Raw genomic sequence first — 56,423 nt, forward strand, 5'->3', positions numbered from 1 at the left:
CTGACCAGCGGCTTCCTTGCTGTTCCGGTCGCCGTGCTGGTAGCCGAGGTGGGCATCCATCTCGGCGTTGAGGCCCCGGTTGATCGAGGCCTGGAGCAGGCCCCGGACGAGATCGTTGGCATCCGTGGTGGAGGTGCCGAGCTCGTCGATCAGCTTCGCCATCTCAGGATTGGCGAGGAGCTTTTCCTCGATCGCTTTGATCTTTGCGGAGTCCTCTGGGTTTCGTCGTGCCACGGTAGTCATTCTGGTTCATCTCCTTGGTGTGAGGGGAATCCCTCACACACAAACCATCTGACACCCTCTCAACCTGAGTAAGAAAACAAACATCGCGATCGTCACCGCAATCAGACGCCAAGGCATGACCGTCTCCGAAGCCGCACGCACATTCAAACGCTCCCGACAATGGATCTACACCCTGCTGGCCCGCTACGACGCCGGAGGACTAGACGCACTCACACCCCAACCACGCACACCACGATCACAACCACACACAACCCCAGAATCAACCATCGAACAGATCATCGCCATCCGCCGCGAACTGTCCTCTAAAGGAGCCGACAACGGCCCAGACACCATTTCCTAGAGTGCTCACACAGCGGCCATGCCCTACCAGCCCAACATCATCGAGAACACTACCCCGAGTACAAAGAAGGCCCCACCACCCAAGAACACTGTTCTAGGCCGGTGAGGCCGACTGTCAACCATGTCGCGACGGATACTGTCAAGTATGTCCCGACTAATCACAAAGCGCCCCAGAGAGGAATCGAACCTCCGACACCGGCTTTAGGAGAGCCGTGCTCTATCCACTGAGCTACTGGGGCAGTGATGCCGTCGCCTTGGAACCTGGTGACCGAACTCCGGCGGAGGGCCGAGGACAGGGGCACCCGAGGCAACGAAAACTAAGGCTACCGCACAAAGCGAAAGCAACATAAATTAGGCTGGACGTACTGTTTCTTGCTGAAAAGCAAAACCTAGTTCAAGACCGGAAGGAATCTTCGAGGACTATGCCACAAACCCAACCAAGTTTCACCGATATCCAGCGCCGCAAGATCGACGTTGAGATCGTCAGCAAAGACGGGATCCCCGCCCTATCCGTGGATAAGGAGCTGCTTGGGGGATCGTCGAAACGCGTCCTCCTGCTGAATCCACACGACGCGCGCCGGCTCAAAACCGCGATTGAGAACTACCTCAACGAGGTTTCGGCACGCGAGCTGAGCGGACACACGGCGTCCCTGTCGCCGCAGGACATGCTGGACCTGTTCGGTATTGACGACGAGGACTAGAACAGGGGTTTACTCCTCGCCTGTGAGCTCGCGCAACTTCGCCCGTACGGCGGAAGCACGCGGGTTCGTCATATGTGAATCATCCGAGTAACGGATGGTGGGCACGACCTGGTTGCCGTCGTTGACGGACTCCACCCACTTTGCGGCATCTTCGTTGCCTTCTGCCTCGATATCGATGGTGGCATAAGGGGTTTCGGTGCGGTCCAAGTGCTTTTGCAGCTTCGCGCAGTGTGGGCACCAGGTGGTCATGTACATGGTGACGTGATCAGTCGGGTTAGACATGGTCTTTAGCAACCTTTCTTTCGTAACGGAGGAACCGGTAACGCAACGGTTCAGGAGAATGGTCCGCGGGGGCGCCGGGGATAACCAGGCGACCTTTTTCTGAGGTCATCCACTCAGTATCTAGCATCAGGGCGAACATGTGCTCAGGCACCTGTGGGGCCAGAACGGCGCGCCGGCCGTAGAAGTCTGCGACGTGGGCGTCGATAAGCGTGATCTCAATGACGTCCAGCGAGTCCATATAGGACTCCCACAGCTGCGGACCACCAAGGATCCAAGCCTCGGTGTCTAGCTCGGGGACTTCGGGGACGACGAAAGCGCCATCGGACCACTCGCCGGCCTCGCGCGAGGAAACGACGAAGTTCTCGCGGCCGGGCAGGGGCTTCTTCGGTAGGGACTCCCAGGTGCGGCGTCCCATTACCACGGGGAAGCCCAGCGTGGTTTCTTTGAAATGGCGCAGGTCCTCAGGCAGGTGCCAGGGCATGGTGGCGCCGTCGCCGATGACGCCATCGAGGGACTGGGCCCAGATCGCGCCGATCATACTGACACCGGGGCCGAAATCTTCGGGTGCGGATCATAGCCCTCGACGGAGATGTCGTCGAAGGTGTAATCAAACATGCTGGCAGCCTTGTTCAGCTTCAACTGCGGGTAGGGGCGAGCCTCCCGGCTGAGTTGCTCGCGGACCTGGTCGACGTGGTTGTTGTAGATATGGCAATCGCCACCCGTCCAGATGAACTCGCCGACCTCTAGGCCAGCCTGCTGGGCGAACATGTGGGTCAGCAGGGAATAGGACGCAATATTAAACGGCACGCCAAGGAACATGTCCGCGGAGCGCTGATAGACCTGCATGGATAGCGTCCCGTCCACCACGTACAGCTGGAACAACAAGTGGCAGGGCAGAAGCGCCATCTTGTCTAACTCCGCCACGTTCCAGGCGGAGACAATATTGCGGCGCGAATCCGGGTTATTGCGCAGGGTATCCAGCGCACCTTGAATCTGGTCAATGTGCTGACCGTCTGGGGTGGGCCAGCTGCGCCACTGCACGCCATAGACGGGGCCGAGCTCGCCGTCCTCGCCGGCCCATTCGTCCCAGATCTTGATGTTGTTGTCCTGCAGCCACTTCACATTGGAGTCACCCTGCAAAAACCACAACAGCTCGCCGACAACACCCCTGAAGAACACCTTTTTGGTGGTCAACAGGGGGAAAGAATCAGCGAGGTTATAACGGATCTGGCGACCAAAAACGCTTCGCGTACCGGTTCCGGTGCGGTCGCCTTTGGCCTGGCCATTGTCCAGGATGTCGCGCAGGAGGTCCTCATAGGGAGTAGGCACAGTCATACCGGTCACCTTAGAACAAATCACGCGAACGTGGAAAGCTTAGGCCTCGAAGCTGCCGTGCTCGTCGAGGAAGGAGGTGGTCAGTTCCAGGATCTGATCCGCCAACTCTGGGCGGCAAATTAGCAGATCCGGAATGTAAGTATCCGCATTGTTGTAGCGCAGCGGCTCACCGTTGAGGCGGGAGGCGTGCAGGCCCGCGGCCAGCGCGACACCGACCGGTGCTGCCTGATCCCACTCATACTGGCCACCGGCGTGAACATACGCATCGTGGTCGCCCAGCAACACGTGCATCGCCTTCGCACCGGCAGAGCCCAGCCCGTCGACCTCAAAGCCCAGGCCGTCAGCCACGTGCTGTGCAATCTTCGGCGGGCGGTTGCGCGAAATCGCAATCTTGCCGGCAAACGGGCCGGAGACGTGGCGCACGTCCGAGGACTTGAATACCACGCCCAAGTCCGGCAGACCCACGGCGGCGTGTTCAGGAACACCATTGATGACGAGGGCGATGTGTACGGCCCAGTCCTGGCGTCCCGTCGCGAACTCCTTCGTACCGTCGAGCGGGTCGACGATCCACACGCGGTCCTTGTCCAAGCGGGTCGGGTTATCGGCAGCTTCCTCAGAGAGGAAACCATCATCGGGGCGGTGCTGGCGCAGCACGCGCGCGATCCAGTTCTGCGCTAGATCATCACCCGCCTCGCCGAGCTCACGCCCCCGAAGCGTGCCCACACCGCGGATCCCCTTCAGGATCTCGCCGGTGCCCTGGGCGATAAGGTTTGTCAGCCGAGAATCAGAATACTGAGCGGTCATGCCTCCCAGACTACAGTGCAACGGCGCATCGCGGGAAGTAACAATGCAGAACAATAACGCTAAAGTAGGCCCATGACCGAAAACATCCTGGACCGCTTTCACCCACAGGTGGCCACATGGTTTTCGGAAGTCTTCGCAGCCCCCACACCAGCCCAGGCCCAGGCGTGGGAAGCCATCTCCGCTGGAGAAAACTCGCTGGTAGTAGCCCCCACGGGTTCCGGTAAAACGCTGGCTGCGTTCCTGTGGTCGCTGAACTCACTGGTGGAACGCCACGGCCAACAAGTCCTGCCGGTCGGCCAAGCGACAGGATCTGAGACCCGTGGCGTAAAAGTGCTCTATATCTCTCCACTCAAGGCCCTGGGCGTCGACGTGGAGAATAACCTCCGGGCACCACTCAACGGCATCGCACGAGTGGCACAACGCATGGACCGGCCCATGCCTGACATTTCCGTTGGCGTGCGCAGCGGCGACACCCCACAGTCCGAACGCGCCCGCCAGGTACGAAAACCGCCGGACATCCTGATCACCACGCCGGAGTCCGCCTACCTGATGCTCACCTCCAAGGCCGCCGCGATCTTAAAAGACGTGGACACCGTCATCATCGACGAAATCCACGCCCTCGCCGGGACCAAACGCGGCGTCCACCTCACCCTGACCCTGGAGCGCCTGCGCCGAATTGCCGGCAACTTCCAGCGCATCGGGCTTTCCGCCACCGTCCGTCCCCTCGACGCGGTAGCGAACTTCCTCGGCGAGAACACCACCATCATCGACCCCACCGCCAAGAAGGAGTGGGAACTCAACGTCCGCGTGCCCGTCGACGACATGAGCGACCTGCCCGTGCCCGAAGACGCCTCCACCATTGGCGACGCCATTATCGACGATGACCTAACCCTCGACGACACACCCGCCGCCCCGAAGTCCATCTGGCCACACATCGAGGCACAGCTTTACGACGAGATCATGGCCCATCGCTCCACACTCGTCTTCGTCAACTCCAGGCGCACAGCAGAAAGACTCACCTCCCAACTCAATGAGCGGTGGGCGAAGGAGCACGACCCTTCGTCGTTAAGCGCGCCCGAGCGTCGCACCCCAGCCCAACTGATGAAATACACAGACACCGCAGGGCACGCCGCGCCGGTGATCGCGCGCGCCCACCACGGCAGCGTCAGCAAAGATGAACGCGCCATCACCGAAAGGATGCTGAAAGAAGGCACCCTGAAGGCCGTGGTGGCCACTAGTTCGCTGGAACTGGGCATCGACATGGGAGCGGTGGAGCTGGTGGTGCAGGTGGAATCCCCACCGTCGGTCGCCTCCGGCCTGCAGCGCGTCGGCCGCGCCGGGCACCAAGTCGGTGCCGTCAGCCATGGCTCTTTCTACCCGAAGCACCGGTCTGACCTGGTGCAAACGGCGGTGACTGTGCCGCGGATGCGCGAGGGTTTGATCGAAGAGCTGCACACCCCGCGCAATCCGCTGGACGTGCTCGCGCAGCAGACCGTGGCCGCGGTGGCCGTGGAAGACATCGAGGTGGACGACTGGTACGAGACCGTCCGCCGCGCCTGGCCCTACCGCGACCTGGCCCGCGAGGTCTTCGACTCGGTGATCGACCTGGTCACCGGCGTGTATCCCTCCACCGATTTTTCGGACCTGCGACCGCGCGCCATCCTCGACGGCACGGTGCTGCGCGCCCGCCCCGGCGCTCAACGCGTCGCGGTGACTAATGCCGGCACTATCCCGGACCGCGGCATGTTCGGGGTCTTCCTCGTCGGCTCCGAGGCAGAGGGGAAGGGACCCCGGCGCGTCGGTGAGCTCGATGAGGAGATGGTGTATGAGTCGCGTGTGGGCGACGTGTTCACCCTGGGCGCGTCCAGCTGGCGTATTGAGAACATCACGCGTGATCAGGTGCAGGTGACACCCGCGCCGGGGCACACTGGCCGCCTGCCGTTTTGGACTGGCGATGCGCAGGGCCGGCCTTATGAGTTGGGGAAGGCCTTGGGTGCTTATCGACGAGAGGCCCACTCGGATCTGGGGATCGTCGATAAGAGCCTGGATGAGAAGGCGCGGGCCAACCTGGCGAACTACTTGGCGGAGCAAGCCGAGGCCACTGGCGTGGTCCCGGACGATACGACGCTGGTGCTGGAGCGGTTCACGGATGAGCTGGGGGACTGGCGGGTGGTGTTGCATACGCCTTTTGGCAAGGGGGTGAATGCGGCGTGGGCGCTGGCGACGGGCTGGCGGATTGCGCAGGACACCGGGATGGATGCGCAGGCGGTGGCGGGCGATGACGGGATTGTGCTGCGCTTGCCGCAGATGGATAAGGAACCGGATGGTTCGCTGTTTGTTTTTGATACTGATGAGATCGCGGAGATCGTGACTGATCAGGTGGGGAATTCGGCGCTGTTCGCCTCCCGCTTCCGGGAGTGCGCAGCCCGCGCCCTGTTGTTGCCGCGGCGGAACCCGGGGAAGCGTGCGCCTTTGTGGCAGCAGCGCCAACGCGCGGAGCAGCTGCTGGATGTGGCGCGGAAGTATCCTTCCTTCCCGATCATTTTGGAGACTGTGCGCGAGTGCCTGCAGGATGTGTATGACCTGCCGGCGCTGGAAACGGTGATGGGGGATCTGAATACGCGCCGGGTGCGGATCGCGGAGGTGACCACCGAGCAGCCCAGCCCGTTCGCTTCATCGCTGTTGTTCAATTACACCGGCGCTTTCATGTATGAGGGGGACACCCCGCTGGCGGAGAAGCGGGCATCTGCTCTGGCGCTTGATCCTTCGTTGTTGGCCAAGCTGTTGGGCACGGTGGAGCTGCGCGAACTCTTGGACGCGGAGATTATCGCCGAGGTGGATGCGTCGCTGCGGCGCGTGGGTAAGGCCGCCACTTCGGAGCAGTTTGCTGACACGTTGCGCATGACGGGCCCGGTGCGTATCGACGAGCTGGAGACCTATACCTCTGTGCCTTTGCACGCGCTGGAGCAATCCTTGGCTGGGCGGATCATGCGGGTGCGCATCGGCGGGCATGAGCACGTGGCCCAAGTGTTGGATGCGCCGCTGCTGCGCGATGGTCTGGGGGTGCCTGTCCCGCCTGGGGTGGCGGCGCAGGTCGATACCGTGGAAGACGCATTGCAACAGTTGGTGAGCCGGTGGGTGCGCACCCGTGGGCCTTTTACTTTGCGTGATCTGGCGGGGGCTTTCGGGTTGGCGGTCGGTGCCGCCTACTCCGCGCTGCAGCCACTAGTCGATGCGGACAAGGTGATCGAAGGCCGCTACCGCCAAGGTGTGGAGGAGCAGGAGTATGTGGCCGCCGAGGTGCTGCGGATTATTCGTTCGCGCTCTTTGGCGGCAGCGCGTGCCCAGACTAGGCCCGTGACGCAGTCGGCACTTGCACGTTTTAGCGTGGACTGGGCCAACGTGGCACCCCAGGGAGTGCGCGCCCCGCTGCGGGGTGCCGATGGGGTGTACACCGTAATTGAACAGCTGGCCGGGGTGCGTCTGCCGGCCAGCGCGTGGGAGTCTTTGGTGCTTCCTTCGCGCGTCGGCGATTATTCGCCGCTGATGCTCGATGAGCTGACCCTTTCCGGCGAGGTTCTCATCGTCGGCGCCGGTAAAGCGGGGGCGCGTGACCCGTGGATCATGTTGCTGCCCGCAGATTATGCCGAGCAGCTCATCCCGCAGTCTGAAGCGCCGGTGCTTAGCCTGACCCAGCAGCAGATCATGGACCGCATGCGCGGCGGTGGAGGTTTCCTTTTCTCTGACTTCGTGGAAGGCACCACTACAGAAGAACTTCGCGAGGCGATGTGGGATTTGGTGGAGGCCGGCCAGATCGCGCCCGATTCCTTTGCCCCGATCCGCGCCCGGTTATCCGGGGGAAAGACGGCGCACAAGGTGAAGCGCCGCCCTTCGCGTTCACGGGTGCGCATGGGGCGCAGTACATTCGCCCCGGCCACACCACCAGATATGACGGGGCGCTGGGCGGCCACGCCTGCGCCGGATACCGATGCCACCTCCCGGTCCATGGCGCAGGGCGAAGCGTGGCTGGACCGTTACGGGGTGGTCACTCGCGGATCGGTGGTCTCTGAGGACGTGATCGGCGGCTTTGCGCTGGCCTACAAGGTGCTCAGCGGCTTTGAGGAATCCGGCAAAGCCATGCGCGGATACTTGGTGGAAGGTTTGGGCGCGGCCCAGTTTTCTACCCCGGCGGTGATCGACCGCCTCCGCGGCCACCAGGACACCGACGATGTTGTCGGCTGGCCTTCCGGTACCCGCGAGCCCAAGGTGCACGTGCTTGCGGCCACCGACCCCGCCAACCCTTATGGTGCGGCACTCCCGTGGCCCGTGCAGGGGCCCACCAGAAGTGCCGGGGCGCTTGTTGTGCTCATCGACGGGCTCCTCGCCGCCCACATCACCCGCGGTGGCAAGACAATGACCACCTTCTTCGACAGCTTCCCCGACGGGGTGGGCGACCCCATGGGCATGGTCGTTGGGGCACTGATCGACGAAGTAGGCCACGGCCGCATCCGGCCCTTGAACGTTGAGAAACTCAACGGTGAGAGTGCCTACGTGCTGCGCGAATACGGGGCGGCAGTCACCCCGCGGGGCGCGAAGATTGGTGGGCGCGGGGGATCGTCGACAAGCAAGAAGCGCGGCCGCACCGTTGCCGAAGCGATCGAAGAGCTGAATTTCGACGATTAATCAGCGCAGGCTAGTCTTCAGGGCATGCCTGAGGGTGATTCCGTCTACCAACTAGCCAAGCGCCTGAACTTCATGGAGGGGCGGGAGGTGACGCGCTGCTCGATACGCTGGCCTAGTGCTGCAACCGTCGACTTCACCGGCCTGACCTGCACACGCGTGTGGCCCTACGGAAAGCACCTGTTCATGCAGTTCGGCACCAACATCCTGCACACGCACCTGAAAATGGAGGGCACCTGGGCCATCCATCGCACCGGCACCAGGTGGCGCAAGCCGGGGCATTCTGCGCGCGTTGTGCTTGAGCTTGACGACGATCACCCCCGCAATATCGAGGTGGTCGGGCACTGGCTGGGGCTGGTCGAGGTCTATCCGACGGCAGAGTATTCCCAGCGCACAAGCTATCTTGGTCCCGATATCTTGGACGAGGAATGGGACATTGAAGAAGTGGTGCGCAGGATCGAGGCCCAACCCGCCAGGGAGATTGGCCGCGCCCTGCTGGAGCAGAAGAACGTGGCGGGGATCGGCAACGAATACCGCGCAGAGGTCTGCTTCATCGCTGGCGTCCACCCCGCGGTACCTGTCAGTGAGGTCGACGTGCGAAGCATTCTTGAGATCTCGCGGCGGTTGATGTGGGCCAATAAAGATTCCCCGGTCCGCGTCACCACTGGGGTGAAACGGGCCGGGGAAACAAGCTATGTCTTCGGGCGCAATAACAAGCCTTGCAGGCGGTGCGGGACCCTGATCACCAAAGGTTTTCTTGGCGGGGAGGGGGATCTGGAGCGCGTCATCTGGTGGTGTCCGCGCTGCCAGCCGGAGCCTTAGGAAGAGGACTTTTCAGTCTCTCCAGTCTTTTCGGACTCCCCAGAATTCTTGCGCTTGTTGTTGCGCACGATGAGGTAGATGACCAGGGCAATGATGGCGACCGCGATGATGATGTAAATGACAGTCGAGTACTGGTCAATCACGTCGGCCACCTTGGTGTATTGGTCGCCCAGCACATAGCCCAGGTAGATGAGCAGTGCGTTCCACACACCTGAACCGGCCAGGGTCCACAGCCCGAACTTCAGCAGGTTCATCCGGTCAATACCGGCTGGGATGGAAATCAACGAACGCACACCCGGGATCAGGCGGCCAAAGAACACAGACGGGGCGCCGTACTTCTCAAACCAGTTCAGGGCCTTGTCGACGTCGTTCGCGTCAACTAGCCACATCTTATCGGCGATGCGGCGCAGGCGGTCCGCACCCAGCCACGCGCCCAAGCCGTAGAGCAGGTAGGCGCCGACCACGGAGCCGGCCGTTGCCCAGATGAAGGTGCTCAGCATGTTCAGCGAGCCTTGAGACACCGTGAAGCCGGCGAGGGGGAGGATCACCTCAGACGGAATTGGTGGGAAAATGTTTTCCAGCAAGATACCGATACCAACACCGGGGGCCCCAAGGACCTCCATCAGGTTGACTACCCAATCAATGATTGCCTGCACTACGCCTTCTCTCTACAAAACTCGTCAATAATAAAATGGTTATCCCATTCTGCCTTAGTTGTCCCTCACGACGAAACCAATAGTGCAAGTTCCCAGCGATCGGCACACTTTCACACACCGTACTCCTATAACCTTGGAAGCATGAACCTCATCCTCAATATCATCTGGCTCATCTTCGCAGGTCTACCGCTGGCGATCGGCTACTTCCTCTTCGGAATTATCGCCTGCATTTTTATCATCACTATCCCCGCGGGTATCGCGTCCTTCCGCATGGCAAAGTTCGCGTTGTGGCCTTTCGGCCGTTCCGTCGTCCAACCCGTCCAGGGCACCGGCACCTTCTCGACGATCAGCAACATCATCTGGTTCGTGATCGCCGGCCTCTGGTTGACCATCGGTCACATCACCACAGCGGCAGCGCAGGCCATCACCATCATCGGCATCCCGCTGGCTATCGCCAACCTCCGCATGATCCCCGTAACGTGCTTCCCCTTCGGAAGGCGCATCGTCGACAGCGATCACATCCCCGTCGGCTGGGAACCGATGATCAAGATGTAGGAATCTCCCAGGTGTGCACCGGCCGGCCTGTGGCTTGGTTCTCTAGGTAGAGCTCTAGCATCCGGGCCATTGCTTGACGACGATCCTCCGAATCCGGGGCGGACCCACGGCCAAAAACTTTAGCAACACCGAGTTGCCAGGCGGCACCATTTTGCCTGGTGGTGGAACGGCCCTCGATGATGCCCAGGTACTCGTCGATAAGCTCCCGTTCAACCTCCAGGGCCACCAAACCCTCGCGCGCCTGGGGAAGTAGGTGTTCCGCGACCAGCTCGGCGGCGCTTGTCCGGCCCAGGGTCGGCCAGACCTGGCGCGAATAGAGGCTATTGCGTGCGGCGGAGAAAAAGTTATCGCGAGCATCATCGAAGGTCAACCGTGACCAGACGGGACGATTTTGCTCCGCGAGGAACTTCACCAGGCCATAGTAGAAGGCGGCGTCGGCGACGATGTCAGCCACGGTGGGACCGGCCGGCAGCAGGCGGTTTTCCACGCGGATATGGGAGAGGTCCAGGCTGGAATCATAAATCGGGCGGTTCCAGCGCCACACCGTGCCATTGTGCAGGTTGAGGTAGTGCAGCGACGGCGAATCACCATCCATGATCGGTGTTGAACGGCCCTCCGGGAGGATGGGGGAGAAGTAGCGCACGTTCTCCTCGAACAGATCAAAGACGCTGGTGATCCACCGTTCCCCGAACCACACCCGTGGCCGCACACCCTGCGTCACTAGCTCGGGCGTGCGCGTATCAATCGACTGCTCGAACACCGGAATCCGCGATTCATGCCACAAGCGGTGCCCCATGAACAGCGGCGAATTCGCACTCAGCGCCACTTGGACACCGGCGATCGCCTGGGAAGCGTTCCATACATCGGCGAAACGGTTCGGGGCGACCTGCAAATGCAGCTGCATCGAGGTGCACGTTGATTCTGGTGCAATGTCCTCGAACTCGTGGGCATAATCCTCAGGGCCGGATATATCTAGCCGCATCAGCTCCCCGCGCGAGGTAATGATTGCATTGTTCAGCGCCTGGTAGCGGTTTTCCTTGGTCATCCAGGCAGGATCCTCGAGAAACTCAGTGGTCATCGTCGGCAACGTGCCAATCATCGCTACCTGCGCGCCGGCCTTTGATGCCGCAGAACGAACAGAGGCCAGCCGCTCATCTAGGCCTGCGTGCAAACGACGCAGCCCATCACCCTCCAAAGACAATGGAGGATGGTTGAGCTCCACGTTGTAGGCACCGATCTCGGACTGGTACTCATCGTCAAGCTCCGCCAGAACCTGCTGATTGCGAGTGGTTGGCTGCATGTGCTTATCGACGAGATTTAGCTCTAATTCCAGGCCGATCGTGCCGTGGTCGATGAACTCGGCTTTCTGGAGGTGAGCATCGAAGACCTCGAGGTCGCTCATCAGACGCCTGCGGTAATCGGTGTGCTGGCGGGGGGAGAAAGTGTCAGAAGAAACGGCGTCGCCCATACCCATAAGCTTAGACAGATACGGGTATGGGCGTGAGCTAAATTACACCAAAATTAGGCGTTATTTCTGGTCGCGGTACCAACCGATCAACGCGTCGGTGGAGGAATCGCCGGTGTCAGCCTTCTCTTCGCCGGACACGGCTGCCGCAAGCTGGTTAGCCTGTTGCTTGCCAAGCTCCACGCCCCACTGGTCGAAGGAGTTAATGTCCCAGATAACCCCCTCAGTGAACGTGATGTGCTCGTACAGCGCGATCAGGGAACCCAGCACATACGGGGTGAGCTCCTGTGCCAAGATGGTGGTGGTTGGGCGGTTACCCGGCATCACCTTGTGTGGCGCAACATCGGCTGCCACGCCCTCGTCGAGGATCTCCTGCTCCGTCTTACCGAAGGCGAGGACCTTGGTCTGGGCGAAGAAGTTACCCATCAACAGATCGTGCATGGAGCCTTCTCCGGAGGCTGTAGGCAGGTCCTCCTTCGGGTTTGCAAAACCGATGAAGTCCGCAGGGATCATCGTCGTACCCTGGTGAATCAACTGGTAGAAGGCGTGCTGGCCATTGGTGCCCGGCTCGCCCCAGAACACTTCGCCGGTGTCATAAGTAACCGCGGTGCCGTCGTGGCGGACCGACTTACCGTTGGACTCCATGGTGAGTTGCTGCAGGTAAGCAGGGAAGCGTCCCAGATCCTCCGAGTAGGGCAGCACCGCGTGGGACTGTGCACCGTAGAAGTTGCGGTACCACACGTTGATCAGGCCCATCAGCGCCGGGATATTCTCGCGCACCGGGGCGGTGCGGAAGTGCTCGTCCATCGCGTTGAAGCCCTCGAGGAAACGCATGAAGTCCTGCGGGCCGATTACAGCCATCAGCGACAGACCGATGGCCGAGTCCACCGAGTAGCGGCCGCCCACCCAGTCCCAGAAGGGGAACATGTTGTTGGTATCGATACCAAACTCCGCGACCTTCTCCGCGTTGGTTGATACCGCGACGAAGTGCTTCGCAATCGCCGACTCATCGCCGTCGAACTTCTCCAGCAGCCAGCGCTTCGCGGCATGAGCATTGGACAGAGTCTCTTGGGTGGTGAAGGTCTTGGAGGCGACGATGAACAGAGTCGACTCTGGGTCGACCTCCGAGAGCACGCGGGTCATGTCTGCTGGGTCGACGTTGGACACAAACTCCGCATTGATGCCAGCAGTCGCGTAGGTGCGCAGTGCTTTCGTCGCCATCGCAGGGCCTAAGTCCGAGCCGCCGATGCCGATATTGACCACGGTCTTGATGGTGCGGCCGGTATGGCCCAACCAGTCGCCAGAGCGTAGCGACGAGGCGAAATCGCGCATCCGGCCAAACACCTCGTGCACATCGGCGGCCACATCCTGGCCGTCGACTTCCAGGTCCTTGTCGACGGGAAGACGCAAAGCCGTGTGGAGCACAGCGCGGTCCTCAGTGTTATTGATGTGGGCGCCGGTGAACATTTTTTCCCGGGCGCCGGTGACATCGGCCTCATCGGCGAGGGCAACGAGGGCATCGACGATCTCCTCGTCGATGAGGTTCTTGGACAGATCCACGTGAAGGCCAGCAGCATCGAGGGTGTACTTCGCTGCGCGATCAGATTCTTCGAACAGGTCACGCAGAGTAGTGTTCTTCTTGGACTGGTAAAGCTCCTCGAGCTTCTTCCAGGCAGCAGTGGTTGTGATGTCAGACATAGGTCCTCCTGATTGGTGGTTTCTATAACATCAAATCTAGTCGGAATTGCACCTTCGTGCTGAGGACTGCGAAAAAGGGCATACTGGTGCTCATGAGCATTGTTAAAATTAACGCACTGACCGTCCCCGCTGAATCTGCAGAGACCCTCGAGGAACGTTTTGCAGCACGCAAGCACGCCGTCGATTCCGCCCCAGGGTTCGAAGGTTTCCAGCTCCTGCGCCCAGTCAAGGGCGAGGACCGCTACTTCGTCGTCACGCAGTGGGCGGACGAAGAGTCCTATGCCGCGTGGCGCGATGGCGATGCCCGCACCGCACACGCACAGCCTGCGGACGGCGAGCAGCCACGCAAGCCAGCGGCCACCAAGGCTGAACTTCTTGAGTTCGAAGTGGTCCTGGATTCCACCAAGAATTAACCGAGCTTGCCGCGCCCCAGGCGCAGCAGGACCCCAGCCAGAACAGGGCCTTCTTCGCCCAGCTCCTCGCGGAATTGATTGATGATGGCAACTTCGCGAGTATGCACCAAGCGGGTGCCGCCGGAGCCCATGCGGGTTTTGCCAATCGCCTGGGCTACTTCGGTGCGGCGCTTCACCGCGTCGAGGATGACGCGGTTGAGCCGGTCGATTTCCTTGCGATATTCCTGGATCTCTGCATCGGAGAGTGGGTCGTCAGTACCAGACGGCATGCGGATCTCAAGATTGTTATCACGGGAATCACTCATGAAAGACATTGTGCCACGTGAGGGCCATAAAATCAGCAATGTCCTGACCACCTAGTAGGTTAGAGTCATTATGACTACAGACCTGACTTTAGGACTTAATCCGCAGCAGACCGCCGCCGTAGAGCATTCCGGCAGCCCCCTCTTGATCGTCGCGGGCGCTGGTTCCGGCAAGACGGCCGTGCTTACCCGCCGCATCGCGTATTTACTGACGCAGCGGGGCGTAGCGCCATGGCAGATCCTGGCCATTACCTTTACCAACAAGGCTGCCGCCGAGATGAAGGAGCGCGTGAGCAGCCTGATTGGCCCGCAAGCCGAACGCATGTGGGTGGCTACTTTTCACTCGGTGTGTGTCCGTATATTGCGGCAGCAGGCACAACTGGTGCCGGGATTGAACACCAATTTCACCATTTATGACTCAGACGATTCGCGCCGTTTGCTCACGATGATCGCCAAGGACATGAACCTGGACTTGAAAAAGTTCAGCGCACGCACGCTGGCCAACGCGATCTCGAATCTGAAAAATGAGCTGATTGACCCAGACCAGGCCAGCGCCAGCGCGCAGACCACGAAAAACCCTTTCGAAACCACCGTTGCGGAAGTTTATGTCGAGTACCAAAAGCGACTGCGTGAATCGAACGCACTGGATTTCGATGACCTGATTGGTGAAGTCGTCCGCATTTTCAAGCAGCACCCACAGGTGACGGACTATTACAGGCGCCGGTTTAGGCACGTGCTTGTCGACGAGTATCAGGACACGAACCACGCGCAGTACGAACTCGTGCACACTCTGGTGGGCGAGGGGCCGGACGCACCGGAGCTGGCTGTCGTGGGTGACTCGGACCAGTCGATTTATGCTTTCCGTGGCGCCACAATCCGCAATATTGAAGAATTCGAGCGCGATTATCCTGCGGCGAAGACTATTTTGCTGGAGCAGAATTACCGCTCCACCCAGAATATTTTGGAAGCAGCGAACGCTGTCATCAGCCAGAATGAGGGCCGACGGCCGAAGAACCTGTGGACCGACCACGGCTCTGGCGACAAGATCGTCGGGTATGTCGCCGATAACGAGCACGACGAAGCGCGATTCATCGCCAACGAAGTGGATAGCCTGGCCGACCAGGGCGTGAACTATTCCGATATCGCGGTGATGTACCGCACCAACAATGCCTCACGCGCAGTTGAAGACATCTTCATCCGCTCCGGCATCCCCTACAAAGTCGTCGGCGGAACCCGCTTCTATGAGCGCAAAGAAATCCGCGACATCATCGCCTACCTGCGAGTGATTGACAATCCCGACGACACCGTCAGCCTGCGCCGCATCGTCAACGTGCCGAAGCGCGCTATTGGCGATAAGGCACAGGCAATGGTGGCGCTGCATGCCGACAACAATGACATCAGCTTTGGTAAGGCGCTTATCGACGCCTCCGAGGGCCGCGTGGACATGCTGGCGACGAGGGCGAAAAATGCGATCACGGGCTTCGTCGACATGATGGATACCCTGCGCGCAGAACTGCCGAGCATGACCAACGAGGTCACAGGGATGCCGGATCTTGGGCAGTTGGTCTCCCGCATCCTGGATATCACCGGGTATAAAGCTGAGCTGGAGGCCTCAAACGATCCACAAGACGGCGCACGCTTAGACAACCTGAATGAGTTGGTCTCCGTGGCACGTGAGTTCTCCTCAGAAGCGGCAAACCAGATGGCGTACCAGGTCGAGGCCGACGCCGACCTCACAAGTTCGGTCGGCAGAGCGGAGATCGTCGAGGCCGACGATGGTGAGCCCGAACCTGGCAGTTTGCAAGCCTTCCTCGAACGAGTGTCTCTTGTCGCCGATGCAGACCAGATCCCTGACAATGAACAGGGTGTGGTCACACTCATGACACTGCACACCGCAAAGGGCCTAGAGTTTCCGGTCGTCTTTGTTACTGGGTGGGAGGACGGCCAATTCCCGCACTTGCGCGCTCTGGGGGATCCCGCCGAGCTGGCTGAGGAACGACGCTTGGCCTACGTGGGAATCACGCGTGCCCGCGAGAAGCTCTACCTCTCGCGGGCGATGCTGCGTTCCTCGTGGGGTAACTCAGTGACCAACCCGGCCAGTCGCTTCCTCGCAGAGATCCCGGAGGATCTCATCGACTGGCGCAGGGAAGAGCCCACCTATGGTCACTCCGCAAGTGCCTGGGGCAGTGGTTCGTCGTCACGCCCATCCCAGCCCTCGCGCTTCGGTTCTAGGGCAAGCGGCCGGCCTCAGAAGCCAGCCGTGAAGGTGAATAAGGACCTTGATCTAACGACGGGCGACAAAGTCAACCACGCAAAGTACGGCCTAGGCACAGTGACTGCCGTCGACGGTGTAGGCGCGCGTGAGACGGTGACTATCGATTTTGGCTCCTCCGGTACTGTCCGCCTGATGCTTATCGGCGGGGTACCAATGGAGAAGCTCTAAATTGAGGCGTAGCTACGAAATGTAGATCCCGCGTGCCGCAAACCATGGGACTGGGTCGACTGGCGTTACGCCATTCGGCTTGATCTCGAAGTGCAGGTGCGGGCCGGTGGAGTGGCCTTCCGAGCCGACGGAAGCGATCACCTGGCCAGCGGACACCTCCTGGCCCACCGAGACGTTATAAGACTGCATGTGGCCGTACACGGAGCGCTCGCCATTAGAGTGCTCCAGCACAACCCAGTTTCCGAAGCCTCGTGCCGGGCCAGCGTTCACGACGGTACCGTCCATGACCGCGTGAATCGGAGTGCCATAAGGCGCACCGATATCGATGCCCTGGTGCATCGCACCCCAACGGGGCCCAAAACCGGAGGTAAACGTGCCCTCAGAGGGCAGAACCACGCGGCGGCCCTGGGAGTCAGACCCTTCCTGGTGGGAGAGCGGGTAGCGGCTCGTCGTTGCTTCAGCTTCGGCCTCGTCGTACTCGGGGAGGGTACGAGGGTCGTAGACCACGGAATACCCGCCGGCGGAGACCGTCGCTCCCGCGGTGGTGATGGATTCTGCAACCTTCACCAACGAATCAAGGGCGGCACCATAATCGGTGATTTCAGCGCCGTCGAGGTTCACGGTCAGCGCGTTGGCGTGCGCGGTCGGGGAGAGCGCAACCACACAGGCGGTGGCCACGGCAATCAAGCGACGTTTCATTGAGTAGTCCTTATTCACAAAGCATCGAGTTGTTCACTAAACGTATTCAACATAGTCGCGGAAAGAGGAGGCTGCAATGGCTCGTCATGCCTGTGACGTGCGGATATGTCGACTGTCTGCGTAAAGATCCTTTCATAAAGCCAGCTCACCCCACCCAAACGCAAGGGGCAGGTGGGGCTAATGTTGCGCATGTGACATAAGGAGTGGCAGGGGTGAAATGGGGGTGGTTACTGTCGGCGCTGGACCTCCATCGGACCTTCGCGGTGGAACAGGATCCCCACCGCATACGCTAACGCTGGGGTCAGCAACACGAGGATGCCGAGTAGATCCCAGTGAATCTCCATGAAGCCACGTGACCCGGTGAGCAGGATATTTCCGGCCGCATCAACATTGTCGGAGGAAGCGGTGATCCACGCAAAGATCACGCCTGCCAGGGAACCGGCGACCGTGCCCAGCAGAACGAGGATGCTGGCGAAGGTCCCAGAGATTCTTCGCGGAATGGAAGGATCCGCACCGACCGCGCGCAGAAGTGCGAACTGGCGGTTTGTACTGGCCGTGGACAGTGCCAGAGTCAGCGCAACCACGACGAGGATGAGCAGCATGACCGCGGCCCCAGTAAGTGCGGGTAGGTAACGTGGCTGTCCGCTCTGGACGGCGGCGGTGAAGGAGTGGGGAATGGTGGGACCGGAGAAGTAATCCGTCAGTGCATAGGCCTGCTTGTCGGTCATCGGCTCGCGAGCTTCGAGCAGCATGGGGCCGGGCTCCGTTTCAAGGTCTAATTGCTCTGCAAGTGCGGCAGTGATGAGGGGCGGACCCGCGTGGCCCGGAAGCACGTCAAGGAATGCCTGATTGGTTCTTATAGGTCCTTCGTTGTGTGCCTTGGGTGCGATCCATATATCCCCCGTTCCTTGCGGCGCTGTGCCCTCGGCGACCAAAACGGCAGGTTCCTGCAGGGCATCAAGTGCGCGGCGCTCGGCTTCTGGGGTAGGGAAGCGGAAAGCGCGTAACGTGTCTTTGTCCGCTACCAGCGTGGTGTACACAGGCAGACTAATAAAGTCCATTTTGTTCTGTGGATAACACTGGCGTGCGGTTTCAGGACTATCGTCGTCACGCCCGCCAGACACACACGAAGAGTCAGCGACCACGTTCAGGTCGGTGGCAACCTGGGTGAGCTGGTACTGCGAAGTCGGGCCCACAACTTGCTCCACGGCCGCGATCGCAGGACCGTATCCATCGTCGGGAAGAGTATTGCTGGAGTGGTCGAACAAGAACATTGTCTTGGAATTAAAAGTGGCATTGCTCAGCGACACAGAACGTGCGCTACTTGCCATCGATCCCGTGATGCCCGACACCGTGATGAAGCTTGTCACGAGCACGAGAGCAACAATCGGGACAGAGCGCAGGGATTGGCGCGCTACATCGCGCATCGCAAGGCGCGGAACGGTGCTTAACGACGATCCCGCCTTCGACACCAACCAGACAAGCAGAGGCGCGCAACCGGCTAGCCCAATCACAATCAGGGGCCACGACAAGGTGCGTGCGAGAACGAAGAGGAGAATGGCTGGCCACGAAAACGCTTCGAGGCCTGCTGCCGAATAGAGGGTCGTTTCGCTAGCGCTAGTCAGCAGCGAAAGGCCGATACCAACCGCGAGAAACACCAACCCTAGGAGCATCCAGGGCCTGAATCGCAGCATCTTATCGGGCGCACCTCCCGCAATCGCGGCCGCCAAAGGCAGGCGTGTAGTAATAATTGCTGGAATAAATGCTGCGACAAACGCGCCGATCACGGCACCTAACCAAATGACACCCGTCGTCGGTACGTCAATCGCTAGCGGCCACTCGGGGTAGCGCACCAGCCAATACGCACTGGCGGCTCCGATGCCTAGCAGCACACCGGCAGTAGCACCGATCAGGCCAGTGAATAGTCCGTAGGCGACAACTGACTGCCGAATATGCCCTCGCGTTGCACCTTGTGACCGCATCAAGGCATAAGTTCGGGCCTGTTTTCCTGCCGCGAGGGAAAACACGGGCGTGACAAAGAGGAACAGGAAGATCATTGCCACCAGTAGGGTGGCCCATGCAAGAACATCGATGAAGATTTGGTCACTTAGCGCCGAGTGCTGGTGAAGATCCTTCGACTCCACGATAAAGCCTTGCGCGTTGAGGCGCTGCACATCCTCCCACGTCATGGTTTCCGAACCGACAGCGTGCCACGTGACAAACACACCAGCGTCGTCCAGCGCATCGTCGGTAGTAACAGTTGCCGGGTCGAGCAGCGTCGGTGCGGCCACGACGGCTTGGTAGGTTGCCGCCCGCCCCGTAATGGTCCACGTGCCATGGCCCTCTGCAGTCACCGTGTCGCCGATATTCACTCCGAGGCGCTGCATAATCTCGGTTGGGAGATAGACCTCGTTGGGCCCCGGCAGAGCGGTGGCCGGGGAGTAGCTGACCTGAATAACATTGATTGACGCGGTGAGGCCACCAGCGGACAGATCGACCGTGGCGTCCACAGTAGACGCGATATTAAAGTCTGGGAGCGCTGCCTCCAAAGTGCGCTGGACCGGCAACTGTGGGTTGGGGCCTGTGCATGCCGGCCCGCGTTCCTCTGCCGTTTGCGTGCACTCGGCCGAACCACTGACCCAGATAGTATTCCGCTGCTCGCGCAAGGCATTTTGGGTCTGCGTGGATTCATCCACCATGTACAGGCCAGTCAGCAGTGCGACTGGCACAAGGATCATGAGGAAAGCAGCAAGCGTGCGCCACGGGTGGCGGCGCATATCGCGCCGGGTGGGGCGGGTTAAGGCGGTGAAAGTGCTCATGGTTAACTCGCCCGTCCATCGCGCATCAAAATGGTGCGATCGGCCCAGCCCGCAAATCGCGGTTCGTGGGTGACCAGCAGCCCGGCTGCCCCGGCGTCGACGCGTGCGCGCAAAACGTTCATCACATCATCGCTGGTAGAAGAGTCGAGGGCGCCGGTGGGTTCGTCGGCAAGCAACAAGGTCCGCTGGCCGATCAAGGCGCGGGCTATCGCCACACGCTGGGCCTGCCCGCCGGAGATTTCATCAGGATAAGCGTCATCCAGGCCGGCAAGCCCTACTTCGTCCAGTGCGCGGGTTGCGGCGTCCCGGCAGTCCGCAGGGCGCATTCCGTCGAGCTCGAGCGGGAGGGAGATATTTTCACCGACAGTCAGTGTCGGCACCAAGTTGTAGTGTTGGAAGACCACCCCGACCTTCCTACGCCTTAACTCCGCAGCCTTCTTCGGCGACATGCTGGAGGCTTCGACCCCGTCGAGCAGGACGCGCCCGCTGGTGGCCGGCTGGAGGAGCCCCGCTACGTTGAGCAAGGTCGATTTTCCGGACCCGGAGGGCCCCATTACGGCGACTAGTTCGCCAGGTTGCACCGTCAGGTTCACGCTGTCCAACGCGGTGACTGTGCGGCTCCCGTCGCCGAAAATGCACGTCACGTCAATCATTTCGAGTGGGTAGGTCATGGCTTGGGTCCTTTTCGGGAGGAGTCATTCATCATGGCCTCGACGCGGTCGAGGAAGCGGGCATCGGACTCGAGGTCGAAGATGCGGCGTTCAGCGGCAAGTCGCTGCGCACTGAACGACGAATCGGTCTGTCGTAGTAGTTTGTTGACCTGCTGAATTTGAGCGAGCACTGCACGGCGTTGAGTGTCCAAGACGTCGAGAAAATCAACATCTGACCGGTCGATTGCCAGCGATACCTTGATCACAAGTTCGTCCCGCTCTGTGGCAGGGCGCAGGACTGGGTTGGTCCACCACGCCGCAATTTCTGCGAGACCCTCGTCGGTAATCGCATAACTGACAGCTTCGTGCCCGGTAGCGGTCAGGGTGCTTCCCACAGGTGTGATGCATCCGTCGCGCTCAAGCCGGGTCAAGGTTTGAGTGACTTGCCCCATGTTGAGGGTCCAGAAGTTGTCGGTGGCTTCGTGGAAGGAATGGCGAAGTTCGGCCGGCGTCCGTGGCTGCTCTGTGAGCAAGGCCAAAAGGGAGTGTCTGATTGACATAGGCGGATTCCTTGGCTTGGATATCGAGCTTGGTTACTCGGTAACCATCAAGTTACTGGGTAACCTTTATGTGGTCAAGAGGGATAACGAAAAACCCGCCCCGCAGCAACGCTGCGAAGCGGGTGATTCGACAGAAAAAGTTAGAGGAAGATGCCGCGCTGTGCCAGCCATGGCTGCGGGTCAATTGGGCCCTGGCCGGCTGGGTGGATCTCAAAGTGGAGGTGGGAGCCGGTAGAGAAGCCACGGTTGCCCATGCCGGCGATCTTCTGGCCGGCGATAACGGCATCACCCACGGCAACGTCCAAGGTCTCCATGTGTCCGTAGACGGAGATGGAGCCGTCGCCGTGCTGGATGCGAATCCACTGGCCGTAGCCCTGAGCTGGGCCGGAGTCGATCACGGTGCCGTCCATGACTGCCAGGATTGGGGTGCCCACCAAGTTGGCGATGTCAACGCCGTTGTGCATGGTGCCCCAACGTGGGCCGAATCCAGAGGTGAATGCGCCTTCAGCAGGCTTGACCACTGCTGGGCCGCGCATTGCCTTATCTGCTTCAGCAAGTTCGGTGGAGTACTCAACAGCCTTCCCCAGCTGTTCGTCCAGGTTCTCGGTGGGCTTGTACTCGGAGATTGCGAGGATTTGTGGAGCCTCTTCGACTGCCACGTCGGTCTGTTCGATCACGTCGCTATCGTTGGCCAGCGTGTAATCAACGTTGGACTCTTGAGGAGTGCTCTGCTGTGCTGCCTGCAAGTTGGCGGCAGCGGCGCCGCCGGCGCCAGCAGTGGAGAGCGCGCCGGTTGCTACTGCAACGAGTGCTACGCGGCCCTTATTAGGGGTTTGCTTACGGTGCTTTCCACCGGTGCGTCCCGCGCGGGTAGTCGTGTTAAGCATGAATCCTCTTTTTCAAAACTGTTCACGATCCGTTCTGTGTCGGGATCGTAACCATCTTGTTATCTGCCGAGTGCTAACAATAGCGAGTCATCGGTGGACCGGCAACCCATTTTCGTAAAAAATATTTATTGTGTCGAATTGGCGCAGCGTTACATTCGTTATTGAATCGTGACTTGGGGTGATCTTTCCGTGTCCTTCGGCGCCGTCTTGAAGCGTTCATGGAACACTGGGACAGGATGAATAACAAGTCCAGTCCTCGGTCCAGGCCCTCCCGCAAGGCGCCGACTTCGGTTCGCTCCGGTGTGCGTCGTCCCCGCGCAAATGTTGCGTCGCCGACCCCGCCGCAGGACCCCGAAAACGTGACCGCACAACAGAGGCTCCGACGGTTTCTCACCGTCATCGGAATCCCTAATTTGGTGCTGGTCCTTGCGGTAATCGTGGTAGCATTCGCGTGCGTCCTTTTCGCCGGAGAGACGTTCGCCGCCTTGCCAGCTGCAATCGGTGAAGCGTGGTTTATCACCCATCTTGTACCGGTGAGTTTCCAGGGCGTGACTCTGGGTGTTTTGCCGCTCGCCCCGGCGCTCGGCGTGATCGCCCTGATCGCCTCTAGTGTGCATCGGGCGGTCAAGGACAGAGTGAGCATTCTTGACCTTGCCGCCATCCTCGGGGTCATCATTGTGATTCCTCTCACGCTGTCAGGAATTGCCTGGTTTATGGTCTGGGATGCCACCAAAGTATTCCCCCTCGAAGCGCCCTCAGTGGGGCTAACAATCCTGCACCCAGTCGCTATTCATCTCATCGGTTTGATCATCGGCATGGGCCCCACGTTGTGGAAGGCACTTGCCCGCCGGTTCGGTATTGCTGAAGTGCTTGTCGACGGTGCCACCCGCGCCCATCAACTCATGCTTCGACTCGCGGGGGCAGCACTCATCGTGTACTTGGCTGTTCTGATCGCTGGACATGAACGACTCGGGGAGCTCGCGGCTGCCTACCCGGCCTTGTCTGGTCTCGGAGTCGTGGGACTGGTCGTCGTGTCCCTGCTCTATCTTCCAAACGCGATCGTCGGAACGCTTGCTGTCCTTTTCGGCGGCCAAGTGTCGATCGGGGCGGCCAGCGTGAGCTTGTTCGCTATCGACCTTGTCCCTCTTCCGGTGTTCCCGCTGTTCGCGGCAATCCCGGGCACCGCGGCAGCCTGGGCGCCGGTGTTGCTGTTGATCCCATTTGCGGTAGTCGTTCATTACGCGATCACCCGCGCGTGGGACGGTCCGATGGTTGCTGCAACCGCAGTGTTTGCGGGGATGTGGGCGCTGGTCGCGGCCTACTTTGTCTCGGGGCAGCTCGGCGGCTACGGCTACAGTGGTCCGGTCCACTGGCTCATTGCCGTGCTGGCGACCGCATGGGTCGGCCTGATCGCTGGAGCCGTTTGGGGGATTGCGGTGCTGCGCAACCGCAGTGTCGAGGACGTCGCATCGGCCGAAGAAGCCTCGGTTGAAGAAGCACCGCCCGAAGAAGCCTCGGTTGAAGAAGAGTCCGTAGAGGCAGACGTTGTCGAGGATCCAGAGGACGAGGGGGTAGAAGAGCCCGAAGATCCCGAAGAGCCTGAGGAGTCTGAAGAATTAGAAGACACGGAAGACGAAGAGGTCGTCGATAAGCCTGAACCCGAAGATTCCGCAGAGACTGAAACAAAGGACTAATGTTGGGCGCGTGACTAATCCGCAGCCTTATTCTGTTGCCGTCTTGGTGTCAGGGAGTGGGACCTTATTGCAGGCCATCCTTGATAATCAAGATTCGTCGTATCGCGTAGTGCTTGTCGTCGCGGACAAGGACTGTCCCGCGCTGGAGCGCGCGGAGGCCGCGGGTATAGCCACTCGCTGCGTGCCCATGCTTCTGGATCGCGCACAGTGGAATCAGCAGCTGGCGGACACCGTCAGCGAGGCCTACCCAGACGCAGTGGTCTCGGCCGGGTTCATGAAGATCCTGGGCGCTGAATTCCTGGCCCGGTTTGAAGGACGCACCATTAATACGCACCCGGCGCTGCTGCCGTCGTTCCCGGGCGCTCATGCGGTCCGTGATGCGTTGGCCTATGGCGTGAAGGTCACCGGTTCCACAGTGCATTTCGTCGATAGTGGCGTGGATACCGGCCAGATCATCGCGCAACGGGCCGTGGAGATTCTGCCTGGTGATGATGAGGCGAGCCTGCACGAGCGGATCAAGGTGGTTGAGCGTGCACTGATTGTTGAGGTGCTACGCTCAATGTCGATTTCTACTCCAGATGGAAAGTTGAGTTTCTAGTTTCATGACTAACAACCGCACCCCAATCAAGCGCGCGCTGATCAGCGTGTACGACAAAACCGGACTGGAAGAACTAGCGCAGGCGCTAGGGGAGGCGGGTGTGGAAATCGTTTCCACCGGTTCGACCGCAGCCCGTATCGCTGACGCGGGCGTCAAGGTCACCCAGGTGGAAGAGCTCACCGGTTTCCCAGAGTGCCTTGAAGGCCGCGTCAAGACTTTGCACCCGCGCGTCCACGCGGGAATTCTGGCCGATACGCGCAAGCAGGACCACCTGGATCAGCTTGCAGATCTGGAGGTAGAGCCATTTCAGCTGGTCGTCGTCAACCTGTACCCATTTGCGGAGACGGTAGCCTCCGGCGCGAGCTATGACGAGTGCGTTGAGCAGATCGACATCGGCGGACCTTCCATGGTGCGTGCGGCGGCAAAGAACCACCCGTCCGTGGCTGTGGTGACCTCGCCGGAGCGTTACGACGATGTCATCTCCGCAGTCAAGGGCGGCGGATTCGATCTTGAGCAGCGGAAGCATTTGGCGCTTGAGGCCTTTCGCCACACGGCTAGCTATGACGTTGCTGTTTCGGCGTGGTTGGGCGAGCAGCTTGACGACGATAACTTCTTCGGTGCTGCCTATCAGGATGCAACCCCATTGCGTTATGGCGAGAACCCACATCAGGAGGCGAAACTCTACTCCGAGGGCACCGGCCTGGCCGGGGCCACCCAGCACAATGGCAAGGAGATGAGCTATAACAACTACCAGGATGCTGACGCTGCATGGCGCGCAGCCTGGGACCATGAGCGTGCGTGCGTGGCCATCATCAAGCACGCTAACCCATGTGGCATCGGTGTGTCGGATGAGTCGATCGCGGAGGCGCACAAGAAGGCGCACGCGTGTGACCCGATGAGCGCCTACGGCGGCGTCGTCGCGTCGAACCGCGAGGTCACCGTAGAGTTCGCCGAGCAGATCAAGCCGATCTTTACTGAGGTCATCATCGCTCCAAGCTATGAGCCGGGTGCTCTGGAGATCCTGCAGGAGAAGAAGAACCTGCGCGTTCTCGAAGCAGAGGCGCCTTCGCGCGCTGGCAATGAGTTCAAGCAGATCTCCGGCGGCCTGTTGGTTCAGGAACGTGACTTCCTCCAGGCTGAGGGCGATGACGCCGCCAACTGGGAGCTCGTCTCTGGCGAGGCTGCGTCCGAGGAGGTCCTAGCCGACCTGCAGTTTGCATGGAATGCGATCCGCTGCGTGAAGTCCAACGCCATCCTCGTCGCCCGTGACGGCGCCACGATGGGCGTGGGTATGGGCCAGGTCAACCGCGTTGATTCGGCGAAGCTTGCGGTAGAGAGGGCGAATACCCTCGACGAGGGGCGCAACCGGACCAACGGTGCCGTCGCTGCGTCGGATGCGTTCTTCCCGTTCGCCGATGGTTTCCAGGTGCTTGCCGATGCCGGAATCACGGCCGTTGTGCAGCCGGGTGGCTCCATTCGTGACGAGGAGGTCATCGCTGCCGCCAAGGAAGCAGGCGTGACCATGTATCTCACCGGTACTCGCCACTTCGCGCACTAAAAATAGGTTGGTCGCATGCTAAAGTTAAGCCCTAACTTGATACGTAAATCTAGGGGATGAGGCATGACGTACCGCGGGTCCGATGGGGACACCAACCCAGGTCAAGACAAACCGAAGCAGCAGTTCCCGCAGCAGCAGGGAAGCTACAGCTGGGAGAGCCCGAATAGCTGGCAGGATTCCTCCCAGTACGGCGGGCCTCCGCCGCAGCACCCGATGTACAACCAAGCATCTGCTGCTCAGTCAGGCTCGCGTAATACCGGCCTGATCGTGGGGCTGGTTGTCGCAATCGTCCTTCTTCTACTTGCCGTGGCTGGTATTGCTGCCTGGAACTTCGGCCTTTTTGGCGGGCGCTCAGCTTCTGGCCCAGAGACGACCGTGCAATTGGTCACCGAAACCTCTTCGGAGTCTTCGTCGGAAAGCAGCAGTGAGCAGGATTCAGAAACCAGTGAATCCAGCAGCGAACGCCAGGAAGCGACCACGACGTTCTCTCGTTCCCAGCGCAGCCCAGAGCCGAACCGGCCGCGGGGTTCGGACTACACTTCGCAGTACGCCGCTACTGCGGAGACAAGTGACGCATTTGCCCGCTCTGTGGGCGATGCGTTTCGGGAACACGTCGACCGCACAGGTAGGACCAGCGGAACAATTTCAGCCTACAGTCCGGTGACCGGCTTGACATATACGATGTCCTGCGCTGACTACGGATCGTACGTTTCCTGCGCGGGCGGTAACAATGCACTCGTCCATATTTCATGATGAGCCTCAAGCCTGGTCGGCCACTTCTGACATCCGCTGGCCTTGTTCTCGTCCTCACGTTAGGATCAGCGTGCACGATCGGTAACGTCGATGTACCAGGTAGCGAAGGTACCGCCCAGGACGGCACGGTGACGATGACATCCACGACTACCATCCCACCCGAGGAGTCGCCGCCGCCTCCTCCCGCGGAGCTCTCTTCATACGCACTGCAGGGTATCGTCGATGAGGTGATCGCTCGCTACGGCGGAAACGCATCGGTCGCGGTGTCTGACGGGACGAATGAACTCGTCGGGGGAGACGATGCCGCCCTGCCAGCGTGGTCGACGATCAAGGTACCGATCGCCATCGCAGCCTTGCGCCAGGACCCGTCCCTCGCGCCTACCGCGGCCGCAGCGATTCAATCATCTGATAACGCGGCGGCAGAGGTGTTATGGAGTTCTGTGACCCCGCCGCTAGTGGAGGCTGTCCTGGCTGAAGCGGAGGCTCCGACATCGGTCAACGCGATTCCGACTCGCCCTGGAGTGTCCACGTTCGGCCAGACTCCCTGGTCGCCTAGCCAGCAGGCTCGATTCGTAGCGAACCTAGCGTGTGTCGATGGCGCACAGCCGGTGTTGGATTTGATGGGGCAGATTGTGCCCGAGCAGTCCTATGGGATTGGCCAGCTGCCAAGGGCGCGTTTCAAAGGCGGTTGGGGGCCTGACACCTCCGGGCTGTACGACATCCGCCAGTTCGGCCGCTTTTCCACCGCCCAAGGCGATGTTGCTGTCGCGTTGACGGCTTCGCCGGCGGATGGCTCCTATGCCACAGCTCAGGCGATGGCGAATGAGCTAGCACAAGGCTTATCGACGATCGCCCATGAGTTTCCCTTGGCGGCGTGCCAGTAGGGGACCGAATCTTGGAATGCAAAAGTGCCCGCTCCACATAATGTGGGGCGGGCACTTTCTCGAACTCTATGCTGCTATCGTCCGAACAACCGTTTTTAGCGGCTGGTGAACGGCAGGAGAGCCATTTCGCGGGCGTTCTTCACAGCGGTAGCGACCTGGCGCTGCTGCTGAGGCGTCAGGCCGGTGACGCGACGCGAGCGGATCTTGTGACGATCGGAAATGAACAGACGAAGGGTCTTGGTGTCCTTGTAGTCCACCTTCTCGATGCCCTCGGCCTTGAGCGGGTTCTTCTTAGGGCGACGGGACTGCTCAACCCGTGGCTTGCGATTATTACGCTTCATGTAGAGACACTCTCCCTTTTACCACGAGGACTTGCGAACGCCTGGCAGCTCACCGCGGTGAGCCATGCCACGCATACGGACACGGGACAGACCGAACTTACGCAGGTAACCGCGTGGACGGCCGTCACGTGCGTCACGGTTGCGAACACGGACTGGGGAGGCGTCGCGTGGCTGCTTGTTCAGTTCGAACTGTGCATCCAAGCGGTCCTCGTCAGAGGTGTTGGGGTTCTTGATGATTGCCTTGAGCTCAGCGCGACGCTCAGCGTAGCGAGCGACGATCTCCTTGCGCTTCTCATTCTTAGCGATCATAGACTTCTTAGCCATAAATTATCGCTCCTCGCGGAATTCGACGTGCTTCTTCGCTACTGGATCGTACTTCTTCAAAGTGATCCGATCCGGATTGTTGCGCTTGTTCTTACGGGTTACGTAGGTGTAACCGGTGCCCGCAGTGCTCTTCAGCTTGATGATCGGGCGGATATCATTACGTGCCATCTGTTAGATCTTCTCCCCACGGGCGCGGATCGCGGCCACGACAGACTCAATGCCGTCACGGTCGATGATCTTCAGACCCTTAGTAGAAACGTTCAAAGTGATGGTACGGCCCTCGGAGGGCAGGTAAAACCGCTTGCGCTGCACGTTGGGGTTCCAACGGCGCGAGTGGCGGCGGTGCGAGTGCGAGACGGTCTTGCCGAACTGCGGCTTCCGTCCCGTGACCTGGCAAATAGCCGACATGGGTGTGCTTCTTTCTCCTTGCCGCCCACGACATGGCCTTCCCTTTGGTGTAACACCGCGCTTGGACAAGTGAGGATAGACCGGAAAGTGAGGTTGGCCTGGGCCCAAGGGCGTCACAGGGTGCCGGTTGACGGGGCGTAAACGTGTACTTCGACAACAGCGAGACACAACACTACCCGTTTGTTGCCATAATTCCTAATCGCCAGGTTACTTCCAAAGGTAGGGTGGAAACAATGGGTATCAGGGAAGGGTGCCAAAATTGGCGGGTAGTGATTTCAGAAAAGTGGCCTTGACCTGTAAGATGGGTCGAGTTGTCCGCAAGGAATCGTCGTGAAGCGTCGATCCATGCAGGATAAGAGTACATTTTCGCACCCAACTCGGGCACGATCCCCGGCCACTATACGTGCCGGAGAACCGACCCGTAGTCTCAAACCTGAGGGAAACGAATCAAGATGAAGAAGGATATCCACCCGGATTACCACCCGGTAGTGTTCCAGGACGCAGGTACTGGCTTTCAGTTCCTGACTCGCTCCACCGCTACCTCCGACCGCACCGTTGAGTATGAAGGTGCTGAGTACCCGCTGATCGTCGTTGACGTGACCAGTGAGTCTCACCCATTCTGGACCGGCGCACAGCGTGTCATGGACACCGCTGGCCGTGTTGAGAAGTTCAACAAGCGTTTCGGCGGCATGGCTCGCCGCAAGAGGAAGTCCGCAGAGTAGGGCGACGTCGTCGCCGATTAATAGGTCGAAGGAGGAAAGCACACAATGGCAACCCCAAAGTTTAAGATGTCGCGCGCGAACACCCGCATGCGCCGCTCCCAGTGGAAAGCTGACAAGGTTGAGCTGCAGGAAGTGAAGATCGACGGCCAGACCGTCCGCATCCCACGCCGCCTAGTCAAGGCAGCTCAGCAAGGCCTGATCGACGTCGAGCAGTTCTAAAGAGCGCTTGGCTTTCAGCAACCTTTAGGCAACCCCCGGCATAGTCGGGGGTTGCCTTTGCGTTGAGGGAAGGCCCCATCCAACTCCGTAGCGAACTGCAGGATAGAGTTACTGTGGAGTTGAAACGGAAACTGACTCCACACAGATTCCAACTTTTGTCAGATCGGTAGGTGATAATAGAGTCATGAAAGTTCTAGTGGTAGACGACGAGCAGGCCGTCCGCGAATCATTGCGGCGGTCCCTACGTTTTAATGGCTACGATGTCAGCCTTGCGGAGGATGGGGAAGAGGCACTCGTTGCGATCAAACGGGAGCAGCCCGACCTCATCGTGCTCGACGTGATGATGCCAAAACTCGATGGCCTCGGCGTCTGCCGCACCCTCCGCTCTTCAGGCTATGACCTGCCCATCCTGATCCTGACCGCGCGTGACGGCGTATCCGACCGCGTTGCTGGCCTGGATGCAGGTGCCGACGATTACCTACCGAAACCCTTCGCGCTCGAAGAGTTGCTGGCCCGCGTGCGCTCCTTGCTACGTCGCGCAGCGGCAGATGCCAACAATAACAACGGTGAAGACGAAGGGGAGCTGGTATTCGACGACCTTTCCTTGAACCCGGAGACCCGCGACGTACGCCGCGGCGACCGCTCCATTTCGCTGACGCGTACTGAGTTTGCCCTGCTGCAGCTGTTGATGCAGAACCCACGCCGCGTTCTATCGCGCCAGACCATTCTGGAAGAGGTGTGGGGTTATGACTTCCCAACGTCGGGTAATGCGCTCGAGGTTTATATTGGCTATCTTCGTCGCAAAACAGAGGCTGGCGACGAATCGCGGCTGATACACACCGTGCGTGGCGTTGGATACGTCCTACGGGATACCGCTCCGTGATCCTGCGGCAACCCGCCGAGGGCGAGGACTACCGCGTAGGTAGCCCAACCGACCTCGGCAATCTCACCCTTTTTGGCAAAGGTACCTCACTGCGGTGGCAGCTGGCGCTGATGACCGCGGTAATGGTGGCTATTGCCGTGGGTGCTATGACCACCGTGACCTATTGGACGTTGTCCGAATCCTTGACGGCCTCGGTGGACCAAAACCTTGATGACAAAGCCTCCTCGTTGATCACGCGTACCTTTGATCCGCTCTATCAAAATAATCTTGGCAACGAGGTTGTCCGGTTCAGGACGTACAACCCAGATATCCGCATCTCGGTATCTCCTCCGGCGTGGCAGCTATTCGTCGGCGACACCATTCCTGTTGGAGGCGACTTTAGTCGGTCCGGCGACGGCGAGGAAACGTCCGTTCGCACCGTAGGTAATGAGCGCATCCTGACCAAGCGTAATGCCGCTGGCGCGACCGTCGTGCTGGCCCAGGATATGGAGCCGACGCAGGACTTGATTGGTGCACTAGGGGCTGTGCTTCTGGTCATCGCAGGCTTGGGTATCTTGCTGGCCATCGCTGTGGGTATGGTGGTAGCGACCGCCGGTCTGCGCCCGCTGACTAGGTTGCAGCGCGCGGTGAATTACGTGACGCGTACCGACGATCTCAAGCCCATTGAGGTGGCAGGCAACGACGAGTTGGCGCAACTGACCGAATCGTTCAATGAGATGCTGGGAGCGTTGCAGGAATCTCGTGTGCGTCAAGCCAGGCTGGTCGCCGACGCGGGCCACGAATTGAAGACTCCGCTGACGTCGATGCGCACCAATATTGAACTGCTGATGATGCTCTACCGCACCGGCCAGCAGGATCAGATTTCGGAGCAGGACCGCCAGGACCTGGAGCGCGACGTACTGGCTCAGATGGAAGAAATGTCCACACTGATCGGTGACTTGGTCGACCTGGCCCGAGAAGAATCACCTGACAACGAGTTCGAAGCGGTCTTATTAGATGACGTGCTGGAGAACTCGTTGGAGCGCGTGCGGCGCCGCCGGATGGATGTGGACTTCCAATTCCACGCTGATCCCTGGATCATCGAGGGCGACAGCCACGCGTTGTCGCGGGCAACGCTTAACCTCATGGATAACGCCGGAAAATGGTCTCCGAAAGGCGGCACCGTGCGCATTTCGTTGAAGGCCGGAAGGCGCAAGGCCGTGTTGCTTGTCGACGATTCCGGCCCGGGAATCCCGGAGGAAGAACGCGAGAAAGTCTTCGAGCGTTTTTACCGGGCCGCTGAGTCCCGGGCAATGCCGGGCTCCGGCCTCGGGCTGTCGATCAGTAAGCAGGTTTTTGATCGCCACGGTGCCACTATCGACGTGGAGGAATCCGACGATGGGGGAGCGCGGTTCAGAGTAGTGTTCCCAGGTAAGCCGCGTAGTTAACGCAGCTCACGGCATGCAGGGAACATTCAGTAAGTGCTACGCGTTGTATTTGTACAGAACAAGTAATCCCACAGCGCGAAGGTGCATAATTACCGCTTATGAGCAACCCTGATAATCGAGACTCGCAGTTTGGACAGTTCGGACAAAACTCCGAAAGCGGTGGAACCCCACGGCCACAGCCTTCTGGGGCACCACACTATCCCTATGGAGCGCCGAACTTCGGCAGCGGCAATCAGGGCACACAAAGTTATCCTCAGGACCAAAGTTTTGGTTCCCCGCAAGCAGCGGGCGCTTACCCACCGCCCGTCCCGCCAGCGGAGCAGCAACCAGTGAAACAGAAGAAGGGGATGGGCACTGGCACCGCGATCGCTTTGGCAGCGATCATCTCTCTGCTCGTCGGTGGCGGCGCTGGCTACGTGGGTGGCAAATTGGGCAACTCTGGCAGCGCTGAAGCATACAACAGCTTGCAAAACCCCAGCGTGTCTTCGCCCGATCCAGCTCCAGAAGGTTCTGTTGAGCAGGTAGCAGAGCAGGTGCTTCCCGCTGTGGTGTCGATTCAAGTGGCATCAGAGATTGGCGTGGCTGACGGCTCAGGTTCCATCATTTCCTCGGATGGATACGTGCTGACCAACCACCACGTCGTTTCGGTCCCAGAGGGACGCGATAGCGCAATCCAAGTCACCTTGAACAACGGTGAAAAGTATCCCGCCGACTACATCGCTTCGGACGTCAACACCGATATCGCGGTGATTAAGATCCGCGGCGTCGAGGGGCTGCCGGTGCTGCAGTTTGGCGATTCGGATGAGTTGTCAGTTGGCCAGGAGGTGGTGGCTGTCGGTTCACCTTTGGGATTGTCGGCCACAGTGACCAGCGGTATTGTCTCCGCCCTCAATCGACCAGTACGTGCTGCCCAGGGCGGCGGTGAAAGCTCGCTGATCGACGCAATTCAGACGGACGCCGCTATTAACCCGGGCAACTCCGGCGGGCCGCTGGTGGACATGAACGGCAATCTGATCGGGATGAACTCCGTCATCGCCTCCCTGGCCACAGGCTCGGATTCAGCAGGATCAATCGGTTTGGGCTTTGCCATCCCCTCGAATTTCGCGAAGCGGGTGGCAGACCAGCTGATCCAGGAGGGGCAGGCAACCCACCCAATGCTGGGAGTCCAGGTGGATAGCCGCAACCCGGTGGACGGCGCGCTCGTCGTTGGTGTTCCTGAGGGCAGCCCCGCGGCCGAAGCAGGCATCCAGGAGGGCGACGTGATCGTGCAGATGAATGATCGCCAGATTGATACCGCTGATGCTCTGATCGCGGCCACGCGTTCGCAGGGCTTTGGTGAAACCGTCACCCTCTTGGTCCACCCCCGAGACTCGGATGATACCCGAGAGGTAGAGGTAACTCTCAGTTCCGAGTAAATTACCAGTAGACCTTAAATAAGAGTCTGCCTATATACCTTTTGCTAAAGGAGAAGCCGTGAGTAAAACCCTCGATGCGCTGGAGTTTGTGGAACCCGATGATGCCTACTTGAGGGCCGCCGACCTGGAAGATGATCTGCCACGCGTCCGCCGCGCGCTGGTCGTATTGATTTCGGACCACAAATACGACGAAGGCGACGATGGGACAGGCGACCTCGTTTTCGGGTTGCTCACCGAGGCGGGTTTCCAAGTCGACGGCGTTGTCAACGTGCGGTCGAAGAAGTCGGACATCCGCAAGTCCATCGAAACCGCCGTCGTCGGTGGCGTGGACTTGGTGCTCACCGTGGGTGGCACAGGCGTCGGCCCGCGCGACAAGGCACCAGAGGCGACTCGCAGCGTCATCGACCAGCTGGTGCCCGGCGTCGGCCAAGCGGTGCGCAACTCTGGCCAGTCAGTCGGCGCGGTGGATGCGACGACCTCGCGGGGGATCTGTGGAGTGTCCGGCAGTACTGTAGTACTGAACCTTGCGGCATCGCGTAAGGCGGTCCGTGATGGTATCGCCACCGCGACTCCGCTGGTGTTGCATCTCCTCAGCGAATTGAACAAGTACAGCGTCCAGTAGGCTGCGCGCTGAAAGCAAAAGTAGGGAAGTGCAGTGACTGAATCGTCCGATTCTTCTTCGGCCCTAGGTCCGCGCAAGCGGGGGCGGCGGATCGTCAAGAAGTCGCCCGCCGGTGATTATGACCGGTCGATGGATGCCCCCGGCACCCAGGTGGCGTCGAGTAGTGATGCCGTTCGCGCCGTGGAGCTTGACGACGACTCCAGCTCCGACACCCTTGAGGGGGAAGAATTCTACCGGAATGAGCGTCCTCCCCATCACGGCGGTTGAGGCCCCGGCTCTTGGCGTGTTTTAGGCGCTTCACTTAGACGGTATCGGTCGGGCGGGTGCTCGTGCTGCCGGTGGCATCGGTGGTGCCGTTCTGCGCCTGCAGCAGGTCACGGATCTCGGTGAGCAGCTCAACATCGGTTGGTGCTGGCTCCTCTTCTTCGACGCCCTTGCGGCGTGCTTGTGCCTCATTCAACTTGTTCATCGGCGCGACGATGACGAAGTAGACGACGGCGGCGATCAGCAAGAAGTTGATCGCCGCGGTGATCACGGCGCCGAAGTCCAGGAAGGTGGCCTCATTATTAGGGTTAACGTAGAAACCAAGACCGGAGAAGTCTGCACCGCCGAGGGTCGCGATCAGCGGGTTGATCAGGTTGTCCGAGAACGCGGTGACGATACCGGTGAACGCAGCACCGATGACCACGCCGACGGCCAGCTCGATGACGTTGCCCCGCATGATAAATTCTTTGAAGCCTTGCAGCATGATGCTCTCCTTGAAGCCGCGCCAGTTCTAGCGCAGTAAAAAATGTTCTGGTGTGTCAGTTACCGGTAGCACTTTACAACCGTGGTGCCGCCCAAGCTATTCACGTCCTGCTCGCTCACCTGTCAAGACTACTGTGAGGGGCTGGTTGAGGGAGGCAGAGGCGACCGCGTGTGCGTCAGGTTCACTCATTAAGATCAGTACCGACTCTGTCGCAGAGTCGCCCGCCGTCCCGGCGAGAATCACCCTTCCACCTGCTGCGATGACTTTTGGCTGGGCTTCATCGTTTGTCGCTGATATAACACTGACCTCGTCGCCAGGATGGAGCAGTGGGATGATATCGGGTTCGGCAAGCTGTACGGGAACCATGGTCATCGTCACAGGGTCACCCTCCATTGTGTTTACACCCACATAGGCTGCCGTGAGTTCCTCACCTAGGAGCTGATTAAGGGCGACCGGTTGCCCTGGCGAGCCGTGTGCCGCAGCCACCTTTCCGACGACATCCTCGAGCTCAGACGTGGACTGCGCAGGCACCGCACTGGCTGGCAGGTGGGTCAGTTGCAGGTGCTCGTCGGCAAGCACCGTTCCTGCTGGAACATCGGCGCTAAACGTAACGATCGCCGGATCCGTCGCGCGTAAAGACGACACCCCGCTGATTAACGCGGCACCGCACAACGCTGCCGCAATCAGGCGGCGCAGTGTGCGGGCGCGGCGGTAACCGGGTGTTGCAAGGGCTGAGCGGGTCTGGGAAAAGCGGCTAAAAATGGCATCCATGCTCTTTTAGACTGAGTTGGCGCCGCCACGGTTCCCGCGCGATGAGAAAAGAGTGTTAGCGGTGAAGTTCTTTCACGCCTGAAGGTGTGATGACTAGGTCGACGGGGACGTCAAAGTCATTGCAGGGGATCTCGTCGATTAGTTCGTGATCGTAGACCAGCGCGATCAGGGGGACACGCCCTGCGATAGAGGCGAGCGCGCGGTCATAGTAGCCTGCGCCTTTGCCCAGACGGTTACCGGAGGTGTCGATGGCCAGGGCGGGGAGGAAAATGGCGTCGCATGAAGCTAGCGCTTCGTTTCCAAAGCGTGGACCAGTGGGCTGCCAGATGCCCAAGGCCCCCGATTCGAGGTCCGCTTGGCCACGATAGGTTGCCCACTCCAACTCCCCGTTATCCAGAGAAATTGGCAGCAAAATGGATGCTGCTTGTGATGCCAAGGCGGTGAGGAGGAAATCGTTGCCGGGCTCGTCGGGAAGCGGCGAGTAGGCGGCGACATGCGGATGAGGGTTCTTCAAGCCGCGAACATAAGCGGCCGCGTAGGCCACGATGGAGGCGTCAGCGCGCCTTTTTTCTTGACGCGTAGCGGACATAGCGCTGCGGGCCGCGCGCATGCGAGTGCGGATCTCGTCTTTCCGCTTCTGAATCTCAGGCATAACACAACCATAGAGGGGCGCTCCTCGGTTTTGGTAGAGATGCGGGGTAGAATTGGCCGTTATGCGGAAGCCGAACGACAATCTCTCCCAAGGAGTGAAAACCGTGGTCGTGCCAGCAGCGGGCATGGGCACGCGGTTCCTCCCTGCCACAAAGACGGTGCCCAAGGAACTCTTGCCGGTCGTCGATACCCCAGGTATTGAACTGATCGCAGAGGAGGCCGCGGAGCTGGGGGCGCAGCGACTCGCAGTCATCACCGCACCGGCAAAGGGCGAGGTCATGCGCCACTTCGGGCCATTCGAAGAGCTGTGCGCCACCTTGTCCGGCCGCGGTAAAGATGAGCAGGTGAAGAAGGTCGCGCGGGCTCATTCCCTCATCAACGCCGTTGCGGTTACCCAGGACAAGCCTTTGGGCCTGGGGCACGCGGTGGGTTTGGCGGAGTCGGTGCTTGACGACGACGAGGACGTGGTCGCCGTCATGCTGCCTGACGATATTGTGCTGCCCACTGATGTGATGGGCAAGATGGCACAGGTGCGCGCTGAGCTGGGCGGCAGTGTGCTGTGCGCCTTCAACGTCTCACGCGAGGAAGTGTTCAACTACGGCGTCTTTGACGTCGAAGAGATTGATGAAGATTCCTCGTTGCCGGCGGCGCGCGTGAAATCGGTACGCGGCATGGTGGAGAAGCCTGACCCTGGAGATGCGCCATCGACGCTGGTCGCGGCGGGGCGTTACCTGCTCGATCGGGATATTTTCGATGCTTTGCGACGAATCACCCCCGGCAAGGGCGGCGAGCTCCAGCTGACTGACGCCATTGAGCTGATGATCCAAGAGGGTCACCCCGTGAACATTGTGATCCACGAGGGGAAGCGCCACGATTTAGGCAGCCCGGCTGGTTATATCCCGGCCAATGTCGATTTTGGTATTCGCCATCCCGAGTATGGGCCGGCGATTCACAAGGCTGTCAAGCAGATTCTGGCTGATTTCGAGGCGGAGAATAGCTAAGAATCGCTAGTCTGGTGCACGGAAAGGAGGAGTTGTTGTGCGCAGTGTCGACGATCAACTAGCAATGGTGGTGGATGCCGCCCCGACTCCTGAGCCTGTCCGGATCGGCATTACCGATGCCCTCGGGCTGATGTGCGCCGAAGAGGTCGTGGCCACCCGCACGGTGCCAGGTTTTGCCCAGGCGGCGGTGGATGGCTATGCGGTCCGCTCCGTTGATGTCGGCGGCACACGCGGCCTAGGCAGCGCCCAGAAGGGGGAGCGCGACGATACTCCTTTAGCTGAGCGCTCTTTCCCCGTGGTCGGGGAAGTGGCTGCGGGCTCGCAAAAACCTTTGCGGCTGCAGCCCCGCCAGGCGGTGCGTGTTGCCACCGGTGCCCCAATCCCTACTCTGGCAGATGCCGTGTTGCCGCTGGAGTGGTCGGACCGAGGACGCAAGCGCATGACGGCTCACCACCCCGTGAGCTCGGGAGATTTCATCCGGAAAGAAGGCGCGGACATCCAGCCTGGTGATGTCGCAGTGTCCTCTGGCGTGGTGCTTGGTCCGGCGCAGATCGGGTTGCTTGCCGCCGCTGGACGCGACAAGGTGCTGGTGTATCCGCGCCCCCGCGTGACCATCATGTCCTTTGGCCTCGAGCTGGTCGATATTGACCGCGACCCCGGCCTGGGCCAAGTTTTCGACATCAACTCCTATTCGCTAGCTGCCGCCGCAAAGGAGGCGGGGGCGGACGTCCACCGCGTTGGCATCGCGAACGCGGAGCCGCGGCGTCTGCGTGAGCTGATCGCCAATGAGGTCTCGCGCAGCGAGTTCCTCGTGATCGCCGGCGCGGTCGGCGGTTCGGGCGCGGAGGCTGTCCAGGAAGTTCTGGCGGAACTAGGGGATATTGACACCTCGCGGGTTGCGATGCATCCCGGATCAACCCAAGGTTTCGGGCTGCTAGGCGAGGACCGCGTTCCGGTGTTCCTGCTGCCTTCCAACCCGGTGAGCTCCCTTGTCGTCTTTGACGTGATCGTGCGGCCGGCGATTCGCACCTCCCTGGGCAAACGCGTCCCACAGCGGCGTTCTGTGCAGGCCCGTGCTCTGGGCCATATTTCTTCCGTGCGTGGCCGGCGTGGTTATGTTCGTGCACGGTTGATGCGCGACGCGGAAACGCGCGACTACTTGGTTGAGGGGCTCGTCGGCACGCGCGGCGGCGGGGAACACCTGCTGGCAGGTCTTGCCGAATCGAACGGAATGATCCGCATCCCAGAAGATGTCACAGAGGTTCGTCCCGGGGATGTCGTTGACGTGCTGTTCATGCAACAGCGGTCCTAATTGGTGAGCCTGCCACAGCATGTTTGACTTCTTCGGCTATGCGTCCCGACGCTTCACCAGCCCCGCAACCGGGTCCCGCCACCCCATTCATCCGGGGTGGCCAGAAGCGACCCGCACCGTACAGCTTCCTAGTGGCGCGCGTCTTCGGTTGCGCCCGCTGCTGTCCTCGGACGGGGCGGCGTGGAGCCAGTTGCGCATTCTCGACGAGCAATGGCTCCGCCCCGTTGAACCGACGGTGGCCGGAAGGTGGGAGACCGCACATAACGCGGAGGCCTGGCGGACCAATTTCAGTAACTTGCGCGGATGGGCCACCAAAGGGGTGGTCGTTCCGTTCGTGATTGAGCTCAACGGTGAGTTCGCGGGCCAGGTGACCATTGGCAATATTCAGCACGGGTCGATCGGGGAGGCCTGGATTGGATACTGGGTGGCTTCACCGCACATGGGGCAGGGGGTGGCCACTGCGGCCTGCGCGTTGGGGACGGATCATGGGTTTTCGCGGGTGGGCCTGCACCGGTTGACCGCGACATTTCTGCCAGATAACTCGGCCTCCGGCCGTGTGCTGGAGTTGGTCGGCTATCGCAATGAGGGGTTTTTGCGGGGCAACCTACACATTGATGGGCGTTGGCGGGATCACCATTTTGTGGCGCAGAATGTTGACGACCATCCGGAATCCGCCATCGCCCGCCTCATCGAAGCGGACAGAGTTTTGCCGGATTCTTGAGGTGATTCCTCGTTTTTTGTTCGGCGTGGCACGTGGCCGGAGTGGTTTGTGCCGATAGCCTGAAATCTTGAGAAAGTGTTTTCAAGTGGGAAGGTGGCGCGATCATGTCCGGCAGTCTGATGATCGTCCTCATCGTCATCGTGTGGTTATTTGTGCTTGCGCCGCTGGTTTTCGGTGGAAATAGCAAGCCGATCCGTCGTTCCGGTGAGGCTTATGATGAGACCCGTGTGCTGCACGAAGGAGGGACCGAGCCGGTACAGCCGCGCCGTCGCCCGAAGCTCACTCGCGCCGACGTGCGTTACGACGACGAGGATGACACTCGCGATCTTGAAATCGTCGACGCCGAGGACGAAGACGAGGTGTCTGGTTCGACCGTGCTTATCGACGACCTGGCGAGCAAGCCGGACACCGTCGACGGAGAAGTGGTCGAGGGCGATGAAGACATCGCGGACGAAAGCGAAGACGAAGAGGTCGCCGACGAGAGTGAAGGCGTCTCCTACAGCATGAACCTCATCCTCGAGAACGGCGAAGACACCGATGAGGAAGAGGACACCTACGAAACGCACGAATCCTACCTCAGCCCGGAGGACCTAGGCTACGAAACCTCCACGGGTTATGAGCAATCGGGATCGACCGTCATTTCGATGGTTGAAGACACTTCCGATGAGCTCGAGGACGCCTCCGAGCCACCAGTCGACGAGGCCCATGGGGGCACCGATGACGAGCTGACTGAAGACGAACTCGAGTTCGCCGCGTCGCGCCGGGGCCGCGGTGGTTGGGACCCGGTGGCCGACAAAACCCACAGCTTGACGCGCTACCAACGCCGCCAGCGAACCTTCATTGGCCTGTGCGCCGCGCTCGTCGTCGGTGTTGTTTGCGCGCTCATCGTCGGCGGATGGGCCTGGGCAGCACCCGTAGTTGTCGCAGCGCTGATCGCTTGGTACCTGATTGCGCTGCGGAACCTTGTGCGCCTGGAGCAGGAGCTGCGGGCCCGCCGGGTGCGTCAGCTGCGTCGCGCCCGGATGGGTGTGCGTTCCTCCGATAAGGAGGCGCCGGTGCCACCAGAGCTGCGACGCCCTGGTGCCATCATCGTGGAGATGGATGATGATTCCCCCGATTTCGATCACCTGCCAGTAACCTACGCCCGGGCGCAGCAGGATGACGACGATTCCCCGTCACCCGCACCCCAGCCTCCGCAGCGACGCGTGAGCTAGTCTGCCCACACTCCGGAAGAGCCACGCCGCCACGAACCGATCAGGTGCGTGTCGACGATTCCTAGTGCCTCCATCAGTGCGAAGCACGTGGTGGGGCCGATAAATTTGAAACCTTTCTTCTTCAGCGCTTTCGCCATGGCGTGGGACTCCTCGGACTGAGTAGGCACCTCATCCATGGTTTGTGGCTGCGGGGTAGTAGCGGGTTGGAAGGACCAGATGAAATCCGCTAAGTCCCCGTCCACCTCTGGATCATCGCGCAGCGCGATAGTCGCCCGAGCATTAGTGATGACCGCCTTGAGTTTGAGCCGGTTGCGGATCAGGCGCTCGTCGTTAAGCGCCGGCTCGATGCTATCCATCTCTGCTACGCGGTCCGGATCGAAACCGTGGAAGTACTCGCGCAGCGCGTCGCGTTTGCGCAGAACTAGCTGCCAGGAAAGGCCGGCCTGGAAACCTTCGAGGCATAAGCGTTCATAGACGCCCTGTTCGTCGCGGACGGGCATGCCCCATTCGGTGTCATAGTAGGTGCGTAACATTTCATTGCTGGCGGCCCATTGTGGCCGTGCTTTTCCGTCGTCGCCGATGACTAAATCTGTGTTGGTTGCGTTCATAACCTCTTAGACTCCTCCAGACGGTGAAAGGTTCCCTTCGTGCGCTAAAAGCCACTCTTTTGCCTTTCGTCCGCCACGGTAGTTCCCAATCGTCCCGTCGGTGCGGACCACCCGGTGGCACGGCAGGACAAGGGGAAGGGGATTAGTCGCGCAGGCTGATCCCGCCGCGCGCACCGCGTTGGGGGAACCAGCCGCGGCGGCCAACCAGAGGTAGCTGCGTGTTTCACCCGCGGGAATTGTGGCGAGAGCCCATTGGGCACGCTGGGTAAAGGAATCGTCGTCAAGCGCAAGTGGAAACGTGACGGGCAGGAAGGTCCCGTCGAAGTACGCCTCCAGCCATGAGCAGGCCGCGTCCACCACCTCGCTGGTCTCACCCGTTGCGGTGGTGGGCGCCGGCGGGTCCTCGGAAGCGAACGCCACGCGAGCTAAACCGCGGCCGGTCGCCGCCAACGAGAGTGTGCCGATGGGGGAGTCGAAAGAATGCCAGATCAACGCAACCGTGTCCTTGTGAATGAGGATGGATCGGGGAACAGGTAGTCTAACAAGCATGAACAGGCCCGTGCTTCGTGATATCACCCTGCTTTTGGTGCGCATCGCACTGGGAGTGGTCTTTGTCGCGCGCGGTTATCAGCACTGGTTTATTGACGGCATGGGCGCCGTCGCAGCAGATTTTGCGCGCCGGGGGATCCCGCAGCCGAAACTGTCGGCGTACCTGACGGGATCTGTCGAATTGATTGCGGGAGCGCTGCTGCTGATCGGGCTGCTGAGCACGCTCATGGCAGGCATTCTGGCCTTGCTGGTGGCTGCGGCGGCCTATTTTGTTCACTTGGATCAGGGGTTTTTCGTCCAGGATGGCGGTGTGGAGTACCCGCTGGTCTTGGTGGTGACGTTGCTGGTGATCGTCGTGTTTGGTGCTGGGCGCATCAGCTTGGACGAGGTGCTTAACCGTGGTTGATCACGCTCAGATCCAGCAAGCGCTTTCGGCGCGTATCGACGGCGAACCTACCGGTCTTGACGATGCCGTGATCGATGCGCACTTGGCGAGCTGTGAGAAGTGCAAAGCCTATTGGGATAAGGCACTGTCACTGTCCCGCACTCTTGCGTTTGTCGATGTTGATGGGGGAATGGCCCCGCCGAAAGATCTCAGCGACTCGATCCTGGCGGGAGTGGAGCCTGAGTGGCGTCGGTTCGCGCGCCGCCGGCAGGTGGCCTTGTCGATCGGGCGGATCGGGCTTGTCGTCATGGGCGCGCTCTTCCTTGTGTGGGCGATGCTGACTGTGGCGCAGTCGGGCCCGCTGCTGGGAACGACCAGCGCAGATGTGGCTTTGGACGCGGGCGCAGACCCGCAGACTGGGGCACTGTTGCTCCAGGCAGCCAGTGTGCGTTTCGGCTTTGCGCTGGCGCTGTTCCTGTGTGCGTGGAAGCCCTCACAGATCCCGGGAGTCACCATGATCGCCGGGACCGCCTTTGCTTTCACGCTTGGTTTCGCGGTGCGCGATTACCTGGTGTTGGGCACGGCGGAGAACTGGGGCGAGATGGGCTCCCTCTTCATCAGTTGTGTGCTGCTTGGTGCCACGTGGTTTGCTGACCGCGGTAACGAGTTCAGGCGCATGTGGCACAGTTTGAATGCTCAGCCGACATAAGGGGCGGCCAGCGCGCCGTTCTCTGTCACGTTACTGCCAGCTCGGCAACCACATGATTTGCTGGTAGATGGATTCGGGAATCATGTAGCCGTACAGGATAGGGGAGAAGTAGAGGAACATTCCCGCCACCACGGCCAGATACGCGATCACCGCAAGGTGCCCCCACCGCAAGGGCATTCCCGCGATCTGCCGGATCCAGGGTTGCTGGATGATCTTTCCACGTCGCGTCAGGTAGCCCAACGCCATGGCGATCAGCACGATGGTGAAGGGCACAAGACCTGTGGCGTAGAAGAAGTACATCTGGCGATCAAATGCGATCAACCACGGAACGAAACCTGCAGCAAAAGCAACCAGTGGCAGGATTACGCGCAGCTCGCGGCGGACCACCCACACCCAGACGGCCCAGAGCAGCACGGGTACAGTGAGCCACCAGATCGCCGGGGTGCCGAACAAGAAGATCATCCGACGGCAGGTGGTATCGCCGCAAGAGATGTCAGTCGACGAGAAGTACAAAATGGGCCGTGCCGCGACCAGCCAGGACCACGGCTTCGAGTCCCACGGGTGGGAGTGCCCGCCCGAACTGGTGAGCTCGGAGTGAAATTCCAGCACGGAAAAGTGGTAGTGGAACCAGCCCGCCCAGGCATCCGGAAGCATGTGCAGAGGCGATTCATCAGGGATCGTGCCGTCACTGGCCGCATGCCGGTAAACAGAAGTCTCTGAGGCGAACCACGCGCGCCACGACCAGATGTACAGCAGAGCAGGAACAAGGACGAGGGAAGCAAGGGCTGCTGAAACATCGCGAATGAGCGTTCCGACGACTGGCCGGCGCGCTCCGTAACGTTGCCGCAGATACAGGTCCCAGAACACGCTGAGCAGCCCGAAAAAGGCGATGTAGTACAAGCCGGACCACTTCACGGACAGTGCAAGCCCCAGCAGCACACCCGTGGCAAAGCGCCACCAACGGAACCCCACCCGTGGACCGAAGGGCCCTGCTTCGATGAAGCGACCGTCGTGGAACGCCTCGTCGAAACGCGTGTGTACTTGGCGCATGTCTCCGGCCAAGGTCCAGGAGGCAGCGACGATGAAGAGGACCTGGAAGATATCGAGCATGCCGAACTTCGAGGTAACCAGCAGGACACCATCGCACACCGCGATGAGTCCTGCGAAGAGGCCGACCTGCCACGACTGGGTGAGCCGGCGCGCCAGCAGCATGGTGAAAACAACGACGGCGGTGCCGCTGAGCGCAGTCATGAAACGCCAGCCCAGCGGGGTATAGCCGAAAAGCATTTCGCCTAGCGCGAGAAGTTCCTTCCCCAGCGGCGGGTGGACGACCAGCCCGTAGCCGGGATTGACTTCGATTCCGCCCAGTACAGGGTTAAACCAGCTGCGCACCATGTCCCAGGCTTGCGGCACGTAGTGTTTCTCGTCGAAAATGGGTGTCCCACTGGCGGTGGTGGAGGTCAACCCAAGAAACCGCGTCACCAGCGCAAGGACCGCCACAGAGAGCATCGCCCACGTGTCGGACCGCGACCACGGAACAGTGATCGGGGTCCCTGGGCGTGGCGGGGCAATGGCCCCACTGCCCTGGGGGCGGGCGGACGATGCGCGGACGGTGCTACTCACGCGCTAAATACTAGCCGGTGACCCCGACATTACGCGCAACGTGCTGAAACCCCGCGCAGTGTGGAAAGCTGGGGCTTATGCATACTTCCGTTCAGCTCCCTTCGCACGGCATCGTGATCGCGGCAACCCCGCTGGGCAATATCGACGATGCCTCCCCGCGCCTTATCGCCGCCCTAGAGCGCGCGGCGGTGGTCGCGGCAGAGGACACGCGCCGGGTGCGTTCGCTCGCCGCGGCGCTGGGCGTGGAGATGAAGGGCCGGGTGGTCTCCAATTTTGATCACAACGAGGACAAGCGTGTCGACGAGCTGATTGCGGCGGGCCGCACGTCGTTAGTCCTTGTTGTGTCCGACGCGGGTATGCCGGTGGTGTCTGATCCGGGCCACTCGCTGGTCGCCGCTGCCCACGATGCTGGGGTGCCCGTCACCTGTTTTCCGGGGCCGTCCGCGGTGCCGACGGCGCTGGCGCTGTCGGGTTTGAACGTGGGCCACTTCATCTTCGACGGTTTCGCCCCGCGCAAGCACGGCGCCCGGCAGACCTGGTTGGAATCCCTCATCGCGGAGCGGCGGGCCGTGTGTTTTTTCGAGTCCCCGCACCGTCTTGCCGCCACATTGGAGCATGCCGCCGAGGTGCTTGGGGATCAGCGACGGGCGGCGGTGTGCCGTGAACTGACGAAGACGTATGAGGAGGTGCGCCGCGGCACCCTGCCCGAGCTGGCGCAGTGGTCGCAGGAAGGCGTGCGCGGTGAAATCACCGTTGTCATCGAAGGCGGGGAGGGCTCGAGCGCTGAACCTGCAGACTTGGTCGCTCAGGTTCTTGCGTTGGAAGCCCGTGGCACGCGTTTGAAGGACGCGGCGAAGGAGATTGCGCACGCGCATGGGGTGAAGGTCAGTGAGCTTTACGACGAGGCGTTGGCTGCGCGCCCCAAGGAGTGATCTGGGCCACTTGCTGATGGTCGTTACCTGATCGTTGTGTAGGGAAGAATTCTTTAGTTCATCTGGTATTTCCTGCCCGCTGGCGTAGGACCTTTGGCGCTCAGGGCCGTTACAGGGGCGCTGATCAAGCTGGATTCGCACACAGGTTTCTCTACGCTTGCAACGTGACTAATCAAGAAAAGAAAGAAGAAGAGGTCTACTCCGGCCCTTACGCCGAGGAGGAATATCTCACTGTCGACGAGAAGTTGGAGAACCGCACCGCCACAGAAGAGCTGGTGGACATGCTGGAGACCCAGCAGTCAGACGCTGACTTGGACTACTCCGAGCAGCGGCCAGTTCTAGAATTTGAGAACAAGAGTGCGCCGGTCAACTGGTGGATCGTCGTCCCCGTGGTCGCCCTAGTGGCGGCCGTGGTGCTGTGGGGTTTGTTGGCTCAAGACCAGTTCGCTTCCTTCGCGTCGAACTCGATGGAATTCTTGCTGAATAATTTCGGCTGGGCGTTTGTGCTGTGTGGCACCTTGTATGTGGTGTTCATCATCGGTGTGTCGATCTCGCGTTTCGGCGGAATCCGGCTGGGCGGCGACGATGAACGCCCCGAGTTCCGCACCGTTTCGTGGATCGCCATGATGTTTGCGGCCGGCATGGGCATCGGTCTGATGTTCTACGGCGCGCTGGAACCGCTGAGCTTCTACCGTGAAGGAGTGCCTGGGCGCGAGCCGCATGAAGTGGGCGCGGCTATGGCCAACGCCATGTTCCACTGGACGCTGCACCCATGGGCCCTATACGGCATTGTGGGCCTGGCGATTGGCTACTCGACCTACCGGTTGGGGCGCAAGCAACTATTGTCCAGCGTGTTCGTCCCGCTGATCGGGCAGCGCGCAGCTAACGGCTGGGCAGGCCGATTCATCGATATGTTCGCGGTGTTCGCCACAATTTTCGGCACCGCAGCTTCTTTGGGTGTGGGCTCCATGCAGATCAGCGCTGGGTTGCAGTCCATCGGGCTTATCGACGAGACCACCAACTGGTTGCTTGTTGCCATCATCGGCATACTGACGATCGCTTTCCTGGCCTCCGCAGTGTCCGGCGTTGGTAAGGGCATCCAGTACTTGTCGAACTTCAATATCATCTTGGCCGCGATCCTGGCGATATTCGTGTTCGTCGTCGGCCCCACCGTGTCGATTCTGAACCTGATCCCAGGTTCTTTTGCCGCCTACTTTGATCAGTTCTTCGAAATGGCCGGCCGAAACGCGATGAGCGCCGACGGCACCGCAGGGGAGTGGCTCAGTGGATGGACCATCTTCTACTGGGTGTGGTGGTCCTCGTGGTCGCCGTTCGTCGGCATGTTCCTTGCGCGTATTTCTCGTGGCCGCACCGTGCGTGAATTCTGCCTTGGTGTGCTGGTCGTGCCTTCGGCTGTCTCCGTGGTGTGGTTCTCCATTATGGGTGGCAGTGCCATCGTGTTCGAGCAGCAGGGCCGGTCCGTGTGGGGTGATGGCTCTGCCGAAAACATGCTGTTCAACCTGCTCTTTGAGCTGCCTGGCGGGAACATTTTCGCCGTTCTTGCAGTGGTGCTGCTTGGCACGTTCTTTGTCACCTCGGCGGACTCTGCAGCGACGGTGATGGGTTCTATGAGCCAGAATGGGCGTTCTGATGCCAGCCCACTACTCAGCGCTTTGTGGGGTCTGCTTACCGCGGTGGTGGCGCTGATCCTGCTGCTGCCTAGCTCTGATTCACTGAGCAACCTGCAAAACGTGACCATTGTGGCTACCAGCCCGTTCATTGTGATCATGATTGGCCTGATGGTGTCCACCCTGATGGACATGCGCAAGGATTTGATTTACCAGGACTATCAAGACCAGCAAATGTTTGCGACCAAGTTGGCCCGTGAGCGTCGTGCGGTGCGGGACCACCAGCGTCGAGAAGAGCTGGCCGCACGCCATGAGCAGCGCATGAAAGAGAAAGCTGCCCGCAAAGACCGTGCACCGAAGCGTTAGATCACGCTAAATAACATGATCTTCCCCATAAAAAATCCAGAAGTTATACGTTTGTTACTTGCAACGACTACTTAGTGGTCGTGAGCTGGCCATATATTATGTAACGAAAATATAACGGCGCTGGTGGCAGATCGCTTGAGATGGACAGCAACTGCTGATTCACTTTGAAAGAGCTGGCAAGGTGGACCACTCTAGGTAGCCATGTCCACTCATGACCATGATCTTTCTGCTGATCGTTCCGCAGGCACAAGCCCCGACAATGAGTCGGGGCTTGTGTCCGAAACTTTTCCCGGTAGCAAGTCTGATCGCGGCAACACTGATTACGAGACGGTGAAAGAACACCTCGATTCGGAGTCCGCGACCAGCCAGCTGGCTGCCATGATCCAAGACGGCTCGACGACGGTCGCCGAGCCGGAAGAGCCTGTTGAACTACTCTCCGACCGCAAGGATGCGCCCATCGACTGGGCCATCGTCATCCCCTTGGTCGCAATCGTTGCAGCCGTGGTTATCTGGGGCCTGACGGCGCAGGAGAGCTTCTCCAATTTCGCTAACGCCTCCTTCTCCTTTGTTATGGACAACTTCGGTTGGGCGTTCGTGCTCTTCGGCACAATCTTCGTCATCTTTGTCATCATCATCGCTTTGTCGCGGTTCGGGTCGATTCGACTGGGCCCAGTTGACGGGCAACCCGAGTTTCGCACCTCATCCTGGATCGCCATGATGTTCGCCGCAGGTATGGGCATCGGTTTGATGTTCTACGGCGCATCGGAGCCATTGGCCTTCTACCGCGAGGGCGTACCGGCCCATCAACCGCAAGAGGTCGGCACTGCGATGGCGCAGTCCATGTTCCACTGGACGCTGCACCCGTGGGCCGTCTACGCCATCATTGGTTTGGCCATTGCGTACTCGTCCTACCGTCTAGGCCGCAAGCAGTTGCTCTCCAGCGCGTTCGTTCCCCTGATTGGTCAGCGTCGTGCTGATGGCTGGCTGGGTAAGGTCATTGATGGCCTCGCCGTGTTCGCCACCATTTTCGGCACCGCATGTTCCCTTGGCTTGGGCGCTCTGCAGATTACTGCCGGCCTGGAGGCCGCTGGTTGGATCGAGGGCTCTTCGAATGCCCTGATCGTCGGCATCGTCGCAGTCCTGACCCTGGCTTTCCTCATCTCGGCAATGTCGGGTGTGGGCAAGGGCATCCAGTACCTGTCGAACTTCAACATGGTGATCGCAGCCGCCCTGGCAATCTTCGTATTCATTGTTGGCCCAACCGTGAACCTGCTCAACATGCTGCCGACCTCCCTGGGCTCCTATGTGGCCCAGTTCGCTGAGATGGCATCGCGCACCGCAGCATCCGCTGACGGCACTGCTGGCGAGTGGCTCGGTGGCTGGACCATCTTCTACTGGGCATGGTGGATCTCCTGGTCGCCATTCGTCGGTATGTTCTTGGCACGCATCTCCCGCGGTCGCACCATTCGCGAATTCTGCCTGGGTATCCTGCTGGTTCCTGCAGGCCTGTCCACTGTGTGGTTTGCCATCTTCGGTGGTACCGCAATCTGGATGGAGCAGAACGGACAGTCCATCTACGGCAGCGGCTCCAGCGAGGAGCAGCTGTTCAACCTGCTGCAAAACCTGCCACTGGGCGGAATCATGTCGATCTTCGCCATCATCTTGCTGGGTTCCTTCTTCATCACCTCGGCGGACTCGGCATCGACAGTGATGGGCTCCATGACACAGAACGGCGTGGCAGACGCGAAGCCATGGCTCTCCGCACTGTGGGGTCTTGGTACCGCGCTCGTCGGCATGACCCTGCTCATTGCAGGCGGCGACGACGCATTGAACGCACTGCAGTCTGTCACCATCGTGGCAGCCAGCCCGTTCTTGGTGATTCTCATCTTGCTGATGTTCGCCATCGTCAAGGATCTGCGCAACGATGTGATCTACCTCGATGCCCGCGAGCAGAAGGAGTTCGCCCAGAAACTGGCGATCGAACGCCGTCTACACCGTGAGAAGGCGTATCGAGAGGAGCAGAAGAAACGTCGTCGTAACGTGCTAAACCAGCAGAAGTAACGCTTCACGACGATCGACTATGCCTCTAATCCACCCGGATTAGAGGCATAACTTATGCTAGAGACCATGACTGAAACCACCGCCCAGAATATTCTCGTGTGTGTCGCGTGGCCTTATGCCAACGGCCCGCGCCACATTGGCCACGTCGCCGGATTCGGCGTCCCGTCGGATGTGTTCGCCCGTTACCAGCGAATGCGCGGCAACACTGTACTGATGGTCTCCGGCACCGATGAACACGGAACCCCGCTTCTGGTCCAGGCGGACAAGGAAGGGGTTTCGGTCAAGGAGCTGGCGGACAAGTACAATCGCCAGATCGTCGAGGATCTGGCGGGCCTGGGGCTGTCTTATGACCTCTTTACCCGCACGACCACGCGCAATCATTACGCCGTGGTGCAGGAACTGTTCAAGGGCCTGCATGCCAACGGTTATATGATTAAGGAGACAACCCAGGGGGCGGTCTCGCCGTCGACTGGGCGTACTCTCCCGGACCGCTATATCGAGGGCACCTGTCCCATCTGTAAAGCGGACGGTGCGCGTGGCGACCAGTGCGATAACTGCGGCAACCAGCTGGACCCGATCGATCTGATCAATCCTGTCTCCAAGATCAATGGCGAAACCCCAAAGTTCATCGAGACCGAACACTTCATGCTGGACCTTCCAGCGCTGCACGACGCGCTGAAGACCTGGCTGGAAGGCCGCGAGGACTGGCGCCCGAACGTCCTGCAGTTCTCCCTGAACCTGTTGGAGGATATGCGCCCGCGGGCCATGACCCGTGACATCGATTGGGGCATCCCCATCCCCGTGGAGGGCTGGGAGGATAACCCATCGAAGAAGCTCTACGTGTGGTTCGATGCCGTGATCGGCTACCTGTCTGCCTCCATCGAGTGGGCGGCACGCATCGGTAACCCGGACGCGTGGAAGGCCTTCTGGCAGGATCCCGCCACCGAGGGTTTCTATTTCATGGGCAAGGACAACATCACGTTCCACTCCCAGATCTGGCCTGCCGAGCTGCTGGGCTACGCCGGCAAGGGCTCCAAGGGCGGCGAGCAGCATGCTCTGGGTGAGCTCAACCTGCCCACCGAAGTGGTCTCTTCGGAGTTCCTCACCATGTCCGGTTCCAAGTTCTCCTCGTCGAAAGGTGTGGTCATCTACGTCAAGGACTTCCTCAAGGAGTTCGGTCCAGACCCGCTGCGTTATTTCATCGCCGTGGCAGGCCCTGAAAACAATGACGCCGACTTCACCTGGGAGGAGTTCGTCCGCCGCGTGAACAACGAGCTGGCCAACGGCTGGGGCAACCTGGTCAACCGCACCGTCTCCATGGCGCACAAGAACTTCGGCGAGGTTCCGCAGCCCGCGCAGCTTGCCGACGAAGACACCGCCATCCTTGAACTGGCCGCGAAGACTTTCGACGAGGCCGGAGCCGATCTGGAACTGGCCAAGTTCAAGAACGCCATCTCTAAGGTGATGCACGTCGTCGGCGAGGCGAACGCATATATCGCCGAGATGGAGCCGTGGAAGTTGGCCAAGGACGAGTCCCAGCGTGACCGTCTAGCAACCGTGCTGTGGACGGCCCTCCAGGTTGTCAGCGACTGCAACACTATGCTCACCCCATTTTTGCCGCACACCGCGCAAGCGGTCCACGAAACCCTGGGACGCACCGGCCAGTGGGCCGCCACCCCAGAAATCCGCGAGGTCGTCGATGACGCCGAGTTTGATCTCGTGGGCGTTGACCTACCGGAGAAGGGCCAGACCTATCCCGTCATCACTGGTGACTACACCCAGCAGCAAGCTGTGTGGAAGCGCATTGACGTGGAACCGGGCACCGAGCTGGCAAAGCCGAAGCCGCTCATCGCCAAGCTTGAACCAGAGTTGGGACAGACCGGACCAGAATGGGCTCCGGTGCAATAAATGCCTGTTATTGCGTTGTTTGTGGCGGTGCTGACCGCCGCGATCAACCTGCGCGCCGGGATCTCCTCGGTCGGTGCGGTGCTCGACGCGGTGCTTGCCGATTATGATGCGCCGGCCTCGCTGGCCGGGATCATTACCGCGCTGCCAGGTGCGTTTTTCTGCATCATGGGCTTAAGCGCTGTGCCCTTGGCCCGCAAGATTGGCGTGACACCGACAGTGCTGTCGGGCGCGATCTTGACCGCCGTTGGCATTGCCGCCCGTCCGTTTTCGCCGACGATCAGCCTGTTCATCGTCTGCACCGTCGGCGTGGTCGCCGGTATCGCGGTGGCGAATGTGCTGCTGCCGGCGTGGATCAAGATGTACGGCGGCCGCCACATCGTTGCCTTAACGACGATTTACTCCGCCGTCCTTGGCCTGTCCGGCGCAGTCGGCCCCTTGTCGACGATGATCACCGACACGTGGCAGGGCTCTCTAGTGGTGTGGGCGATCCCAGCCATTCTGCAGGTGCTGGTGTGGCTCTACGTCGGCGCTTTCACCAAGGTGGATATCCCCAACGCCTCTGCGGCGGAAGGAGAGCTGCACGGCAGCCTGTGGCGCTCCAAGACGGCCGTCGCTTTGATGCTGTTCTTCGGGCTGCAGTCCATGAACGGTTATGTGCAGATGGGCTGGTTGCCCGCGATCTTGATCGATGCCGGAGTCAGCGATGCTGTTGCAGCTACCGCCTTGTCCATCATCGGTTTCGCCGGTGTGGTCGGCGGTTCGCTCATGCCCACCGTCATTGAACGGTCGCGCAGTCTCACCCCGTGGGTGCTCACCTTCGGTGCCCTATGCGCTGGTGGCTACTTGGCCTTGCTGCTGGCTCCAACGGCGGCTCCTCTTCTGTGGGCCACGATCCTCGGTGTGGGTGGCTGGTGTTTCCCACTGGCCATCGCATTGATACCGGCCCGCACCCGTTCACCTTTCGTCACCGCGAAGCTTTCTGGGTTCGTCCAGCCTTACGGCTATATCGTCGCCGCCGTCGTGCCCCTGCTGATCGGCATCGCCTATGACTTCACCGGTTCCTTCCAACCCATCTTGGTCGTTCTCATCGTCCTCGGTTTGCTACTGGGCATCACAGGAATCGCCGCTTCACGTAACGTCTATATCGATGACGAATTAGCAGCTCAGAACTAACGTAGAACCGATGTCCGACCCACTTGCTAGCGTGGGGATCATGACAACTCAGGGGATGAAACAACACGCCACACGCAGTGAAGCCGATCAGCTGCTGAAACTGATCGCGGGGGAGCACGCCACGCTACGCGACGACCAGTGGGCAGCCATCGACGCACTGGTCAATCAACACCGACGAATGCTCGTCGTACAGCGCACAGGCTGGGGAAAGTCAGCGGTCTACTTCATCGCGGCAAAGCTGCTGCGGGCGCGCGGTGCCGGTGCCTCGGTGATCATTTCGCCGCTGCTGGCCCTGATGCGCAACCAAGTCGCAGCCGCCAGTCGTGCCGGAATCCGCGCGGCCACGATCAATTCGGCGAACATGACGCAGTGGGAACAGATCCAGCAACAAGTCACTAGCGGCGAAGTCGATGTGCTGTTGATCAGCCCCGAGCGCCTGAACAGCCCAGACTTCCGCGACCAGGTCCTGCCACAGCTGGCGCGGACCGTGGGCATGGTGGTGGTCGATGAGGCGCACTGTATTTCGGATTGGGGGCACGATTTCCGCCCGGATTACCGCAGGATTCGCACGCTTCTCGACGAGCTTCCCGCCAACACCCCGGTGCTGGCCACTACGGCCACGGCCAATGACCGCGTGGTCAACGATGTGACCGCTCAGCTCGGCGAAGGTACCGGCGTGTTGCGCGGCGGGTTGGATCGAGAGTCGTTGGCGCTCAGCGTGGTTCAGCTTCCCGATTCCACCCAGCGCGCCGCCTGGATTGCGTCACAATTGGAGTCTTTACCCGGCTCGGGCATCATTTACTGCCTCACGGTGTCAGCCGCCGAGGACTTGGCAGAGGCGCTGGAGACCGTCGGCTGGAACGTGGCCTCCTATACCGGGCGCACAGAATCGGAAGAGCGCGAAGGCCTCGAGCACGCCCTGATCAACAATGAGCTCAAAGCGCTCGTGGCCACCAGTGCTTTGGGCATGGGCTTCGATAAGCCGGATCTTGGCTTTGTGGTGCACATGGGCGCGCCGAGTAGCCCGATCAGTTACTACCAGCAGGTGGGGCGCGCAGGCCGCGGCACTGACCACGCGGAGGTCATCCTCCTACCCGGACCTGAGGACAAGGAGATCTGGGACTACTTCGCTTCAGTCTCCATGCCGGATGAGTCCACCGTGTACCAGCTCATCGGCGCGCTTGACGACGAGAACCCCACCTCAACCCCGAAACTGGAAAACGTGGTGGACCTCTCGCGCTCGCGAATCGATCAGGCGCTGAAGGTGCTCGACGTGGATGGGGCGGTCCGCCGTGTGCGTGGCGGGTGGGTGTCCACGGGCATGGACTGGGAGTATGACCGCGCCCGCTACGGAGGCTTGGCCACCGCGCGTCAGGCCGAGCAGGACGCCATGATTGAGTACCAGCGCATAGATGCTTGCCGGATGGTTTTCCTGCGCAACCAGCTCGACGATCCCACCGCTGAACCGGGCGAGACCTGCGGTCGCTGCGATAATTGCACCGGTAACCCTTATTCCACTGCAGTGGACCCAACTGTGGCGCAGCGTGTCGACGAGCGCCTGCGCAGCCCCGGCGTGCGCCTGGGCCAGCGCAAGATGTGGCCGACCGGCTCTGCCCGTAAGGGCAAGATTCACGGAGTACTTCCTGGTCGTGCGCTGGGCCGACTCAATGATGTTGCTCGTGGCCCGGCGCTAGCGGAACTGCTTACCCACAACGCCTGGCGGCCGAGCGGCGATTGGCAGAATGATGACTGGCTGCGCCGCGTTGTTGCCGTGCTCGCTGACTGGGAGTGGGAGACCCGCCCGAGCACCGTTGTCGCTTTAGGCAGCGAGGACCCAGCGCGCCACGACATGGTGGTGGCGCTCGCCCAGGCAGTAGCCCAGGTGGGGAAGATGAAGTTCGGTGGTGTCGTCGGCACGCGTGGCGAAGAGGTCACCGCCCACAACTCGGCCTTCCGGGTCAACGCGTTGCATGACCATTTCAGTTATGGCGATGTTCACGTGACTGCGGGGCCGGTGCTTTTGGTGACCGATGTTGTGGATACCGGCTGGTCTGTCACCGTGGCCGGCGCGGACCTCGCGCGACAGTTTTCCACAGAGGTGATGCCTTTAGCGATCGCGGCGGGCGGGGCCTAAAACTCTAACGTGTGCGGAACTGCTTCACGAAGGCGGTGAGTTTGCCCGTCTCTTCGTCGTCGAAACGCGACATCACGATCACCAGCGGGGCGGCATAGTGCTCGCCAGCCTCATCGGCGACGACAAGGTCGGTGCCATAATCGTCGGCAAGCATCTGCCAGCTTAAGTTGAGCTCGCGGCATAGAGCCTCACCGAGCGCGGTGCCGTAAATCCGGGCGGTTTCTCCACGGGGGAATTCTCGCTGCAGGTCGGGGTCCAGGCCTAGGTAGTGGCCGAGGTCGCGCTCGAAGCTGGCCACGATGTCGTCGGTCGCGCCGTTGAGGCCGCGCACGGCTGCTTCGGCGAGGTCGGCGGTGATCTGGGTGCGGGTGGCATCGTCGATAGGCGAAAAGCTCATGGAGACCATCCTACGGCGGCCGATACAATAAGCCTCATGTCTAAGAAGAAGCCACGTCCCACGCCCGTTCCCGCGCCAGGCCTGTCCGGCCTGATCGATGCGCATACGCACCTGGCCAGCGCGAAGGCGCGCACCAAGGACGAGGTGGATGCGATCGTTGCTCGCGCGGTGGATGCTGGGGTGGAGCGGCTGTGCACCGTCGGCGATGGGCTGGCGGAGGCGGAGCTGGCGCTGCAGGCCGCGCATTTCAACGAGCGCGTGTTCGCGGCGTGTGCGATTCACCCCACACGTGCGCATGAGCTTGACGACGATGCCCGCACTCGTTTGACAGAGATGGCGCAGGACCCGCGGTGCGCGGCGATAGGGGAGACGGGCATCGATACCTACTGGTTGCAGCATGACCCGGGCCGCACAGCGCCACTAGAGGTGCAGGAAGAGGCCTTTCGCTGGCATATCCAGCTGGCAGTAGATTCGGGGAAGGCGCTGATGATCCACAACCGTGAAGGCGATGCGGACATGATGCGCATTTTGGCCGACGCGCCGCGCCCACGAGAGGTGATGCTGCACTGCTTCTCCTCGCCGATCGAGGTGGCGCGCGAAGCGATTGAGCGCGGGTACGTGCTGTCCTTTGCTGGCAACGTGACGTTTAAGCGCAACGAGGAGTTGCGCCAGGCCGCCGCCGAGGCCCCGGCCGGGCAGCTGCTCATCGAGACGGATGCCCCATATATGACGCCGGAGCCTTTCCGTGGTTCGCGCAATGAGCCGGCCTTGGTGGGGTACACGGCGTTGTGCGTGGCGGAGGCCCGTGGGGTAGAGGTAGCAGCGCTTGCCGACGAGCTACGTGGCACTTTCGACCGTGTTTTCCAGACGGCTAGTGTGTGATTAATTTCACTCTCGCGTTTGTGCAGGTATCACGTTTCCGCAGGGGTGGACGTTATTGATGTGAATAGTGAGACGCGCCGTTGGGTAACGTTCTGGTAAAAATGCTTGTGTTACCGTATCGTTACCGAAAGTCATTCCGATACTTCCAATACTGTGAGGACACCGAGTATTTATGTCAGCTCAGCGGATTAACAAGTCCACCTCCCTTCCCATGAAGGTTGCCACCGGCACCGTCTTGGGTGGCCTCGTCGTCGGCGGTGTGGCCGTAGCGGGCGCTTCGCAGAAGGATGTCACCGTCGATATCAACGGTCAGCAGCAGTCGCTGTCGACCTTCTCCGGTGATGTGGAAGGCGCGCTTGAAGCAGCAGGTGTCACCGTCGGTACCGAGGACCTGGTTTACCCAGCGCCGTCCGAAAAGCTTGCCAGCGGTGATGTCATCACCGTGAAGA

57 protein-coding genes, 1 tRNA gene and 1 pseudogene (1 of these 59 running past the window's edge) are annotated in these 56,423 nt (G+C 60.5%); 33 read left to right on the forward strand and 26 right to left on the reverse strand.

The annotated features are described in order from the left end of the window. Positions 1-243: pseudogene (locus B097_RS0103035) on the reverse strand (IS256 family transposase); the annotation flags it as partial. Positions 244-307: 64 nt separating this feature from the next. Here B097_RS0103035 and B097_RS12380 point away from each other — a divergent pair. After that, positions 308-583 carry a helix-turn-helix domain-containing protein gene (locus B097_RS12380; RefSeq protein WP_040429309.1) on the forward strand — a complete coding sequence of 92 codons (276 nt, stop codon included), beginning with the start codon at positions 308-310 and terminating at the stop codon, positions 581-583. A 165-nt stretch (positions 584-748) separates the two neighbouring features. Here B097_RS12380 and B097_RS0103045 read toward each other — a convergent pair. After that, positions 749-821 (reverse strand) — tRNA-Arg (locus tag B097_RS0103045). A gap of 183 nt (positions 822-1,004) precedes the next feature. Here B097_RS0103045 and B097_RS0103050 point away from each other — a divergent pair. Further along, positions 1,005-1,283 carry a cg0963 family protein gene (locus tag B097_RS0103050; protein ID WP_018581071.1) on the forward strand — a complete coding sequence of 93 codons (279 nt, stop codon included), beginning with the start codon at positions 1,005-1,007 and terminating at the stop codon, positions 1,281-1,283. A gap of 9 nt (positions 1,284-1,292) precedes the next feature. Here the strand turns inward: B097_RS0103050 and B097_RS0103055 are convergent, their stop codons facing one another. Genes B097_RS0103055 through B097_RS0103070 form a run of 4 tightly spaced genes read right to left on the reverse strand, consistent with a single transcriptional unit; the run spans position 1,293 to position 3,704 of the window. Continuing rightward, the gene (locus B097_RS0103055) at positions 1,293-1,565 is read right to left on the reverse strand and encodes a mycoredoxin (RefSeq protein WP_018581072.1); all 273 of its coding nucleotides are present in this window, start codon (positions 1,563-1,565) and stop codon (positions 1,293-1,295) included. Then, positions 1,558-2,046, reverse strand: coding sequence for a dihydrofolate reductase (locus B097_RS0103060; RefSeq protein ID WP_419761037.1), 489 nt, complete (start codon positions 2,044-2,046; stop codon positions 1,558-1,560). Before B097_RS0103060 ends, B097_RS0103055 begins: the two co-directional genes overlap by 8 nt. Before the next feature lie 53 nt (positions 2,047-2,099). Next, a complete protein-coding gene (locus tag B097_RS0103065) occupies positions 2,100-2,900 on the reverse strand; it encodes a thymidylate synthase (RefSeq protein WP_018581074.1) in 801 nt (266 codons plus the stop codon). Between the two features lie 39 nt (positions 2,901-2,939). After that, positions 2,940-3,704, reverse strand: a complete 765-nt coding sequence (locus B097_RS0103070; protein ID WP_018581075.1) for a 3'(2'),5'-bisphosphate nucleotidase CysQ — start codon at positions 3,702-3,704, stop codon at positions 2,940-2,942. Positions 3,705-3,776: 72 nt separating this feature from the next. On the opposite strand from B097_RS0103070, the gene B097_RS0103075 reads away from it, so the two are divergent. Beyond that, positions 3,777-8,387 carry an ATP-dependent helicase gene (locus tag B097_RS0103075; protein WP_018581076.1) on the forward strand — a complete coding sequence of 1,537 codons (4,611 nt, stop codon included), beginning with the start codon at positions 3,777-3,779 and terminating at the stop codon, positions 8,385-8,387. A 24-nt stretch (positions 8,388-8,411) separates the two neighbouring features. Beyond that, positions 8,412-9,206: a DNA-formamidopyrimidine glycosylase family protein gene (locus B097_RS0103080; RefSeq protein WP_018581077.1), complete on the forward strand. Its 795-nt coding sequence runs from the start codon at positions 8,412-8,414 to the stop codon at positions 9,204-9,206. Here the strand turns inward: B097_RS0103080 and B097_RS12385 are convergent. Further along, on the reverse strand, positions 9,203-9,862 hold the full coding sequence (locus B097_RS12385) for a DedA family protein (RefSeq protein ID WP_018581078.1): 660 nt from the start codon (positions 9,860-9,862) through the stop codon (positions 9,203-9,205). The genes B097_RS0103080 and B097_RS12385 overlap by 4 nt on opposite strands. A 141-nt stretch (positions 9,863-10,003) precedes the next feature. Here B097_RS12385 and B097_RS0103090 point away from each other — a divergent pair, with 141 nt between their 5' ends. Continuing rightward, positions 10,004-10,417, forward strand: a complete 414-nt coding sequence (locus tag B097_RS0103090) for a YccF domain-containing protein (protein WP_018581079.1) — start codon at positions 10,004-10,006, stop codon at positions 10,415-10,417. On the opposite strand, the gene B097_RS0103095 is transcribed toward B097_RS0103090, so the two are convergent. Together B097_RS0103095 and pgi are read right to left on the reverse strand one after the other, a co-directional pair. Then, complete coding sequence (locus tag B097_RS0103095; RefSeq protein ID WP_018581080.1) at positions 10,407-11,885, reverse strand: glutamate-cysteine ligase family protein; 1,479 nt, start codon at positions 11,883-11,885, stop codon at positions 10,407-10,409. The two genes, B097_RS0103090 and B097_RS0103095, sit on opposite strands and share 11 nt — an antisense overlap. Positions 11,886-11,945: 60 nt before the next feature. Beyond that, a complete protein-coding gene (gene pgi, locus B097_RS0103100; RefSeq protein WP_018581081.1) occupies positions 11,946-13,580 on the reverse strand; it encodes a glucose-6-phosphate isomerase in 1,635 nt (544 codons plus the stop codon). Positions 13,581-13,672: 92 nt separating this feature from the next. Between pgi and B097_RS0103105 the strand changes: the two genes are divergently transcribed. Then, positions 13,673-13,993, forward strand: coding sequence for an antibiotic biosynthesis monooxygenase family protein (locus B097_RS0103105; protein WP_018581082.1), 321 nt, complete (start codon positions 13,673-13,675; stop codon positions 13,991-13,993). Here the strand turns inward: B097_RS0103105 and B097_RS0103110 are convergent. Beyond that, entirely contained in the window at positions 13,990-14,298 is a 309-nt protein-coding gene (locus B097_RS0103110) for a chorismate mutase (protein ID WP_026254264.1), read from the reverse strand. The two genes, B097_RS0103105 and B097_RS0103110, sit on opposite strands and share 4 nt — an antisense overlap. A gap of 70 nt (positions 14,299-14,368) precedes the next feature. Between B097_RS0103110 and pcrA the strand changes: the two genes are divergently transcribed. Then, on the forward strand, positions 14,369-16,738 hold the full coding sequence (gene pcrA / locus B097_RS0103115) for a DNA helicase PcrA (protein ID WP_018581084.1): 2,370 nt from the start codon (positions 14,369-14,371) through the stop codon (positions 16,736-16,738). Positions 16,739-16,750: 12 nt separating this feature from the next. Here pcrA and B097_RS0103120 read toward each other — a convergent pair whose 3' ends face one another. The 5 genes from B097_RS0103120 to B097_RS0103140 all read right to left on the reverse strand — a co-directional run bounded on the left by B097_RS0103120 (position 16,751) and on the right by B097_RS0103140 (position 22,353). Further along, positions 16,751-17,437, reverse strand: coding sequence for a M23 family metallopeptidase (locus B097_RS0103120; RefSeq protein WP_018581085.1), 687 nt, complete (start codon positions 17,435-17,437; stop codon positions 16,751-16,753). Positions 17,438-17,664: 227 nt separating this feature from the next. Further along, the gene (locus B097_RS0103125) at positions 17,665-20,256 is read right to left on the reverse strand and encodes an FtsX-like permease family protein (protein ID WP_018581086.1); all 2,592 of its coding nucleotides are present in this window, start codon (positions 20,254-20,256) and stop codon (positions 17,665-17,667) included. 2 nt (positions 20,257-20,258) lie between these two features. After that, entirely contained in the window at positions 20,259-20,927 is a 669-nt protein-coding gene (locus B097_RS0103130) for an ABC transporter ATP-binding protein (protein WP_018581087.1), read from the reverse strand. Beyond that, entirely contained in the window at positions 20,924-21,466 is a 543-nt protein-coding gene (locus B097_RS0103135; RefSeq protein WP_018581088.1) for a PadR family transcriptional regulator, read from the reverse strand. Before B097_RS0103135 ends, B097_RS0103130 begins: the two co-directional genes overlap by 4 nt. A 140-nt stretch (positions 21,467-21,606) precedes the next feature. Continuing rightward, on the reverse strand, positions 21,607-22,353 hold the full coding sequence (locus tag B097_RS0103140; protein WP_018581089.1) for a M23 family metallopeptidase: 747 nt from the start codon (positions 22,351-22,353) through the stop codon (positions 21,607-21,609). A 236-nt stretch (positions 22,354-22,589) separates the two neighbouring features. Here B097_RS0103140 and B097_RS0103145 point away from each other — a divergent pair, with 236 nt between their 5' ends. From B097_RS0103145 to B097_RS12395, 5 genes are all read left to right on the forward strand, one after another. Beyond that, on the forward strand, positions 22,590-24,047 hold the full coding sequence (locus B097_RS0103145; protein ID WP_244911214.1) for a cell division protein PerM: 1,458 nt from the start codon (positions 22,590-22,592) through the stop codon (positions 24,045-24,047). Positions 24,048-24,057: 10 nt separating this feature from the next. Further along, positions 24,058-24,645 carry a phosphoribosylglycinamide formyltransferase gene (purN, locus tag B097_RS0103150; protein ID WP_018581091.1) on the forward strand — a complete coding sequence of 196 codons (588 nt, stop codon included), beginning with the start codon at positions 24,058-24,060 and terminating at the stop codon, positions 24,643-24,645. A gap of 4 nt (positions 24,646-24,649) precedes the next feature. Then, entirely contained in the window at positions 24,650-26,203 is a 1,554-nt protein-coding gene (gene purH / locus B097_RS0103155) for a bifunctional phosphoribosylaminoimidazolecarboxamide formyltransferase/IMP cyclohydrolase (RefSeq protein WP_018581092.1), read from the forward strand. Positions 26,204-26,266: 63 nt separating this feature from the next. Further along, the gene (locus B097_RS13080) at positions 26,267-26,956 is read left to right on the forward strand and encodes a hypothetical protein (RefSeq protein WP_018581093.1); all 690 of its coding nucleotides are present in this window, start codon (positions 26,267-26,269) and stop codon (positions 26,954-26,956) included. Positions 26,957-27,090: 134 nt separating this feature from the next. Continuing rightward, complete coding sequence (locus B097_RS12395; RefSeq protein ID WP_018581094.1) at positions 27,091-27,840, forward strand: serine hydrolase; 750 nt, start codon at positions 27,091-27,093, stop codon at positions 27,838-27,840. A 95-nt stretch (positions 27,841-27,935) separates the two neighbouring features. Here the strand turns inward: B097_RS12395 and rpsR are convergent, their stop codons facing one another. The 4 genes from rpsR to rpmB are packed head-to-tail and all read right to left on the reverse strand — an operon-like array spanning position 27,936 to position 28,913. Further along, positions 27,936-28,181 carry a 30S ribosomal protein S18 gene (gene rpsR, locus B097_RS0103170; RefSeq protein WP_018581095.1) on the reverse strand — a complete coding sequence of 82 codons (246 nt, stop codon included), beginning with the start codon at positions 28,179-28,181 and terminating at the stop codon, positions 27,936-27,938. 18 nt (positions 28,182-28,199) lie between these two features. Continuing rightward, the gene (gene rpsN, locus B097_RS0103175; RefSeq protein ID WP_018581096.1) at positions 28,200-28,505 is read right to left on the reverse strand and encodes a 30S ribosomal protein S14; all 306 of its coding nucleotides are present in this window, start codon (positions 28,503-28,505) and stop codon (positions 28,200-28,202) included. A gap of 3 nt (positions 28,506-28,508) precedes the next feature. Next, positions 28,509-28,673, reverse strand: coding sequence for a 50S ribosomal protein L33 (gene rpmG / locus B097_RS0103180; protein ID WP_018581097.1), 165 nt, complete (start codon positions 28,671-28,673; stop codon positions 28,509-28,511). 3 nt (positions 28,674-28,676) lie between these two features. Beyond that, on the reverse strand, positions 28,677-28,913 hold the full coding sequence (rpmB, locus tag B097_RS0103185; RefSeq protein ID WP_018581098.1) for a 50S ribosomal protein L28: 237 nt from the start codon (positions 28,911-28,913) through the stop codon (positions 28,677-28,679). Positions 28,914-29,365: 452 nt separating this feature from the next. On the opposite strand from rpmB, the gene B097_RS0103190 reads away from it, so the two are divergent. From B097_RS0103190 to B097_RS12400, 7 genes are all read left to right on the forward strand, one after another. Beyond that, a complete protein-coding gene (locus B097_RS0103190) occupies positions 29,366-29,635 on the forward strand; it encodes a type B 50S ribosomal protein L31 (protein WP_018581099.1) in 270 nt (89 codons plus the stop codon). A 45-nt stretch (positions 29,636-29,680) separates the two neighbouring features. Beyond that, the gene (gene rpmF / locus B097_RS0103195) at positions 29,681-29,854 is read left to right on the forward strand and encodes a 50S ribosomal protein L32 (protein WP_018581100.1); all 174 of its coding nucleotides are present in this window, start codon (positions 29,681-29,683) and stop codon (positions 29,852-29,854) included. Positions 29,855-30,038: 184 nt separating this feature from the next. Then, complete coding sequence (locus B097_RS0103200) at positions 30,039-30,737, forward strand: response regulator transcription factor (RefSeq protein WP_018581101.1); 699 nt, start codon at positions 30,039-30,041, stop codon at positions 30,735-30,737. Continuing rightward, a complete protein-coding gene (locus B097_RS0103205; RefSeq protein ID WP_018581102.1) occupies positions 30,734-32,164 on the forward strand; it encodes a sensor histidine kinase in 1,431 nt (476 codons plus the stop codon). The genes B097_RS0103200 and B097_RS0103205 overlap by 4 nt, the downstream gene beginning before the upstream one ends. 347 nt (positions 32,165-32,511) lie before the next feature. Then, a complete protein-coding gene (locus B097_RS0103210) occupies positions 32,512-33,579 on the forward strand; it encodes a S1C family serine protease (protein WP_018581103.1) in 1,068 nt (355 codons plus the stop codon). Positions 33,580-33,637: 58 nt separating this feature from the next. Then, a complete protein-coding gene (locus B097_RS0103215; RefSeq protein ID WP_018581104.1) occupies positions 33,638-34,201 on the forward strand; it encodes a MogA/MoaB family molybdenum cofactor biosynthesis protein in 564 nt (187 codons plus the stop codon). 33 nt (positions 34,202-34,234) lie between these two features. Then, positions 34,235-34,468, forward strand: coding sequence for a hypothetical protein (locus B097_RS12400; protein ID WP_018581105.1), 234 nt, complete (start codon positions 34,235-34,237; stop codon positions 34,466-34,468). Between the two features lie 34 nt (positions 34,469-34,502). On the opposite strand, the gene mscL is transcribed toward B097_RS12400, so the two are convergent. From mscL to B097_RS0103235, 3 genes are all read right to left on the reverse strand, one after another. Further along, positions 34,503-34,949, reverse strand: coding sequence for a large-conductance mechanosensitive channel protein MscL (gene mscL / locus B097_RS0103225; protein ID WP_018581106.1), 447 nt, complete (start codon positions 34,947-34,949; stop codon positions 34,503-34,505). Between the two features lie 96 nt (positions 34,950-35,045). Further along, on the reverse strand, positions 35,046-35,720 hold the full coding sequence (locus B097_RS0103230; RefSeq protein WP_018581107.1) for an SAF domain-containing protein: 675 nt from the start codon (positions 35,718-35,720) through the stop codon (positions 35,046-35,048). Positions 35,721-35,775: 55 nt separating this feature from the next. Beyond that, positions 35,776-36,372, reverse strand: a complete 597-nt coding sequence (locus tag B097_RS0103235; RefSeq protein ID WP_018581108.1) for a 5-formyltetrahydrofolate cyclo-ligase — start codon at positions 36,370-36,372, stop codon at positions 35,776-35,778. Positions 36,373-36,433: 61 nt separating this feature from the next. Between B097_RS0103235 and B097_RS0103240 the strand changes: the two genes are divergently transcribed. From B097_RS0103240 to sepX, 4 genes are all read left to right on the forward strand, one after another. Beyond that, positions 36,434-37,372 (forward strand): UTP--glucose-1-phosphate uridylyltransferase, encoded by a 939-nt coding sequence (locus B097_RS0103240; RefSeq protein WP_026254269.1) that lies wholly within the window; start codon positions 36,434-36,436, stop codon positions 37,370-37,372. A 37-nt stretch (positions 37,373-37,409) separates the two neighbouring features. Continuing rightward, positions 37,410-38,684: a molybdotransferase-like divisome protein Glp gene (gene glp, locus B097_RS0103245; RefSeq protein ID WP_018581110.1), complete on the forward strand. Its 1,275-nt coding sequence runs from the start codon at positions 37,410-37,412 to the stop codon at positions 38,682-38,684. A 19-nt stretch (positions 38,685-38,703) separates the two neighbouring features. Then, positions 38,704-39,405 (forward strand): GNAT family N-acetyltransferase, encoded by a 702-nt coding sequence (locus tag B097_RS0103250; RefSeq protein WP_018581111.1) that lies wholly within the window; start codon positions 38,704-38,706, stop codon positions 39,403-39,405. A 104-nt stretch (positions 39,406-39,509) separates the two neighbouring features. Further along, the gene (sepX, locus tag B097_RS12405) at positions 39,510-40,619 is read left to right on the forward strand and encodes a divisome protein SepX/GlpR (protein ID WP_018581112.1); all 1,110 of its coding nucleotides are present in this window, start codon (positions 39,510-39,512) and stop codon (positions 40,617-40,619) included. Here the strand turns inward: sepX and B097_RS0103260 are convergent. Continuing rightward, complete coding sequence (locus tag B097_RS0103260; protein WP_018581113.1) at positions 40,616-41,227, reverse strand: DNA-3-methyladenine glycosylase I; 612 nt, start codon at positions 41,225-41,227, stop codon at positions 40,616-40,618. The two genes, sepX and B097_RS0103260, sit on opposite strands and share 4 nt — an antisense overlap. 6 nt (positions 41,228-41,233) lie before the next feature. Continuing rightward, positions 41,234-41,776, reverse strand: a complete 543-nt coding sequence (locus B097_RS0103265) for a methylated-DNA--[protein]-cysteine S-methyltransferase (RefSeq protein ID WP_018581114.1) — start codon at positions 41,774-41,776, stop codon at positions 41,234-41,236. Here B097_RS0103265 and B097_RS0103270 point away from each other — a divergent pair. After that, positions 41,775-42,182 carry a DoxX family protein gene (locus B097_RS0103270; RefSeq protein ID WP_018581115.1) on the forward strand — a complete coding sequence of 136 codons (408 nt, stop codon included), beginning with the start codon at positions 41,775-41,777 and terminating at the stop codon, positions 42,180-42,182. The genes B097_RS0103265 and B097_RS0103270 overlap by 2 nt on opposite strands. Next, complete coding sequence (locus B097_RS0103275; protein WP_018581116.1) at positions 42,175-42,870, forward strand: zf-HC2 domain-containing protein; 696 nt, start codon at positions 42,175-42,177, stop codon at positions 42,868-42,870. The genes B097_RS0103270 and B097_RS0103275 overlap by 8 nt, the downstream gene beginning before the upstream one ends. A 30-nt stretch (positions 42,871-42,900) precedes the next feature. Here the strand turns inward: B097_RS0103275 and pmt are convergent, their stop codons facing one another. After that, entirely contained in the window at positions 42,901-44,493 is a 1,593-nt protein-coding gene (gene pmt / locus B097_RS0103280) for a protein O-mannosyltransferase (protein ID WP_419761036.1), read from the reverse strand. Positions 44,494-44,570: 77 nt separating this feature from the next. Here pmt and rsmI point away from each other — a divergent pair, with 77 nt between their 5' ends. The 6 genes from rsmI to B097_RS0103310 all read left to right on the forward strand — a co-directional run bounded on the left by rsmI (position 44,571) and on the right by B097_RS0103310 (position 54,695). Beyond that, positions 44,571-45,425, forward strand: coding sequence for a 16S rRNA (cytidine(1402)-2'-O)-methyltransferase (gene rsmI / locus B097_RS0103285; protein ID WP_018581118.1), 855 nt, complete (start codon positions 44,571-44,573; stop codon positions 45,423-45,425). A 281-nt stretch (positions 45,426-45,706) separates the two neighbouring features. Then, complete coding sequence (locus tag B097_RS0103290; RefSeq protein WP_081617998.1) at positions 45,707-47,419, forward strand: BCCT family transporter; 1,713 nt, start codon at positions 45,707-45,709, stop codon at positions 47,417-47,419. Positions 47,420-47,620: 201 nt separating this feature from the next. After that, positions 47,621-49,480: a BCCT family transporter gene (locus B097_RS0103295; RefSeq protein WP_018581120.1), complete on the forward strand. Its 1,860-nt coding sequence runs from the start codon at positions 47,621-47,623 to the stop codon at positions 49,478-49,480. Positions 49,481-49,534: 54 nt separating this feature from the next. Next, entirely contained in the window at positions 49,535-51,388 is a 1,854-nt protein-coding gene (gene metG, locus B097_RS0103300) for a methionine--tRNA ligase (RefSeq protein WP_018581121.1), read from the forward strand. Beyond that, positions 51,389-52,561, forward strand: coding sequence for an MFS transporter (locus B097_RS0103305; protein WP_018581122.1), 1,173 nt, complete (start codon positions 51,389-51,391; stop codon positions 52,559-52,561). It begins immediately after the preceding gene. Between the two features lie 10 nt (positions 52,562-52,571). Continuing rightward, entirely contained in the window at positions 52,572-54,695 is a 2,124-nt protein-coding gene (locus tag B097_RS0103310; RefSeq protein WP_018581123.1) for a RecQ family ATP-dependent DNA helicase, read from the forward strand. Between the two features lie 4 nt (positions 54,696-54,699). Here B097_RS0103310 and B097_RS0103315 read toward each other — a convergent pair whose 3' ends face one another. Further along, the gene (locus B097_RS0103315; RefSeq protein ID WP_018581124.1) at positions 54,700-55,092 is read right to left on the reverse strand and encodes a DUF3806 domain-containing protein; all 393 of its coding nucleotides are present in this window, start codon (positions 55,090-55,092) and stop codon (positions 54,700-54,702) included. A 36-nt stretch (positions 55,093-55,128) separates the two neighbouring features. On the opposite strand from B097_RS0103315, the gene B097_RS0103320 reads away from it, so the two are divergent. Together B097_RS0103320 and B097_RS0103325 are read left to right on the forward strand one after the other, a co-directional pair. Next, positions 55,129-55,974 (forward strand): TatD family hydrolase, encoded by an 846-nt coding sequence (locus B097_RS0103320; RefSeq protein WP_018581125.1) that lies wholly within the window; start codon positions 55,129-55,131, stop codon positions 55,972-55,974. Between the two features lie 172 nt (positions 55,975-56,146). Further along, positions 56,147-56,423 carry the beginning of a resuscitation-promoting factor gene (locus B097_RS0103325; protein ID WP_018581126.1) on the forward strand. Its footprint extends 902 nt past the window's final position, so only the first 277 of its 1,179 coding nucleotides appear in the window; its start codon is at positions 56,147-56,149; its stop codon lies beyond the right edge, outside the window.

Source organism: Corynebacterium pilosum DSM 20521 = CIP 103422, from assembly GCF_000373805.1.
In the GTDB taxonomy this organism is placed as follows: Bacteria; Actinomycetota; Actinomycetes; order Mycobacteriales; family Mycobacteriaceae; genus Corynebacterium; species Corynebacterium pilosum.

Coding starts and splice junctions, on each gene's coding strand:
- B097_RS0103050 (WP_018581071.1), top strand. CDS start 1,005: ATGCCACAAACCCAACCAAGTTTCACCGATATCCAGCGCCGCAAGATC.
- B097_RS0103055 (WP_018581072.1), bottom strand. CDS start 1,565: ATGTCTAACCCGACTGATCACGTCACCATGTACATGACCACCTGGTGC.
- B097_RS0103060 (WP_419761037.1), bottom strand. CDS start 2,046: ATGCCCTGGCACCTGCCTGAGGACCTGCGCCATTTCAAAGAAACCACG.
- B097_RS0103065 (WP_018581074.1), bottom strand. CDS start 2,900: ATGACTGTGCCTACTCCCTATGAGGACCTCCTGCGCGACATCCTGGAC.
- B097_RS0103070 (WP_018581075.1), bottom strand. CDS start 3,704: ATGACCGCTCAGTATTCTGATTCTCGGCTGACAAACCTTATCGCCCAG.
- B097_RS0103075 (WP_018581076.1), top strand. CDS start 3,777: ATGACCGAAAACATCCTGGACCGCTTTCACCCACAGGTGGCCACATGG.
- B097_RS0103080 (WP_018581077.1), top strand. CDS start 8,412: ATGCCTGAGGGTGATTCCGTCTACCAACTAGCCAAGCGCCTGAACTTC.
- B097_RS0103090 (WP_018581079.1), top strand. CDS start 10,004: ATGAACCTCATCCTCAATATCATCTGGCTCATCTTCGCAGGTCTACCG.
- B097_RS0103095 (WP_018581080.1), bottom strand. CDS start 11,885: ATGGGCGACGCCGTTTCTTCTGACACTTTCTCCCCCCGCCAGCACACC.
- pgi (WP_018581081.1), bottom strand. CDS start 13,580: ATGTCTGACATCACAACCACTGCTGCCTGGAAGAAGCTCGAGGAGCTT.
- B097_RS0103105 (WP_018581082.1), top strand. CDS start 13,673: ATGAGCATTGTTAAAATTAACGCACTGACCGTCCCCGCTGAATCTGCA.
- B097_RS0103110 (WP_026254264.1), bottom strand. CDS start 14,298: ATGAGTGATTCCCGTGATAACAATCTTGAGATCCGCATGCCGTCTGGT.
- pcrA (WP_018581084.1), top strand. CDS start 14,369: ATGACTACAGACCTGACTTTAGGACTTAATCCGCAGCAGACCGCCGCC.
- B097_RS0103120 (WP_018581085.1), bottom strand. CDS start 17,437: ATGAAACGTCGCTTGATTGCCGTGGCCACCGCCTGTGTGGTTGCGCTC.
- B097_RS0103125 (WP_018581086.1), bottom strand. CDS start 20,256: ATGAGCACTTTCACCGCCTTAACCCGCCCCACCCGGCGCGATATGCGC.
- B097_RS0103130 (WP_018581087.1), bottom strand. CDS start 20,927: ATGACCTACCCACTCGAAATGATTGACGTGACGTGCATTTTCGGCGAC.
- B097_RS0103135 (WP_018581088.1), bottom strand. CDS start 21,466: ATGTCAATCAGACACTCCCTTTTGGCCTTGCTCACAGAGCAGCCACGG.
- B097_RS0103140 (WP_018581089.1), bottom strand. CDS start 22,353: ATGCTTAACACGACTACCCGCGCGGGACGCACCGGTGGAAAGCACCGT.
- B097_RS0103145 (WP_244911214.1), top strand. CDS start 22,590: ATGAATAACAAGTCCAGTCCTCGGTCCAGGCCCTCCCGCAAGGCGCCG.
- purH (WP_018581092.1), top strand. CDS start 24,650: ATGACTAACAACCGCACCCCAATCAAGCGCGCGCTGATCAGCGTGTAC.
- B097_RS13080 (WP_018581093.1), top strand. CDS start 26,267: ATGACGTACCGCGGGTCCGATGGGGACACCAACCCAGGTCAAGACAAA.
- B097_RS12395 (WP_018581094.1), top strand. CDS start 27,091: ATGACATCCACGACTACCATCCCACCCGAGGAGTCGCCGCCGCCTCCT.
- rpsR (WP_018581095.1), bottom strand. CDS start 28,181: ATGAAGCGTAATAATCGCAAGCCACGGGTTGAGCAGTCCCGTCGCCCT.
- rpsN (WP_018581096.1), bottom strand. CDS start 28,505: ATGGCTAAGAAGTCTATGATCGCTAAGAATGAGAAGCGCAAGGAGATC.
- rpmG (WP_018581097.1), bottom strand. CDS start 28,673: ATGGCACGTAATGATATCCGCCCGATCATCAAGCTGAAGAGCACTGCG.
- rpmB (WP_018581098.1), bottom strand. CDS start 28,913: ATGTCGGCTATTTGCCAGGTCACGGGACGGAAGCCGCAGTTCGGCAAG.
- B097_RS0103190 (WP_018581099.1), top strand. CDS start 29,366: ATGAAGAAGGATATCCACCCGGATTACCACCCGGTAGTGTTCCAGGAC.
- rpmF (WP_018581100.1), top strand. CDS start 29,681: ATGGCAACCCCAAAGTTTAAGATGTCGCGCGCGAACACCCGCATGCGC.
- B097_RS0103200 (WP_018581101.1), top strand. CDS start 30,039: ATGAAAGTTCTAGTGGTAGACGACGAGCAGGCCGTCCGCGAATCATTG.
- B097_RS0103210 (WP_018581103.1), top strand. CDS start 32,512: ATGGGCACTGGCACCGCGATCGCTTTGGCAGCGATCATCTCTCTGCTC.
- mscL (WP_018581106.1), bottom strand. CDS start 34,949: ATGCTGCAAGGCTTCAAAGAATTTATCATGCGGGGCAACGTCATCGAG.
- B097_RS0103230 (WP_018581107.1), bottom strand. CDS start 35,720: ATGGATGCCATTTTTAGCCGCTTTTCCCAGACCCGCTCAGCCCTTGCA.
- B097_RS0103235 (WP_018581108.1), bottom strand. CDS start 36,372: ATGCCTGAGATTCAGAAGCGGAAAGACGAGATCCGCACTCGCATGCGC.
- B097_RS0103240 (WP_026254269.1), top strand. CDS start 36,434: ATGCGGAAGCCGAACGACAATCTCTCCCAAGGAGTGAAAACCGTGGTC.
- B097_RS0103250 (WP_018581111.1), top strand. CDS start 38,704: ATGTTTGACTTCTTCGGCTATGCGTCCCGACGCTTCACCAGCCCCGCA.
- sepX (WP_018581112.1), top strand. CDS start 39,510: ATGTCCGGCAGTCTGATGATCGTCCTCATCGTCATCGTGTGGTTATTT.
- B097_RS0103260 (WP_018581113.1), bottom strand. CDS start 41,227: ATGAACGCAACCAACACAGATTTAGTCATCGGCGACGACGGAAAAGCA.
- B097_RS0103270 (WP_018581115.1), top strand. CDS start 41,775: ATGAACAGGCCCGTGCTTCGTGATATCACCCTGCTTTTGGTGCGCATC.
- B097_RS0103265 (WP_018581114.1), bottom strand. CDS start 41,776: ATGCTTGTTAGACTACCTGTTCCCCGATCCATCCTCATTCACAAGGAC.
- rsmI (WP_018581118.1), top strand. CDS start 44,571: ATGCATACTTCCGTTCAGCTCCCTTCGCACGGCATCGTGATCGCGGCA.
- B097_RS0103290 (WP_081617998.1), top strand. CDS start 45,707: ATGCTGGAGACCCAGCAGTCAGACGCTGACTTGGACTACTCCGAGCAG.
- B097_RS0103295 (WP_018581120.1), top strand. CDS start 47,621: ATGTCCACTCATGACCATGATCTTTCTGCTGATCGTTCCGCAGGCACA.
- metG (WP_018581121.1), top strand. CDS start 49,535: ATGCTAGAGACCATGACTGAAACCACCGCCCAGAATATTCTCGTGTGT.
- B097_RS0103305 (WP_018581122.1), top strand. CDS start 51,389: ATGCCTGTTATTGCGTTGTTTGTGGCGGTGCTGACCGCCGCGATCAAC.
- B097_RS0103310 (WP_018581123.1), top strand. CDS start 52,572: ATGTCCGACCCACTTGCTAGCGTGGGGATCATGACAACTCAGGGGATG.
- B097_RS0103315 (WP_018581124.1), bottom strand. CDS start 55,092: ATGAGCTTTTCGCCTATCGACGATGCCACCCGCACCCAGATCACCGCC.
- B097_RS0103320 (WP_018581125.1), top strand. CDS start 55,129: ATGTCTAAGAAGAAGCCACGTCCCACGCCCGTTCCCGCGCCAGGCCTG.